A 56,860-nucleotide genomic window follows, 5' to 3' on the forward strand; every position below is an offset into this window, starting at 1 on the left:
CGCTTTAAGCTCATCGGCTGAAAAATGAGGTTCAAGATGGAGGGGTCTTGGCATTCTCCCATCCTACCCTATTTCAGGGGTAACTAAGTCGGATTTAGTATGAGTATCTTGGGGCAACGCTTCTACATTTTCGTAAGGCATAGGATTGTCTCCTGAGTCATGCGGTAGTTATTGCATAGACCTTAAAGCACCTGAATCGACCTCAACCTCTTTCTTCCGTTGTAAAACTCCCTTACTTCTAACCGCTCCTTAGGATGGGAATTGCAACCGTTTTGAGTTTTGAGTAGCGCTGTGGCTCCCCCTTTCTACACTGAGCCACAGTATTGTTTAGCCAATTGCGCTGTTGGTGGCATTTTGCTTCAGACAAACGCTGGGGGATTGAGCCATAATGACCGCTAAAAGTGCTGGTGACTATGCGATCGCCCCTCCTCACCCTGCCCAAGGCCGAACTCCACATCCACATCGAAGGCTCCCTCGAACCCGAGATGATGGTCGCCCTCGCCCAGCGCAACGGCATTACGCTGCCCTACGAGTCGGTAGAGGCCGTGCGGGCGGCCTATCAGTTTGAAAATTTGCAGTCATTTCTCAATCTCTACTACGCCGGGGCGCAGGTGTTGCAAAGTGAGCAAGACTTCTACGACCTTACCTGGGCCTACCTGCAAAAGTGCGCCGCCCAAGGAGTGCGCCACACCGAAATTTTCTTTGACCCGCAGACCCACTGCGATCGCGGCATTCCCTTTGAGGTGGTGCACAGCGGCATCACTCAGGCACTTCTAGACGCTAGAGTTCAGCTCGGGGTTTCCTCGGCGCTAATTCTCTGCTTTTTGCGTCACCTCAGCGCCGAGGCCGCCATGGCTACCCTAGAGCAAGCCCTGCCCTACCGTGGCAGCATCATCGCCGTGGGACTCGATTTTTCAGAGCTGGGGCATCCGCCCTCGAAATTTCAGGCCGTGTTTGACCGGGCCAGGGCCGAGGGCTTTCTCACCGTGGCCCACGCAGGCGAAGAGGGGCCACCAGAATACATTTGGGAGGCGATTCACCTGCTCAAGGTGTCGCGCATTGACCACGGCGTGCGCTGTGTAGAAGACCCAGCCCTGGTGAACTATCTAGCCGAGCACCAGATACCGCTGACGGTGTGCCCGCTGTCAAATATCAAGCTCTGTGTGTTCGATGAGATGGCCCAGCACAACCTCAAGCAGCTGCTAGATTTGGGCCTGTGTGTGACGGTGAACTCTGACGACCCAGCCTACTTTGGCGGCTACCTAGCCGAGAACTTCGAGGCGGCAGAGCTTGCCCTGGGACTAACGTCAGAACATCTAATACAGTTGGCCAAAAATTCCTTTAAAGCATCATTTTTGCCCCCAGCAGAGCAGCAGTCCTATCTACAGGAGTTATCTGTTCATTTAGCTAATATCGAATCCATTTAGTGAGAATACGCGTGGGTTGGCCTGTAATGGGGTCTAGCTGAGGCTTGCTCCAAGAGCGAGGTTCGGCAAAGCCCAGCCGATGAAGAATGGCAATGACTAGATTTATGCCTACAGAAGAACCAATTAGAATCACCCGCACAGGCTCGCGGGTTGGCTCCATGGGAGTAGGGGTACTGAGCGGTAGGTTGTAGATTTCGGTGTTGGGAATAAATTCTGACATGGCAAAGTTAGTAATGAGGACAAGAATTCAGTTTTTTGTGCACACCTCGGATTTTGGTGCAGCAGGAAATAGCGCGAAGGTCGCACAAGACCATCGCAAGGTGAGAAACTGAGTTAGCAAAATCAACAAACTCAGCAACGACAGGGTTAGGCCTGTCGCCTGAGCTGTAATCCAGAGGCAATACTGGAAGCTTACTTCCGCTTGAGCGTCCTGTCAAGCAGTAGGCTTCCGGAAGTTGAGTTCCGCAATGTCTGACGAGGCACCTAAACAACAACCATCGCCCTTGAAGCAAATGCGCCAACGGGTGGGTTTAACTCAGGCTGAATTGGCTAGACGCATCGGGGTGTCTGATCGAGCGGTGAGGGCATGGGAGAAGGGGGAGTACCCACCGACGCTGACAGTTCCGCAAATGCGATCGCTGTGCAAAGAGCTGGCAATCACCTTTGATGAACTGCCTGATGAATTTGGGCCAAGCAAAAATCAAAACTGACGAATGGCCCAAAACTGCAAAACGCTGAGAATGCTGTCCAGACTCAACACCGACAGCACGCTACCGGCGCTGCCCACGCTCAAAATGCTGCCCGCACTGCCAATACTTAAGATACTCCCCGCGCTGCCGATGCTAAGAATGCTGCCGGTGCTGCCAATGCTCAGAATGCTGCCTGCACTGCCCAGACTGAGCAAGCTAAAGTAGCTGCCTCGGCTCAACATGGCGCGACGTCGCAGGGGAAGGGCGTGATTATTAATAGAGGTAGAGACGGCTTGCTGTCGTTCGAACATGCTGTGATTACCTGCTCAAGCTTAGATGTAAAAAACGTTCTCTTGTAAAGCCCAATAGTGAAGTAGTTTAGCTGTTCTCAATTCGCCCCCCCTTTACCGTCAAGATCTGCGATGAAGTCATCCACTGGCTGCCAAAAGCTCCCAAATGCGTAGTGGTGATGATGGTTTGAAAGCGATCTTGAATTGCTTCCAATAGTTGATTTTGGCGGTTCAAGTCTAGCTCGGCCAGCACGTCGTCGAGCAGCAGCAGGGGCGGTTCGCCCACTACCTCATCGATCAGGTGCAGCTCCGCCAGCTTGAGGGCCAGTACCAGGGTGCGCTGCTGCCCTTGGGAACCATACTGGCGGCTGGGGGTGTCGTTGATGGCAAACTCGATGTCGTCGCGGTGGGGGCCAACCAGGGTAGTGCGCTGGTGCTGTTCTGCGATCGCCCTCAACTTAATCTTCTCCAAAAAGCTAGCCTGAATGATCTGCGGGTCATCCTCCGCCATCGGCACATTGGGCTGGTAGTGGATCCGCAGGTCTTCGCGCTGGCCGCTGATCGCCTGGTGCCACTGGTGGGCGATCGGGGCGAGGCGATCGATCGCCCTGGCCCGCCGCCGAATCACCCGTGTACCCAGCGCCGCCAGTTGGGCATCCCACAGGGCAAACTCGGTAGCGTCTACCGATGGCCCTGCTTCTCCCTCCTCATCGCCGTAGGATTGCTTGATCAGGGCGTTGCGCTGCTTGAGTACCTGGTTGTACTGGCTGAGAATGTGGGCATAGACCGGCTCTAGCTGAATCAGCAACGTATCAAGCCAGTCGCGCCGCTCCCCCGGCCCACCCCGCACCAGGTCAAGATCGAGGCTAGAGAACTGCACCGCATTGAGCGCCCCGAGAAAGTCGAGCTGTCGCCTGAGCTTTTCGCCGTTGAGAATGGCCGTGCGCCGCCCCGCCTGGCGCAGCACCAGCGAGAGATCGGCCAGGCCCAGATCGCGCCGCACCGCAGCGGTGATTTGGGCCATGGGCTGGTCTTGTTGGACGAGATCGCGATCGCGGCTCGTCCGGTGCGACTTTAGCGTCGCCAACAGCTCCACCGCCTCCAGCAGATTCGACTTCCCCTGGGCATTTTCTCCCACCAAAATGGTCTTGGGAGCGGCAAAATCAATTTGCTGCTCGCCATAGTTGCGAAAGTGCCTGAGCGATAGATGGGTGAGGTACAAGGGGCAAAGCCGGGGCTGAACTTGGTTTAGGATACAGGACAGCGTAGAGAATCTAAGATCTGGGATCACAGATCCAGGGGACGCTAACCCTGCCCTCGGCTCATCAGCACTACGGTCGATCGCGGCCCCACTGGGTACAGATCGTTTTCAAATACCGGCGCTTCTTCGGGGTAGCAAAAGTCGCGGGGGGGCGGCACAGCGGTATCGACAATGCGGTGCCAGCGATCGTGGGGGCCAAGCCCTGGCAGGTCAAACATCAGCGCCTCCCAGTAAGCGTTGAGCATGACGTGAATTTGCTCCTTGGCGTCGGGGTAGCGCAGGGTAAAGGCCAGGGTGCGGGAGTGCTCTGACCAGTCGGGCTGGTTGAGGGTAGTGCCGTGCCAAACAATATGGGGTTCGTAGTGCCAGGTGGTGGTCACCCGCAGCAGGTGCCGTAGCTGCAACACCTTCAGGCTTTGAATGAAGTGAATCAGCCCCTGGGTAAAACGCAGCAGCGGCTGTTCTTTCTCCACGGCATCCCAGTTAAACCAGCTTAGGTCATTGTCTTGGCAGTAGGCGTTGTTGTTGCCCCGCTGGGTGCGGCGCACCTCGTCACCCATTAGCAGCATCGGAGTGCCCTGGGCCATAAACAGCAGGGTGAGAAAGTTTTTGATCTGCCGCTGACGCAGTTGCTCGACCTCGGGTGGGGCCGAAAGCCCCTCTACGCCGCAGTTCCAGCTGTAGTTGGCGTCGGTGCCGTCGCGGTTATGTTCGCCGTTGGCCTCGTTGTACTTGTGGTCGTACGACACCAAGTCATTGAGGGTAAATCCGTCGTGGCAGGTGACAAAGTGAATGCTGCGGTTGGGCTCGCGGTTGGGCTTTTGGTAAATGTCGGGACTGCCCAGCAGGCGGGCGGCCAGATCGGGCACGACGCCCTCGTCGCCTTTAATAAACTGGCGCACGTGGTCGCGGTAGGGGCCATTCCATTCGGCAAAGCGATCGCCGATAAAGCTGCCGACCTGGTACAGTCCCCCTGCATCCCAGGCCTCGGCGATAATCTTGGTGCCCGCCAAAATCGGCTCCGACTCAATGTTCCACAAAATCGGTGGGTCTTCGAGAGGGTTGCCCGCCATGTCGCGCGACATCACCGAGGCCAGGTCAAAGCGAAAGCCATCCACGTGCATCTCCGACACCCAGTAGCGCAGGCTGTCGAGAATCATGCGCCCGACGACGGCGTGGTTGGGCGACAGGGTATTGCCGCAGCCGCTGTAGTTGGAGTAGTAGATCGGGTTGTCTTCGAGCATGTAGTAGGTTTCGTTGTCGATCCCCTTAAAGCTCAGGGTGGGGCCTTCGTGGTTGCCCTCGGCAGAGTGGTTAAACACCACATCGAGAATGACTTCGATGCCCGCCCGGTGCAGGGCTTTGACCATGTCGCGAAACTCGTTCACCGGCCCCAAGGGGTCTTTGCGCGAGCTGTAGGCGCGGTGAGGAGCAAAAAAGCCCAGGGTGCTGTAGCCCCAGTAGTTTTCTCGCCCCGGCATGGCATCTTGGGCGTCGAACTGGTGAATGGGCAGCAGCTCCACCGCCGTAATGCCCAACTCTTGCAGGTAAGGAATTTTTTCGATCAGCCCCGCGTAGGTGCCCCGTTGCTCATCGGGCAGCCCCGAGGAGGGGTGGCGGGTAAAGCCGCCCACGTGCATCTCGTAGATGACGCTGCTGGAGTAGGGAATGTGCAGGGGGCGATCGCCTTGCCAATCGTAGTTGCGGGTGTCAACCACCACCCCCTTAATGGCAGTGGCACAGTTGTCGCCGGGGCCAATGGCGCGACTGCGATCGTAGATGTCGTCACCGACAATGGCGCGGGCGTAAGGGTCGAGCAGCACCTTGGTGGCATCAAAGCGGTGGCCGTGGGCCGGATCAAAGGGGCCGTGGACGCGGTAGGCATAAACCTGCCCACTTTTTAGCCCCGGCACAAACATGTGCCAGTAGTAAAAGGTGCGGTTCCACAGTGGGTCGAAGGTAATCACCCGGCTGGGTTCAGTGAGGTCGTCAGCTTGAAACAGCAGCAGGTCTATGCCGGTGGCGTGTTTGGAATACAGGCAAAAATTCACCCCCACGGCGTAGACGGTGGCTCCCAGGGGAAAGCTTTGGCCAGGGAGAACTTTTGGACTCATAGCGCGACCTGTGTGCTGAAAACATCTCTGCCGGTGATTTCCCTGACCGCTCTGCTAAGGTAGCTAGCGGCCTGGCGAAGGGGGCCGTTCCACCAGCCGCAGAACGTAAGGCTTTACCTTATCACCGAGAGTTTGCCAGATGCTCAAGCTCAATACTTAGTTAAGCTCTAGGCTCTAGTGGGCTGGGGCCGAGCGCTCTAGCTGCCAAAGACCAAGCGGGTCGTCTAGATCCGGTGGCGTCCATTGAGGTGGTGTGCCTAGGCTGGCCTCAGTGCCAAACAAAGCCTGCCAGGTGCCCTCCCGATATTCCCAGGCGGTGGCAGAAAACGCGCTAAAGATCTTCGCCTCCTGCAATGGGTCAGCGGTGGGCGATTTTCCCCTGGAGACGCTTTGTGATTCTCCGGGGGAGACGCTGCGCGAACGCCATTGATGCACCAAGACGGCCCAGTTGCCCACCCGGAGGGCCTGCCCCTGCTGCTCTGCCCGATCCAGACGCCACACCTGCACAGGGCCAGGGTGAAGGCGATGCCAGTGCTCAACGAAAGTGTGGCGATCGCCCTCGTCATCTTCACAGGTGCCTTGCTCTAAAAAGTCGTCTGGCCCCAACCAGTGATAGTTGCTGGTGTCGGGCCACTGGCAGGGGGTAAGGGCAAGGCGATGGTGCCAGGTGCATGTCGGGGGGGCCGCAGACCAGCTAAAAGTTCCGGCAAAGCCCAACAGATCGGCATCAAAGCGCGATCGCCAATCCATCTCCCGATACCGCTCCGGCGTCAGCCGTCCCGCAAAAGGAGCGCTACGCACATCGGCAAAGTAGGTTTCAGCCTGGATCCATAGGACAGATTGGCTGGTTTCGATCGGGCCTTGGTCAAACTGGATGGAGCGGCGTTGCCAGACGCCGAGGAAGGGGTTGAGGGGCATGGAGGGGTGATGGGGTAACGGAGTTATGGGGTGGGGGAGAATTTTGAAGGTTGAATTTTGAGTTTTGAATGTGCCCAATCAATTCAAAATTTAGAATTAGCTGGTTGTAGGGTGGGCATTGCCCACCAATTAACCTAGTGCTATACAACCAGGGCTCCGCGTAGGGGCAAACGGTGTTTGCCCTGCATCAATTCATACTGCTAATCAGCCTCACTAAAAGCGGCAAGGGCGTCCCAGATCAGTTGTTGCTGGTGAATGATGCGGGTTTCTAAACCATTTACCGGGCCGGGGGTGTAGGCACCGCTAGCGTAGCCCTGCTGCACGCTTTCGGTGAGCACCATGTCTTCTTGCATAAAGGCGTCAAACTCGGCCAGCAGGGTTTCACTGGGGGGGCAAAAATCGGGGTCACCGTAGAGGTCGAGGGAAACCTGGCAAGACTCAGCGGTGAGCGGCTCGATGTGCAGCCAGGCCAGCAGGCCGTTGGGCAGGCCCAGCAGGTGCAGGTTGGGATAGATGCCGTAGGTGAAAAATCCCTCGCGGCTGCGGCCCTGGAGCATGGGCAAGATGGAGTTTTCGGCCTGCCAGTCGGCGGTGGTGGGGGTGTAGAGCAGGTTGACGAAGGCTTCGAGCTGGTGCTGGTAGTGGCGAATGGGGCCTTGTACCGGGTTGAGGGTGGTGCGGTGGGCGATCGCCACATGATAGTCACACAGCGTGTTGTCGTGGTAGTTCTTCCAGTTGCAGGCGACGGTGTACTGCTTGGCCGCCAGGGGTTGGGTGGCGGGGGTGCGGTGCTGTCCCAGGTGCTCAGGGATGCTGCCGAGAAACTCCACCAGCGGCGGCGCACTGTCGTCGAAGCAGACGAACATAAAGCCCGACCAGATTTCTATCCGCACGGGTCGCAGCGCAAACTCCTGCTTCTTAAACGACTCTGAAAACTGATTTTGGGAGGGCACCCCCACCAAATTTCCAGCCAGGTCGTAAACCCAGGCGTGGTAGGGGCACACCAGCTTTTGGCAGGGATGAATGCCCGCCTGGGGCGACAAAATTGCGGCCCGGTGGGGGCAGAGGTTGTAAAAGGCCCGCAGATCGCCCTCGTTGTCGCGCACGATCAGTAGGGGAGCGCCCGCCACTGATTTGGCCCACACCATGCCTGGCTGGAGGCGATCGCCATCGCCCACATAAAGCCAGGTGCGGCGAAAGATCGCCCGCTGCTCTATCGGGAGCCATTGAGGATTGGTGTAGTGGTCGGCGGTGAGCAAAAATCGCTCCGGCAGCCCATGGGCATCGGGGGGCACTGGCGAGGAGATTGGGGGGTTGGTCGTTGACCATTGCAGCGGCAGTCTGGAAACCATCAGCTCACCAACGCGGGCACTGTCTTGCCCCGCAGCAGATCCATGATGCCTTCGCGGGTGTCTTGGAAGGCGCGATCGCGGCGAATCATGTAGGTGCGATCGCTGGGCAAATCCACAAATACCTCCCGCTGAATGGTGCCGGGGTGGGCCGTCAGCACATAGATGCGCTGGGAGAGAAACACGGCCTCATCCACGTCGTGGGTAATCATCAAAATGCTGACCCCGGTGCGGTTCCACAGGTCGAGCATAAACTGCTGCATGGTTTCTTTGGTCTGCACGTCTAGCGCGCCAAAGGGTTCGTCCATCAGCATGATTTTGGGCCGCGAGGCCAGGGTGCGGGCGATCGCTACCCGCTGCTTCATGCCGCCCGAGAGCTGCTTGGGCAGCGATCGCGCAAATTTGGTCAGCCCCACCACGTCTAAATAGTAGGAGGCCATTTCTCGCCGCTCCTTTGGCCCCACGCCCTGGAGTTTGAGGCCAAATTCCACATTTTTCTGCACCGTCATCCAGGGATAGAGCGTGTAGCTCTGGAAGATCATGCCGCGATCGGAGCCAGGCCCGGTCACCACCTGGCCGTCTACCGTGATCTCCCCCGTCGTGGGCATGTCTAGCCCCGCCACCAGCCGCAGCAGGGTCGATTTGCCGGAGCCGGAAGCCCCGACGGCGCAGACAAATTCGCCCGTTTCGACGTGCATGTTGATGTCGTCGAGCGCCAGCACCGACCCCTGGCGGGTGTCGAATTGTTTGCTGAGATTGTTGATTTCTAAGTGCATGGTGGGGTGGGGGTAAGGGGTAGGGGGTGGATGGGTAGGGGGTGAACGATTTAATAGGTACGCCGTAGGGTGGGCACTGCCCACCAAAGCTAGACTGAATCGGATTTAGGATGAATATAGAAAGTTTGATGGGGTGAGATACCCTGCTTTGATCCCCCCTGCCCCCCTTTTCAAGGGGGGTTATAGAGTGAAACTGAGAACGCGAGAATCTGGAGGGATCTATCTGAGCGATCGCGCACCTCACAAACTGGGGAACGCCATAGATCAATCCACCGCCCATTTACAGGTGGCTTTCATCAGCCCTCGCAGCGATAAATCTAGGGCAAAGCCAATCACACCGAGAATGATCAGGCAGGCGAAGATTTCGTCGGTGTTGAAAAACTTTTGGGCCAGCACAATGCGTTTGCCCAGGCCGTTTTCCGCCGCTACCAGCTCCGCTACTACCACCAGGCTCCAGGAGGTGGCAATGTTGATGCGGAAGGTGTCGATAATGTTGGGCACCACGTAGGGAGTAATCACCTGAAACAGCGCTTGCCGCCGCTGCCCGCCCAGAGTGTAGGTGGTTTCAAGCAGGGCCTTGGGCACAAACTTCACCGCATCCATAATCATCAAAATGTTGAAGAACACCGTGCCCATGAAGATCAGAGCGATTTTGGGCGCTTCCCCCAGACCCAGGTAGATCACCAACAGGGGAATGAAGGCCGGGGGCGGCATGTAGCGCACCACGCCAATGATCGGTTCGAGCAGCGATCGCACGCTAGCAAAGGCCCCCATCGCGATGCCGATGGGCACCGACACCAAGGCCGCCAGCCCAAAACCCACCGTCACCCGCATGATGCTAGCAGCGGTATCTCCCAGCAAAAAGCCATCTGTCCAGAGCCGACCCAGCGCTTGGGCCACCTGAATCGGCGACGGCAAAAACTTGTCATTCACTAAATTCAGGCTAGCCACCATCCACCAGAGGGCAAAGGGCACCGCAATGGAGAGCACCATCAGCACCGTGCCCATGGATTTAGGAATGTCGTCGGCCAGTCGCCAAAAAACGCTGGGCTTCATGCCCTGGGGGGCGGTGGGCGCGGTGGAAAAGGAAGGGGAATCAGGAGTCACAGGGATTAGCCCAAACGTACAACAAACCTGTAAAACGAGAACCCCCATCATCCACAAAACGGCGATGGGGGCGGTTATCAACGGCTACTGATTGGCGGTGTAGGCCTTAACAAATTGGTCATTGAGAATGGCCTCTAGGTCAGGCGCTTCGGGGATAAACTGAGTCTCCACCATGAATTCAGCCATTTTTTGAGCGGCGTAGGGCATGTACTTCATGTCGTCACCGCCCGCGCTAAAGGCTTCTAGGTTTTCGTCCAGGGTGAAGATTTTGGTGCCCTCGGTGTATTTCTCAAACTCGGTGTCGCTGACACTGGCTCGCTTCGCCATGATCTCGTTGGCCCGCTCAGGGTTTTCCTCAATAAAGGCCAGAATGTCGAACCAGGTATTGACCAAGGCCTGCACTTGGTCGGGGCGGCTATCGATCAGCTTTTGGCTGACCACCAGCAGGTCAGGAATCGCGCCAGGGTAATCCTCCGATGAAACCAACTCTTGGCTGCCCTCGCGAGACAGCGCCGTTTCCCAGAAGGGTACCCAGCCCGCAAAGCCATCTACCTGACCGGCAGCAAAGGCCGTGGCCGCAGCCCCAGTCTCTAGATTTTTGATGTCTACGTCATCGCGGGTCAGCCCCGCATCTTTGAGGGCCAGGCTGAGCAAAAAGTCGCCCACTACACCTTCTTCTAGGGCAACGGTTTTGCCCGCCAGATCGGCGACGGTGTTGATGCCCTCGGCCCCAATCACCTTGTCGTTACCGGCGGAGTTGTCGTTGACCAGCACGGCCACCATGCCGTTGACGGCATCCCCCGCAAAGGAAATGGTGTCGTTGAGAGTCTGGCTGTTGGCATCGAGCTGCCCAGCGGCGAGGGCCTGCATCGACTCTAGGTAGCCGTCAAACCAGATCAGCTCGACGTTGGCCCCATTCTTTTCGAAAAGGCCCTCTTCTGCGGCGATTGCCCAGGGCCACCAGCCTGCCCAGCTGCTGTAGCCGAGTTTCACCGGCTCGCCAGTCGTAGCGCTCGCGGGCGCATCGGCAGGGGCATCGGCCTGGGGCGTACTTTGGGCGCAGCTAACGGTGATCAACAAACTGCAAAAAAAGGCAACCAGCGTGGGTAAAAAGGTACGTCGTTGCATAGCTGTGGGTCTTGGTCTCAAAAACTACAGGAAAAGCTGTGGAAAACGCTGTGGAAAAAACTGACGCCGCTGGGAATGGTGCGGCGCGATCGCTAGAAAAACTTGAGATACCGCTTAATTTCCCAATCGGAAATGTGGGTGTGGTACTCCTCCCATTCCCGGCGGCGAAAGTCGATGTAGGTCTGGTACATCAGTGGCCCCATCACCGCCTGGCTTAGGGAATCAGCCTCAAAGGCGTCGATCGCCTCTTGCAGCGTGCGGGGCAGCATATCGATGCCCATCGTCTTCAGGTCACTCAGGGAATAGTTGTACATGTTTTCGGTGTGGGGGTCGCCGGGGTCTAGCCCCTCGGCAATGCCCTCTAGCCCAGCGGCGAGAATCATCGCGGCCCCCAGGTAGGGGTTGGTGGCAATATCGGCGGCGCGGCACTCGACCCGCCCCCCCGCCAGGGGAATGCGCAGCATGTTAGTGCGGTTGTTGTTGCCGTAGCAGATATAGACCGGGGCCCAGGTAAAGCCCGACATGCTGCCCTGGCGCAGCAGCCGCTTGTAGCTGTTGACCGTGGGGCAGGTGACGGCGCAGATGGCCTTGGCGTGACGCAGCACCCCAGCAATAAACTGGTAGCCCAGCTTCGACAGCTTGCAGTCGCGTGGGTCATCCGGGTCTTCAAACAGGTTTTGCCCGGTGTTGATGTCGGCCAGCGACATGTTGTAGTGGGCACCGCTGCCGGTGCGATCGCCAAAGGGCTTGGGCATAAAGCTGGCAAAGTAGCCGTGCTTGCGGGCGATCTCCTTCACCATCAGCCGAAAGAAGGTGAGGCGATCGGCCATGGTCAGGGCATCGCTGTAGGCAAAGTCAGTTTCAAACTGACCGTTGGCGTCTTCGTGGTCAAAGGAGTAGACATCCCAACCCAGATCGTTCATGTACTCGACCAGCTCGCTCAGCCAGGGGGTGTTATCGAGCAGGCTGGGCAGGTCGTAGCAGGGCTTAGCCAAGGTGTCGCGATCGCTCACCGGCCCAAAGCTCCCGTCGGGGTGCTCTTTGAGCATGAAAAACTCGGTCTCAATGCCCAGGTTAAAGGAAAACCCCATCGCCGCCGCCTTAGCCAGCATCTGCTTGAGAATGGTGCGGCAGCAGGCCTCAAAGGGTTGCCCCTTCAGATAAAGATCGCTGGCAAACCAGGCCACCTCGGGCTTCCAGGGCAGCACCGTAGCCGAGGCCGGGTCGGGCATCGCCGCCACCTCCTCATCGCTAATCTCTTGGGGCACCCCGTCGAGGGCCGCGCCGGTAAACAGCTCTGAACCCGCCATCATTTGGCCCAGGTGAGCCAGGGGTACCATTTTGGCCTTGCCCATGCCGTGGATATCCACATAGCTGGCCAGGGCGTACTTGACACCTTTATCCTCCAGGGAGGATTTCAGCGCCTCGATCTCAGGAGCTAGCGAGTGGGCCATAGGTGAATAGGGATAGATAAGCGGTAAGGATTGGGCGTTTCTTGGGAAAAACGTCATAAAAAACGACAGCCCGAGAGAATGGCAAAGCAGCGCTTCGCTATCCTCCCGGGCTTTTATCCCGCCGTGTACCAGATACCGTGAGCGCTGCTATCAAAGCAGGGCCAGTAACTATCTGGCGGTTTCTCTCGGACCAGACGCCCTAACCGCAGATGCGGCAAGCCGGAACCCTAGAAACCGATTGGCTATTAAAACTAGTTGAGTGATTGGTGACTTGAGCTGACGATTGATGCACTAATAGGCTTAGCAATTGCTCAAACATTAGAAAGTAACCGCTGTTACTAAACCGTCCTTTAAACCAAATTCAAGTCCGGAAGTCGAGTTTTACCAAGAAAACAACGGATCCCAAGCTGCCCTTGGGTATAGTCAGATCAGCAGAATTCTTCCCCACTTTTCGCCCGATTAACGGTGAAATAAACCTACAATTTAAGGCAGTCATAATTTCTGCACCCATGGCCCCAGTTGAGTCTGATTACGCCATTACCCTTCGCTATCCCCGGCGATCGCTCAAACGGGCCGAACGCGCCTTTCGATGCTCATCGTTTCGGCTAGACCTGCTGGGGGATATGCGATCGCAGAGCATCTCCATTCGCCAGGTCAGTGGCCCAGCTGGGGTCAAAAGCCATTACAGCCGTCGCAACCTGGCCGAGCTTCAGGCCGAAAACGAAATGATGTGGCTGATTGCCGTGGGCATTCTGCGCCGCGAAGTCGATGGCCAGGGCCTCACCGACAGCTTTCGCCTCACCCCCATGGGACGGCAGGTGTTTGAGTCCCTAGCCCCCCTGAGCCCGGCCCAGTATCGTCCCACCCTGGGCGATCATCTCTATAATGCATGGTGCCGGTGGGTGCGCTGGCTCTACTAGGCTGGCGACCATCACCCAGCCGGTGACAGAGCTAGTATCGTCCTGATAAGTTGCGTTGTTCCTGAAGAATCTGCATAGGCAGTGGCTGCGGCCCGGCAAGTAAACTTACGTCGGCTCTGGCCCTGTCATCGAACTCATTCAATTTTGGAGACGCTCCATGAGAGCAATCATGGTAGTGGGAACAGCCTCCCACGTGGGTAAATCGCTGATTACCACGGCCCTCTGCCGCATTCTCAGCCGTCGGGGCTGGCGGGTCGCCCCCTTTAAAGGGCAAAACATGGCCCTCAACTCCTACGTCACCGCCAACGGTGGCGAAATGGGCTATGCCCAGGCCGTTCAAGCCTGGGCCGCAGGCGTGCCCCCCCAGGTCGAGATGAACCCCATTCTGCTCAAGCCCCAGGGCGACATGACCTCCCAGGTCATTCTCAAGGGCCGGGCCGTGGGGCGCACCACCGCCATGCAGTACTACGAAAACTTTTTTGACCAGGGCTGGCAGGCCATTCAAGAAAGCCTCACTCGCCTCAGCCAAGACTTCGACTTTTTGGTGTGCGAAGGGGCCGGTAGCCCGGTGGAGGTCAACCTCAAACACCGCGATCTCACCAACATGCGCATCGCCAAGCACCTCAATGCCCCCACCGTGCTCGTGGCCGACATCGATCGCGGCGGCGTGTTTGCCCACATCATCGGCACCCTAGAGCTGATGGATCCTGAGGAGCGTGCCCTGGTCAAAGGCATCATCATCAACAAGTTTCGCGGCCAGCGCGAGGTGCTAGAGCCCGGCCTAGAGTGGCTCAAAGAGCGCACCGGCATCCCCGTCCTCGGCGTCGTGCCCTGGATCGAAAACGCCCTGCCCGCCGAAGACTCCCTCAGCCTGCTCGATCGCACCCCCGGCAGCAAAAAACAGGCCGACCTCACCATCGCCGTCATTCGCCTGCCGCGCATCTCTAACTTCACCGACTTTGACCCGCTGGAGGCCGAGCCTAACGTGCGGGTGGTCTATCTCAGCCCTAAAGAAAAGCTCAGCTACCCCGACGCGGTGATCATCCCCGGCACCAAAACCACCATCGCCGACCTGCTGATTTTGCAGCGCACCGGCATGGCCGAAGAAATCCAAAACTATGTTGCCGCTGGGGGCACGGTGATGGGCGTCTGCGGCGGCTTCCAGATGATGGGGCAGTTCTTAGCCGATCCCGAAGGCATTGAGGGCCACGAAGGCCGCTTCCCTGGCCTCGATCTATTTCCGCTGAGAACGGTCATCACCCAGCAAAAGATCGCCCGCCAGCGCACCGTCAGTTCCCGATTTCCCCAGGAGGGGCTGCCGGTGTCGGGCTACGAGCTGCACCAGGGCCGCACCCAGCTCCTGCTCTCTGACGGGAAAGATGAGAAGGGAAACAAATTTGAGTTTTTGTTCGAAGATCGCAGCCTGGGCGTGGTTGATGCCAGCCAGTCGCTGTGGGGCACCTACCTCCACGGCATCTTCGACAACGGCCCCTGGCGGCGGGCCTGGCTCAACCGCCTGCGCCAGCAGCGGGGCCTGGGGTCACTGCCCACCGGCATCCCCAACTACCGCGAGCAGCGCGAGGTCATTCTCAATGAGCTCACCGAGGCGGTAAGCGAGCACTTGGATTTGACACCGCTGCTGGGCTAGTTAACCCGCACTGGAATCCGACTGGACTACGCCCGTGCTCTACGCTCAAACGCCCCACCGCTGAGAGGCCTTGATCTCGGCGATATTGAGCTGCCGTCTGCGCTGCTTTTGGGTATACATGGCGGCATCGGCCTGGGAGACTAGCTGATTCAACGTTAGGTTGCTACCCTCCCCCTGGCTCACCGCTAGGCCCACACTCATTGAGAGGGGATAGGAGAGATCGTTTTCTTGGGCAAAGATTTCGGCATTGGCTTTGAGCCGGTTGACCACCTCTTGGCCATCGGCACAGTCGATCGCGAGCACCACAAACTCATCGCCCCCTAGCCGCGCCACAATATCGCCCTCGCGGAAAGTCTTATGCAGACTGGCGGCGGTGCCCAAAATTAGCCAGTCGCCCGCCTCGTGGCCATAGTGGTCGTTGACCTGCTTGAGATAGTCAACATCAATAAAGAAGACTGTCACCGACTGTTGCTGACGATGGGCTTGCAGCAGCTGTCGATTGGCCAGCAGAAAAAAGCCGCGCCGGTTGTACAAGCCGGTTAAGCCATCGGTGAGCGACAGCCGCGTCAGCTCAGCTTCGGTGGTGTGGCGCTGTAAGACCTCGGCCCGCAGTTTGGCATTGGTGTGCTCAAGCACTTCGAGCTGCGATCGCGCCTCCGCCTCTGGTATCGCTTGACCGAGGAGGCGATCGAGCACCGTGGCAGTGGTGTCGGCCAAGACTTGCAGCAGCTCAACTTCCTCGGTCAGGGGTTGATGGCGTTCGGCCCAGTACACACCGATCACGCCCACCGGGTTGTTTTGGCGCATGGGCACCACGGTCAGGCTTTTTACAAAGGTTGGGGCATAGGCCTCTACTGGAATTCGCGCATCGCTGTACACGTCTTCAATGATGGCGGCCTGTTTGTGGTTAATCGCCCAGCCACAGATGCAGCTACAGAGCGGAAACCGCTGTCCCTTCCACAGAGGGGCCACTGCGTTTTCGTGGGCGTAGAAGCACTGATCCCCTTCTTTGAGCACAAAGGTAGCCCCGTCAGCGTGGGTGAGTTCGCGGGCGGCGACTCCCACCAGGGTCATGAGAATATCGAGGCTGGGGGCGAGGCATAGATCTCGAATAATCTCAACTAAGCGCTTGGTTGCCTGTAAATCGTTAGCCATTGGTGTCCTCCACCACAGCAGTAGGTGGCTCAATAGAGGCGCTTAGTAGGGCTGTAGATGGGGCCTTGACGTGTCGGGTCGCGCTATATTGCCGGTCAGCGTGGCAGAGTAGTCGCTACATAAAACGCCCTCACCTCCATTAACTCCGATCTCCAGGGCGATCTAAATCCGTAAAAACACGGCTTCTTCATATACTCTTCAAGTAGGTTTCCCCCTTACGGGATCGGGCGGCTGCGGTTGTGGGATTCTGGAAGTAGACTAAGTTCTCCCTGTTTGTTGGCAATCTATGACCGCTTCCCCGCGACCGGCCCCGCGCAAAATCTGGCCCCTGGGTTTCACAGTTCCTCAACGGGTGATTCCCTACCTATTTTTGCTGCCCGCCCTAGTGGCCTTGGGGATCTCAGTGTTTTGGCCAGCGCTGCGGGCGTTTTATCTGAGCTTTACGACCTTTGGGGTAGACCTGACAGCGGCCCCCACCTGGGTGGGCTGGGCCAACGTGCAGCGGCTGAGAACCGACCCGATCTTCTGGCAGACGGTGCGCAACACCCTGGTGTACTTAGTTGGAGTGGTGCCGATTTTAACCTTTGCGCCGCTGGGTCTGGCGATCTTAGTGAATCGTCAATTGCGCGGTATTCACTGGCTGCGGGTGGCCTACTATTCGCCTGTGGTGGTGTCGATGGTGGTGGCGGGCATAGCCTGGCGCTGGCTCTACGCCGAAACGGGCCTATTTAACCAGGTGCTCAAATCGCTAGGGCTTACCGAGAACGGCATTCCCTGGCTCACCAGTCCGACCCTAGCGCTGTTTAGCGTCATGGTGGTGACGGTGTGGAAGGGGTTGGGCTACTACATGGTGATCTATCTGGCGGGGCTCCAGGGCATTCCCCAAGATCTCTATGAGGCGGCGGCGCTGGATGGCTCCGACGGTTGGCGACGCCATTGGGATATTACGCTGCCGCTGATGCGGCCCTATTTGGTGCTGGTGAGCGTGATCTCGGCGATCGCCGCCACTAAAGTCTTTGAGGAGGTCTACATCATGACCCAGGGTGGGCCGCGCCACAGCTCTAAAACCGTGGTCTACTACATCTATGAGCAGGCCTTTCAAAAGCTCGAAATTAGCTACGCCTGCACCATTGGGCTAGGGCTGTTTTTGGTCATTCTGGCGCTGTCTGCCCTACGCCTGGCAGTCAATGACGGTTCTACACCCATGGCCTAAGCAATTGATGCAGCGTCACGACCAAAAATTAGAGTCCCCGTAGGTGGGTGCAGCGAAGCCTTACGAAGCGTCTCTGGAGGAGACAAGTTGACAGCAGCGAACCTCGTTGGGTTCTGCGATCGCGCCACCCAACCGACAACTCAGCAACCTGTGCTGGTTGGAATTTGCTTAAGCTACTCGCACTGACTGGGCTAGCTCTAGAACGTTGACCTGCACGTCGTGTACTTCAACGTGGGTGGTGCCTTCGGTGTGCAGCGCTAGGTCAACTAGCTGATCAAGCAGTTCTAAGGTATCCACCTGTCCGCTGAGAATGACCGCGGATCCACGCTGTTTCACGGTGAGCTGCTTAACGGCCTCACGCCCCACTTGACCGTGAAAACTCGTCTTAATGCGCTTAGCCAAGCCGTAATAGTCATATTCGCCGTTCAGCCCTACCCGCTCGGGGGGAATAGCCGACAGGGCCGCGATCGACTGGCTCAAATAATTGGTTTTTGCATAACAGACCCCACGAATGGTGTGACCGGTTGCTACCAGCGATTGCATGACGTTAGCCATCTAAGCCCTACCCCTTTGCCTCTTGGACAAAAACCGCACCTACAGCCGAAAACCCCCATGGGTTTGCTTCGAGACAAGACCTAAATCGAGGCTCAGCAGTAGATACACAGCCATTACCGCAAATTTCGTTTCAAACCCTAGTCAAACTTGAAGATATTATAAAGTAGTTTACGGGTTTCCCAAGCAGATTAAGTATCTTTTACAACCGTTGCTGAGAGTTATTTAGGTCAAATCTACATCTATGGCGGATTTGCCGTAAAGATTTTACAAAGTGGTTTGACCCCTTACAAAACAAAAGGTTCCCGCCTCGCGCGAGTCACTTCTCACTATCCAGTAAACCGCTTATGGAGAAGAGCCGTCTTAGTCGACGGTTGTGAGAAGCACTACCGCATAGGCGGCGATCCCCTCCTGGCGTCCCACGGGGCCGAGTTTTTCGTTGGTGGTTGCTTTTACCCCGACCTGATCGGGGGCGAGGCCCAGTTTTTCGGCTAGGCGCGATCGCATCGCCTCAATGTGGGGCTTGAGCTTGGGCTGCTCGGCCACCACCACTGAGTCAATATTGCTTACCTGCCAGCCCCGCTCTTGCACCATCGCATTCACCTGCGCCAGCAGCTTTAGGCTGTCGGCCCCCGCCCACTCAGGATCGCCGGGGGGAAAGTACAGCCCGATATCGCCTAAACTCAGCGCTCCCAGCAGCGCATCCATAATCGCGTGGGTCAGCACATCGGCATCGCTGTGGCCATCGAGCCCCAGGTGGTGGGGAATGGTGACGCCGCCCAGGATGAGCGATCGCCCCTCCACCAGCCGATGAATGTCGTAGCCGTTGCCAATTCTGATCCCCATAGGTTTTTGTCCTAATTATCTATGTGCCGTTAAAGCTGCCTCAGCAATGGTGCATCGCTGCGCGGATGCACCCTACAGCCGTCCATCCACTGCCCTATCTACCCCATCACCCGCTCCACCCTCACCCATCCACTTCTCATACAAATCTGGCCGCCGCTGCCGCGTGCGCTCGATCTGCTGCTGCCGTCGCCACTGGGCGATCGCCTCGTGATTGCCCGATCGCAGCACCTCTGGCACCTCCCAGCCGCGAAAGCTGGCAGGGCGAGTGTATTGGGGGTAGTCGAGTAGCGGAGTCTCAAAGCTTTCGTAGCGCAGGGAGTCGGTCTTGCCAACGGTGCCCGGCAGCAGCCGCACCACGCCGTTGATCAGCGCCAGGGCCGGAATTTCACCGCAGGTGAGCACAAAATCCCCCAGGGAAACCTCCCGCGTCAGCAGGTGGCCGACCCGCTCATCGACCCCTTCGTAGTGGCCGCAGATCAGCACTAGCTGATCCAGCGTGACCAGATGGCGAAACAGGTCTTGGGTCATCGCCTCGCCCTGGGGGGTGAGCAAAATCACCTCGCGCCGGGGCAGCACGGGCAGCGATTCTACCGCCGCAAAGATCGGGTCGGGCTTCATCAGCATGCCTACACCACCGCCGTAGGGTTCGTCATCGACCCGGTGGTGCTTATCCGTTGTAAAGTCCCTGGGATTGGTAAGATAAACTTCTGCAATTTGGCGGGCCAGGGCTTTACCAATCAGCCCTGACTCTAAGGGCGATGCAAAAAAGTCTGGAAACAGGCTGACAACATCTACTCTCAGATGGGAAGCCCCCGAAATGCCAGTTGTCATAGCCTAAGTCTGCTGAGGCCTAACGACCTGATGGGTTGAGTAAACGTCATCCAAGTCAAGAGGTGGAGTCCTACCGGTAGGAAAACTACAGATCTTGAGCTGGACTTGGTATATAACGCTCTCTATCATGCAGTAATTGAGTCTAGGTAGCAATTTTCGTCCCTTTGTTGAGCGGCCCATGTCTCCCGTTAAGCACCATGCGATTCTGGCCATTGGTGGCGCAGAAGATAAAGTTCACGGCAAAGAGATTTTGCACACCTTTTTCGAGCGGTCTGGGGGGACGGCGGCTTGCATCGGTATTATTCCCTGCGCTTCGCGGGATCCGGTAGCCATTTCGGGTCGCTATCAGGAAATTTTTGCCGAAATGGGCGCTCCCGAGACGGTGGTGATGGATATTCGCGATCGCGCCCAGGGGGAAGACCCCAGTTGGGAAACCATCGTCGAACCCTGCACGGGTGTCTTTATCACTGGTGGCGACCAGGTGCGCCTCTGCGGCCTCCTGGCCGACACCCCTTTAATTAACGTGGTGCGGCAGCGGGCGCAGCTGGGCGAAATCACCCTCGGCGGCACCAGCGCCGGGGCTGCTGTCATGGGCCACCACATGATCGCCGGGGGCGGCAGCGGCGAGTCGCCCAATCGCTCGCTGGTGGATATGGCGATTGGTCTGGGCTTTGTGCCCGAGGTGATTGTCGATCAGCACTTTCACAACCGCAACCGCATGGCCCGACTGATGAGCGCCATGGCCATGCAGCCCAACCGGCTTGGGTTGGGCATTGACGAAGACACCTGTGCCCTATTTGAAAGCGACGGTAGCTTTCAAGTGATCGGCAAGGGGGTGATCGCCGTGGTTGACCCCGGCGATATGACCCACACCAACGAGCCCGATATCACCGCCTCCGATCCGCTCAGCATTCATGGGCTGCGGCTGCACCTGCTGGCCCACGGCGATCGCTTTGACATTAACCACCGCAAAGTCTTGACTGTGGCCAAGAGCTAGGGCTTAGGGGGTTGGTCTAAACGCCAGAGCCGAATGTAGGGCTGAGTGCCGCCAATAGTAATAATTTGGCCGTTGGGCTGCACCGCAAAGCGCCAGATATCGGTTTCAAAGCCGGTGATCCGTTGAGTTGGAGCCTTTTGCTGCAAATCCCACACCAAAATCGTTTTGTCAGCGTCGGCGCTCCAGAGCTGAGGCCCCTCTAGACGCAAGGTGTTGACGTAACCTTGGTGACCTTCCAGCGCTGCGCTTTGGGATTTTGTAGCCATATCCCAAAGCAGCACATTTTGATCGGCTGAAGCACTCACCAGGGTTTGATCGTCGTCGGTAATTTCAATGCGGTTGACAAAGCTGGTATGCCCCTCCAGGGTGGTGGGCAAACTAGCCGCGCCCGTTGCGCCATCCCTTAAACTGGCCCAATCCCAAAGCTGGAGGCTTTTGCCGCCGCTGATCAGCATGGTGTTATCGCGGGTAAATAACAGATCGTTCAGGGTGCCATCGGCCTGAAGAGTGTGACTAGGACCATCTGCCGACATGCCCGATAAATTTAGGGATCCAGTAGCGTCAGTCAAAGGCCACAGTTTGATGCTCCCCTCGCTGTCAGCACTCACCAGCGTGCGGCCATTGCGACTCACCTCCAAAGCGCGGATGGGCGTGCCGTGGGCATTATCAAGCTGTCCTAAGGGTTGGCCATCGGGCAGCGACCAAAAACGAATCGCGCGATCGTCCCCGGTGCTAATTAAGGTTGTCTGATCGACGGTGGTGGCGATCGCCTGAACCACATTGGCATGGGTCAGCGTATGACGCAGGGTGTTGTCCTCTAAATCCCAAATGCGAACTGTGCTGTCAGCACTGGCGGAGATCAGCGTTTTGCCGTCTCGCAGCAGCAATAGATCGTAAATATCATTCTCGTGTCCGGTCAGGACAGCTACCGGGCTGACGGTCAAATTCTGGAGAGCTGGTGCTGTCACCCGAGAGTCACTCAATGCCAAGGGCAGCGCCCCTCGGCTTAGCGCGTACCAGCCTAAGGGCACCGCTAGCGCTAATCCCGTGAGGCCGGCCAGCAGCCAGGGACGCTGGTCTAACCAGGGGGGCAAAAAGCTGCGCGAAGGTTCAGGGAGAGTCTGGGCCTCGTGGGGATTGAGGGTCGTTAGGGGCCAGGTCGATGTCGAGGTGTTGGTCAAGCGAGGCAGGCCGGAGACTTGGCGCGATCGCACCTGGGCCAGACGTTCTAAAATCGCTTCAGTGTTTTGGGGCCGATTGGCCGCCGCTGGAGCGATTAGATGGTCAATCAAATCGGCCAGGGGTGACGAGATCTGCGGCGCTGCCGATCGCCACCCAAACGCATTGGTGCGCGAGTTGTAGATCGCCGGGTCGTTGGGTAGCTTGGCCGTCATCAAATAAATGAGCGTGCGACCCAGGGCATAAAAGTCAGACTGGGGAACCGCCTGGCCCTGCTCCTGCTCGGGGGGCGTGTAGCCCGCCGAACTCACGGTCGTAATGCCGCTATCGCCCAGGTTGGCCATGTAGGTCTGGGTCATCTCGCGAGCCGCACCAAAGTCGACCAGCACCAGCTGCCCTGAGGGACGCAGCATGATGTTTTCGGGCTTGATGTCGCGGTGAAAATAGTTGTGCTGATGCACCAGATCGAGCACATCGGTCAGCTGGGTGAGCCACAGCATGGCCTGCTTCTCGCTGATCGGGTGGTTGCCCTGCTGCACCATCCACTGCTTCAAGTTGGGGCCTTCGATTTTCTCCATCACCAAACAGTGAGAAGGCTCGCCACCATCGGCTGGGTAATAGAGAAAATAGCCCTCCGGCTCTACCCGAGGCACCCCCGGGTGGTTGAGCTGGCTCAGCACCTGAGCCTCACGGCGAAACAGCTCCACCACTTTGTCGTTGGCGTTGTAGCCCTCTTTCAGCACCTTGAGAATTTTGGGGACGTTGCGCTCGTAAGCCTCATACACGCGGCCAAAGCCGCTGTCGCTGCTAATCAACCGCATCACTCGGTAGCGACTCTGGAGCACCAGGGCTGACCCACAGGCCGCGCAGGTAGGGCTACCCCCGTTATCTGGATGGTTAGGCTGACGGCAACGTGGGTTAATACAAAGACTCATAGCCGACGTTAGAATGCATTCCCTGTGTAGCAACAGTGTTCCACGGAATGCAGGCGGTTTGTCTAGGCAGCGGCCTTTCTTTGCAATTGGTCAACGGCCAAAAGTAGGGTTTAGTTACCACCTACCGCTGGCTCCGCCTCCGGAAGACGAGCCGCCTCCCGAAGACGAACTACCCCCAAAGCTACTGCTAGAGGATGAGCTACTGCTGTGACGCAGCTGGGATAGGGTGATGGTCTGTTGGTCGCTATGGTCGCAGTGGCGGCAGTGCCGTTTGGCCAGCGCTTCTCCCGACGAGTGATAGGTCGGCTCTCTTACTGTGGTGCGCTGCACCTCCTCCAGGGTTTTATAGTGACAGCTCGGACAGGACTCAAAGGCAGTGAATAGATTACCAAACTGACGAGCGGTGTGCTTATGGCACTGGGGGCACTCCGCAACAGTATGAAATACCGACTTCAGCTCCAGCTCTAAAATTTGCCCTGCGTCGAGGTGAGCTTTGGCCTCGGTGTCGCTCAGATCATTCATGTGTACCTGGCATAGCTCACATTTGGGTCGCAATAGGTTGATCAGCAGTTTAGAACCCAGGATCGCAACTCCACCAGAAACGAGTCCGCCTAGGCCCAGGATCAGCCACCCCCAAGGCAGTTTTTCTAGAGCCGTAGGCGGCGGGCCAGTCAGCTGCCCCACCAGAGCCTGGGTGCCTTCGTACAATCCCGTGCTGTAGGCCGAAGATCGAAAGCGCGGCAGCATGTAGTCATCAATTACGGTCTGCATGCGAGCGTCGTAGTCGCGGCTGTAGCCCTTACCTAGCTCAATGCGCACGGCGCGATCGCCCTGGGAGAACAGCACTAGTACCCCGTCGTTGCGTTGGGCATCGCCAATGCCCCAGCTGTTGAAAAGATGGGTGGCAAAACTCTCAATCGCGGCATCCCCGGTTTCATAAACCCCGATTGAGGGCACCGTCACCACCACGATCTCGATGCCGGTAGTCGTCTTAACCTGCTCTAGCAACTCTCGCAGACGATCGGCATCAGCCGGCAACAGCACCTCGCCATAGTCGTTAATCAAAGCGTCTTGGCGCTGGGGATAGCCGGTTCGAGCCTGGGCTAGCAGAGGGACGGCAGCGGTTTGACTGAGAATGGACGGGAGGTCAGCGTTGCCTAGGGCGGAGTCAGGAGCGCAGAGCACTAGACCTATCAGGGCACCTACGCCCATGACTAAGAGCCATCTCTGCCGCAGTATTCCACTGATTGTTGCCACTGGTTAACCCCGCCTCCGCCGTGTTGGTTAACTCAAGAATTCCCCTGAACTCGGCGGCGATCACTCCTATCGCGGGGGAGGAAAGCCTCTATTCAGTTCAGCAGATCGGCGCTTTTTCCAGCCCGCTCAACTCAAACAACCTTAGTGGCGGGCTGGAATAGGGACACACCGGCGGCGGCGATCGTGACTAAACCAATGGCACCAATCATGGTCAAGCTCAGGGTTTCGCCAAGCCAGAAAAAGCTGATCACGGCGGCGATCGCAGGCTCTAAACTCATCAGCACGCCAAACACGTTCACCGGCATCCGGCGCAGCGCCGTCATCTCTAGCGAATAGGGTAGGGTCGAAGCCAGCATCGCCACCCCCAACCCCAGCAGTAAAATATTGGGTGACAGCAGTAGTCGGCCCTCTGCCATGATCCCAACGGGCAGCAACAACAGTGCTCCTACCGCCATCGACAGGGCCAGACCCTCCCCGCCGCGAAAGGCTTGGCCCATGCGAGCCGACAGCACAATATAGGCGCCCCACGCCACTCCAGCCAGCAGCGCCATCACCACGCCCAAACTGTCGAGCGCCGGGGTATTGAGGGGCGACAGCAGCACGATGCCCACCGCCGCCAGAGCCACCCAAAGCCCGTCGAGCCAGCGACGCGAGTGCAGCAGCGCCACCGTCAGCGGCCCAGAAAATTCTAGCGCCACCGCAACTCCGATGGGAATCCGGGCGATCGCACAGTAAAACAGCGCATTCATCACCGCCAGCGACAGCCCAAAGGTCACCAGCAGCCGGTAGTTAGCCAGCCGGTGCCCGCGCCACCGGGGACGGCACCACGCCACCAGCACCACAGCCGACAACCCCACCCGCAATAGCACCATGCCCAAAGGCCCCACTTGACCAAACAGGCTCTTAGCCAGGGTCGAGCCCAGCTGAGTCGAGCCCATAGCAGCTATCACCAGCAGCGACGCTGGCGGGTTGAAAGCAGGCAGCAAGGGCTTGGGTAGCCCAGAATTAGGCAGCACAGGGCAAAGCTTCAGGAGCAAGGAGGTGAGCAGTCCTCCAACTTTAACGCCCTCCGACCAACCCGACCTAGCAACGGCATCGATACGCTGTTATTACCCGCATAAATATATAGATGTATGGATGGCCGCACCTCTAGCCGTCCTGGCGGTGGCCCTGGTTTTGGCTATGATCCGCTTTAGACTGTGGCAATCACTCCAGCACCCTGCCCCTAGAGGTGCAACATTTCTCCAGGATGTTTTCTATGCCTGATTTAGCCCTTGACCTGACTACATCGCCTTTGCCCCAAGGCCTCTCTGGGGTTTACTCCCAAGTGACCCAGTGGGCTGCTGGCCTAAGCAGCTCCCTCATTCAGATCGGTCACAGCCTTGCCGCCTTGCCCGCCCAGGTACAGATGCCCACAGCGATCGATACTACCGAGGCGTGGCATCTAGCCCTGTACTGGCTGCTGGTGCTGGTCATGGTGGTAGGAGTAATTGGCGCAGTCGTGCCTGCCCTGCCGGGAATCACGCTGATTGTAGGGGCTATTGTGATCTGGGGCTTGGTGGTTGGGTTTGTCGGCCTGAAATGGGCGTTAGGGGTCGCGATCGCCGCTCTCATCCTCAGCTTTGCCATTGACTATTTGGCTGGAGTGCTGGGGGCGCAGCGAGTAGGGGCGAGCAACTGGGGCCAAATTGGGGCTTTTGTGGGCATGTTTTTTGGCCTGTTTGGGCTGCTGCCCCTGTTGCCTACGGGCATTCCCCTACTCGGGCTTTTGGTCGGCACGGTGCTGGGGGCTTTTATTGGCGAATTTTTGCACCGCCGCGAGCTGAAGCTGCCGCAGCGGGTTAAACAGTCGGCCAAGGTAGGCTTAGCCATCGTGGTTGGTACGCTAGTCGGCAATGTTTTGCAGGGCATTCTTGCCCTAATTAGCCTGATCGTGTTCTTAGTCACCACCTGGCCCGGCACCTGGGCCTAATGCCTAGCTCCTGAGCGGCGTTAGACCCGCCAGCACTACCATCTCGCGCCATTTTTAGCCGCAGTCGGCGAGCTGCCATTAGGACACGGGGTTGGCAGATATAAGGGCGTTTGGCATTGCCCGTCGGGCAGCGCCAAGATTTTCTCAGCTCAGGCAAAATCTAGGTTTGGCAAAGCTTCGATGTCATGGGTCGTCACTGAGAGCATGACGCGGTGGTAGGCGATCGCCCCATCACGGTAGCGCCCCAACCAATCGGCAGGTTCCACGCCGAGGAATGCCGCCCTCCCCGCACTCAGGCTTCACATTGACCCCCTAGGCCGCAATTGTGTCATGGGTCTAGATATAGAGCGTTTACCGCTACACTAATCTATCCGTAGCGCAAGAATGTCAAATCGGTTGGTGATCGCTCAATTAAGTCAGCGATCGCCAACGGCTCAATCGCACCATTTAGACAGTCGCTCGATCAATCTAAAAGGCGACAAATTAGAGAAAATCTCGCCCAACATTCAAGCGCCAAGATATAAATTTTCGTTTCGGCCAGATGACGGAAGTACAAAATTACCTCTGCAATACTACGGAAACCGGTCACCAATTGTCAGATTCAGCTTAAAAAAACTCGCTATATTTTCGGATTTTTCGGTTGTGATCAAAACCATGGTGCAATTGAAGTCTAAATCTTTACGCAGATCTACGGATTGATTTACAGATTCATTTACTTTCAAAAAAACCTGCTTTTCTAAAGGCTTATTTGGGGGTGAAACCCCTCTTAGAATATTTTGACCTCTTAGATAAACTTAATCTATTGAATCGTGAGCACTCAGATTGAGGCGTAGTTTTCCACAGTTCTCAATTAGTTGGGCCACTGAAAATCTCACCTGAAGTAATGGCTAAAGTTTTTGTGTTCCCCCTTTTATTCATTAGTAGTTAGCAAGTTTTAGAGAACGCCAGATCAGGGTGCGAGAAAAATGTCAAGGGATGCGCTTGTTGTCGGGATCAATACTTACCAGCATTTGCCAGTTTTGCAGGCCCCAGCCCACGATGCTGAGTCGGTAGCGCGCTGCCTAGAGAGCTTTGGTGAATGCCGCGTAGTCAGGTTGCCAGAGGCTATTACCCAGCAAAAACCAGAGATTAGTCAGCGAGGTGGTGTTACCACAGCACTGCTCGAAGCAGCTCTCATTAAGTTATTTAAGCCAGCCGGCAAAACCATTCCTCAAACCGCCATTTTTTATTATTCTGGCCACGGTTTGCAGCGCCAGGCAGGCATTCAAGAAGGTTATTTAGCGACCAGCGATGTCAACCCAGCCGCCGGGCATTATGGCCTGTCGCTGCACTGGCTGCGACGACTGCTGCAAGAAAGCCCGGTGCGTCAGCGCGTCATTCTGCTCGACTGCTGCAACAGCGGCGAGTTTTTTAACATGCTAGAGGCCGATCCCGGTGCTCGATCAGGCACCGATCGCCTCTTTATGGCCGCAGCCCGAGAGTACGAAGCCGCCTACGAATCGCTCCACAGTCACCACAGCGTCTTCACCCAGGCGCTACTGTCGGGCCTCAACCCCTACAAAATTAAGGGCGGCATTGTTAACGGTCATTCCCTCACCGATACAGTCAACCGACAGCTTAAAGGCGAGCTTCAGCAGCCTTTGTTTGAAAGCTCTGGCAGCGAAATTGTGCTCACTCGCATGTCAGGCATGACGTCCCAGGCCGCAGATCCATCGCCCCCGCTGCTGGAGAGACTGCAAAAGCTGCGCTATGGCTTTTGCCCCTTTCCAGGCATCGCTTCCTTCGAGGCGACCCACAGCGAATTCTTTTTTGGCCGTGACGAGATTACCCAAACCCTAGTCGATCGAGCGCAGTCATCGCGGCTGTGCGTGGTCACGGGAGCATCAGGCATTGGCAAGACCTCGCTGCTGCGGGCCGGGCTGCTGCCCCGACTCGCCAAAAGCAAAGGTTCCACCGCTTGGACGCTGCGCTACTTGGCTCTGGGGTCTTCGCCCCTGGCCAGCCTGGCGGAAGCCTTTGTTGACCCCGGTGCGACTGGCCTGCATCGGGCTGAACAGCTGCGTCGGGCCGAATCGTTTTTGCAGCAGGGAGCGGAGGGGTTTTGCCAACTGATCCAATCCCTGCTAGGAGAACAAGGCACCGAAGCCCGCCTGGTGCTCGTTGTCGATCAGGTGGAAGCACTGCTGATGCCTGCAATGCCCGATCGCGATCGCCGCCTGGTGATCGATTGCTTGACAGCGGTCGTGCAAAACGCCCATATCCCGGTTCACCTAGTGCTAGGTCTGCAGGCCCACCACCTTGAGAGACTCAACAAGTTTCCAGAGTTTCAGGCGTTGGTAGTGGCCCACAGTCTGACCGTGCCGACCATGACCTATAACCAGCTCAAGGCCACCATTGTCGGCCCCCTCGAAAAGGTGGGGCTGCGCTACGATGCCAACCTGGTCTACACACTGCTGCTCGATATCGTCAGTGCTCCCGCCGACCTAGCACTGCTTCAGCTGACTTTAAAAGAATTGTGGCTACGACGAGAAAGCACCCCCAACCTCCCCAACCCGCCCCATTTAACGTTAGCGGCCTACGCCAAAATGGGGGGCGTTCGTCACCTGCTCAACCAGCGGGCCGACGAGCTATATGAGAGCCTGACGGGGCCGGAGCAGGCCATTGCCCAACGCATATTTTTGAGTCTCTGCGACCTGGGCGATGGTGCTATGGTGACTCGCCGCCCGGTGTCTTTGCCTGAGCTAGTGACCGAGACCATGCCCGAGCCAGCCGTGGTCGAGGTACTAGACAAGCTGATGGCCGCTCGGCTGGTGGTGGCCCACACCCAGCTCCAGTTTCCCCGGTGCGATATCACGGCCTTTCCAGTACCCGGATGGGCACCGGCGGAGCCCAACGGTAGCCTGTCTGCCATGACGGGCGAGCTGTTGAATGCTCAACCAGCCGCCACCAACAGCGTTCCCTACTTTGACATTGCCCATGAGGCTTTGATTCGCAACTGGCCGCTCCTGCAAGAGTGCTTGCAAACTCAGGGGCCACGGGTCAAGCAGCAGCGAGCTGTTGAGGGTGCCGCCCAAGAATGGCAACAGCAGGAGCAGCCCAACCACCCCGACTACTTTTTGACCAAAACCCGCCTCAACGAGGCCAAAGCGTTTCGGCAGTCTCACCCCGACCAGCTCTCGGTGCTGGCCAATCGTTATTTAGAGGCCTGCGATCGCTATACCAAGCGCTGCAGCCGTCAGCGTCACCTGGTGCGGCTGCTGATTCCGCTGAGCATGGCCACCGGCATGCTAACGGCCTATGGCCATAGCTACCTCAGCCAGCCAACGACTGGTTTTAGCCTGGCGAAGGAGCCTGAGGTCAGCGCGATTACCCCTTCCTTTAACCTTGCTGACCCACCCACTCCTACAGACACAGACATGTCCACTCACTTGGGTTCGCCCCAGACAGGCGTGGTGCGCACCAACATGCTGCCGCTAAACTCGCCACTTCCCAGCCCACCACCGCAAGCCCATCGGGTGGCTGCACCGCAGCTTCAGGCCGCCTTGACCACCACGGCTCAAGCATTGAAACCGCTCATCCTCCACACCAGTGCCGCCAAAGCCGCTCCGACCACCATTAGGACGCCGACCTCAGATGCCTTTAGCAAAAGCGGTAATTTACCGCCAGCCAACCAGGTCGTTGAGCTTGAGGCCTGGTGGATTTCGCCCGACAATCCAGCGGTGATGATCCAAATCTGGTGCACGCGCACCCAGGAAGAGCCAGTGTGTTTTACCTCCACCGCCGCCCACAGCCAACCGGGACAACCCTAGCCCCAATAAAGAAAGCTATCCTAGTCTTCGGGGCTGACGCGATGGAACGGGGCAAGCAATGCAAATTTTGTCGGTGGCGCTGCAAAACTTTAAGACCCACCGCGATCGCTACTTTGAGTTTCAGCCGGGCACCAACGCCATCTGCGGCGAAAACGGCGCGGGCAAGACCAGCATTTTAGAGGCGATCGCCTGGGTACTCTTCAACTACCAGGGCGACTACGGCAAAGACGATCTGATTCGCAACGGCAGCGGCAGTGCCCAGGTCACGGTAGCCTTTACCTCCAACTACGATGGCCGCACGTACCACGCCCAGCGTTGCACCCAGCGGGGCTACGCTCTGTTTGACCCCCAGCTTAACGAGCGGCTGCCCTATACCCGCATCAAAGACGAGGTGCTGCCCTGGCTGCGCCAGCACCTGGGGTTAGGCCCCACCACCAACCTGCCGCAGCTGTTTGCCCGCACTCTGGGGGTGCCCCAGGGCACCTTCACCGCCGACTTTTTGCAGCCTGCCGAGCACCGCAAGGCTGTGTTTGACGCCATTCTCAAGGTTGAAGACTACAAGCTGGCCTTTAAGCAGATGAACACCCTGCGCCGCTATGCCGAAGATCAGGCGGAGGCCACTAAGCGCGACATTGCTCAATACGACGAAGCGCTCACCCTCTGGCATGATCTACACCAGCGGCAGCACCAGCTGTCTGGCGAAATTGGCACCAGCGAGCAGCGCCTAGAGACCTTGCAGACAACGCTTGCCACGCTGCAAACCCAGCGCGACGCGCTCAAGGCCCAAACCCAGGCATTGCAGACTTTGGCCACCCAGCGCCAGGGGCTGGTGCATCAGCTTGAGGTCAAGCAGACCGCGCAAGCCCGACTTCAACAGTCGGTGCAGCAGGCGGAGCAGGCGATCGCCCTGTGCCAAACCCATCAGCAGTCGTTCAAAGCCTATCAGGCGGCGGAGCAGGCGTTGGAATCGCTCGGTCAGGCCCAGCAGCAGCGCCAGCGCTTACAGATTGAGTACCAAACGCTGCAAACGGCCCAGAGCAAAACCCAGGTCGAGCTGGCCCGGTGGCAAACCCAGCTCGAATCGTTTGCGGCGACAGAGCGGGAGCTAGCCCAGCTAGAGCCTCAGATCGCGACCCAGACACAGCTGGAGGCCCAGCGCCAGGAGCTGGTGCAGCAGCTAGAGCAGGGCCAGCGGTGGCAGCTCCAGCAGCTGCAATATCAAGCGGAGCTGAAGCAGCTCGACCAGCAGCGGCAGCAGGCGATTCAAACTCGCGATCGCCTGCTAGCCCTACAGCCCCAGGTCGAGACCATTGCCGCCCTCGAAGACCAGCGCGATCGCCTCCAGCAGCAGCTCAGCCGCCTGGCTGCGGCCCGCCAGTTTGAAGCGGAGATCAATGCCTTGGTGGCAGACAGCCGCCGCCAGGGCCAAGCCCAGCAGTCTGAGATTGAGGCCGTGCTAAAGGATTTAGCGGCCTTAGCCGAGAGCCTGCCGCTGCTCTCAGACCCAACTCTAAATCGTTTAGAGCAGTCGCTTCAGGGAGCCACCAACTTGCATGGGTCGCTACTCTCGGCCCTAGACGCTATTCTTCGCGACCTGGCCGATCAAACCGATGAAGCCGCCCTCAAAACCACGCTGCAAACCCTGGAAAACGACCTTAACCAGCGCTATGGCTGGCGGGCCGAGCTGGCGCAGCTCGATGGCATCACCGTTCAGCTAGAGCACATTCAGCAAGCCCAGGTTGAATTGATCGCCCAGGGAGAAACCCTGACCCAGCAGCTAGCCCAGCACACTCAGGTACAGACCACTCTAGAAAAGCTAGAGGGCGAGCTTAAGACCCTGGGACGACCGCGCGAAAAAAGCCAAATTCTTGGGCGCACCCTGCAAGACAAAGCCCGAGTAGAGCAGGCTGCCACCGCCCAAGCCACTGCCCTAGACGCGCTGGATCAACAGCTCAAAGCGCTGACCAGTCAGCTAGCGCCTTTCGCCGACCTAGACCAGCGCCTGGCCCAGGTGCAGCGCGATCGCGCCCAACACCAAACAGGCTACAGGCTATACCTACAAAACCAATCGCTGGCCAACCAGCACAGCCAACTGGAGGCCGAACTCGCCGCAGCCCAGGCCGAACTCGCTCAGGCGCAGCAGCAGCAGCAGGATGCTGACCAGGCCTACCAGGCGGCCCTAGCGCAGTTTAATCCTGAGGCCGCTGCTACGCTAGAAACCAGCTACAGCACGACTAAGTCTGAAGCCGACCAGCTGGCAGGGAGTCTACCCCAGCAGCGCCAGCGACTAGCAGACATCGACCAGCAAATCGTCGGGCTTAAGGCGATCGCCCAGCGGCGCGACACCGCCAAACAGCAGCTCCAGGCCCAGGAAAAGGTCAGGCGCTTTATCAACTTTGCTCGCAAGGCCTACAACGAGGCGGGGCCACGCATTACGGAGCAATACCTGCGCAGCATTTCGCAGCAGGCCGATCGCCTGTTTCGCGATCTGCTCAACCGCCCCAACGTGGCTCTGCAATGGACCAAAGACTACGAGATTGTGGTGCAGGATGGGCCTAACCAGCGGCGGTTTGTCAACCTATCGGGGGGCGAACAGATGTGTGCGGCTCTGGCGGTGCGCCTGGCCCTGCTCAAGGTGCTGGCCGATGCCGACATTGCCTTTTTTGACGAACCCACTACCAACATGGATCGCCCCCGCCGCCAGGGGTTGGCCGAGGCGATTAGCCGCATCAAAACCTTTGAGCAGCTATTTGTGATTAGCCACGACGACACCTTTGAGCAGGTGACCGAAAACGTCATCGTAGTCGAGCGAGAGGTCAGCTAATCCTCCTTAAGGAAAAGCAATGCTTCTTGCTAAAACCTGACTTTAGTAGCAACAAAAAGCCGCCCCCGCGTTGGGGACGGCGCTAGAGAGGTAGGAGCCCTACAGGAAACGACTGATGCCGCTGGCAGAGGGGAGTCAGCGGCTAGCGACTAGCTAGCAATCACGTTGCTCGAAAAGGCGTCGCCGCTGTAGGCGGGTACGCGATCGCCGAAGTCAGTGGACTGGCCGGTCACCGACTGAGCTAGCTGATCAAAGGAATCAGAACGCCAGTTGCGCTCGTGAATTGGCTTAGTCTGCTCACCCCGGAAATAAGCCTGGGTGCCAATCAGCGCAGCAGCGACCCAGCCAATCACAAACAGAGAAATCAATAGGGCAGTCATAAATAAACCTCCAGTGCAGGATGGTGACAGTCGCAAAACGCGCCGCTCACCTAACTCAGCGACGCAATCAATATCGTTGCCTTTCGCTCATGTAACTCAATGTAAACCAAATGTAACGAAATGTCAAACAAAGTTGCAGAAGCATAGCTGCAAATGATAAGTGTTTCTGCTTAAATTACGGAATCATGGCAGGCCCACCCTCCCTCTGTAGAACCTGCGACAGGGACGCGTTAGGAGGACACAAATATTAAGAGGCCCATCGGGTATAAGCTCTGCCAAAGCGTCTAGGATGAAACTCAGGGCAAATGGGTTGATGTCCCTCGCTACAAGGGTTTGGGGCAACTGCTGAGGCGCATAGATCATCCACAGTGCCCAAACGGTTGTCTATCTGCGATCGCTCAACCCAGACTTCTCTCAACGGCCTTCCCATGCATGCCTACACGCGCTACTCCCTCGACCTGCTCACCCAAAACTACAGCCGTGGGCAGATCCAGTTTCACCATTTAGACCTGCGGCATGTATCCCTAGAGGGCATCAAGCTGCCCTTTGTTGAATTTATCGACTGCAACCTCTCAGGGTTGAATCTATCGGGGGCCTTTATGCCAGGGGGCGTGTTTACCCACAGCATTTTGCGCAAGAGCAAACTCAACTGGGCCAACCTCATCGGTAGCGACTTTTTTCGGGCCGATTTATCTGGCGCTCAGCTCAACCGTGCCCTGCTTTCAGGGGCTAAACTGACCGGCATCAAGCTTCAGGGCGCTGTTCTCAGAGAAGCCGTACTCAGCGGCAGTGACCTGCGGGGTGCTAACCTTAAACAGGCCTGCCTGCGGGGCGCTAACCTTAGCCACGCCAACCTCCAGGGAGCCGATCTGCGCGAAGCTGACCTGACCAACGCTGACCTCGACGGCGCTAACCTGATCGGGGCCATGATGCCCGACAACACATACATGGACTACAGTTTTGACATGCTGCCTGCTGGGGCAGAGTAGCTTTCCAGCAGTTGTGTCTAACTGTTACTGCCGCAAAAATTAGGCGGTTTGGGCAGACTCTGAGACGGCTAAACGGCAGCTAGTCGCTGCCGTTTTTTTGCGATCGCCCAACTTTGGCCTGAGCGAGCCATGCCTCAGTGCGGTGCCAGCCCAGTACCGCCGAACAGCACCAGCGACAAAAAGAAGTCGACCATAAACAGCCCCACCCAAGTAGTAACCACCGCAGACGTCGCGGCTCGACCGACCGACCGACTACAGGTGGTCGTCAGCCCCCAGGTGCAGCCTGCCAAAGCGACAATGACCCCAAACAAAACCGATTTGATCAAGACAGCGATCAGGTCGTTGAGCACCATCAGCGATCGCACTGAGTCTAAAAACTGACCCACCGGCATTTCGTAAAGTAAAAATGCCACCCCGGCCCCACCCACAATCCCCAACACTAAGCCCAGCACAGTGAGCACGGGCAGCATCACGCAGCAGGCCACCACCCGAGGCACCACTAGGTAGTCAATGGGATCTGTGCGCAGCACCTTGAGGGCGTCGATTTGATCCGTCACCTTCATACAGCCAATTTCGGCGGCGTAGGCCGTGCCCACCTGTCCAGCCATAATAGCCGCCGTCAAAATAGGGGCCAGTTCTCGACAAAAGGCCATAGCAAACGCCCCGCCCAGGGCATGCATGGCCCCAAAACGCTCCAGTTCGCGGGCGGTTTGCACGGTAAAAATCATGCCGGCAAACACATTGGTCAGCAGCACGGGAGTTAGGGTCAACGGCCCTGCCGTCACCATTTGCTCTAGGGTGCGCTGGCCATTGACCCGGCCACGCAAAATGCGCATGAGCACCTGTCCACCTAGAAAGCAGGCCATCACAATGTGATAGGGACAAGATTTTGCCCGCACGGTCGTTGCTGGTCGGGGGCCAGGCCGGGGGCCACAGCCTGAGTTGGCCACCGCAGGTAGGGCAAAGGAACGCCGTAAGGTTTTGTCGTAGGCCTTAACCATGGCAACAACTCGTAGGGTAGATGGGCTGAGGCAAATTACCAAGCTTAGGATGCCCCAATAGAGTAATTCTGTGGAGCTGTACTGCAACGACAGCGACGCTAAAAGGCCTTTTACCCGATCGCGAAATCAGGCCTTATTAGGCCTGATGCCCCGCCCCAAGCCAGTGCAGCCATCCTTGCTAAGGCCAAGCACCAAAGGCAATTGTGATAAATCGTCACCCAGTTGCCCCCAATTTACAGAGTCTGACCGGGTTACTGAGGTTTCTTCGGACAATTTTCACAATATTGGCCGCTTTTTGAAGCGAAACCTGTCCCTAAGGGGGTGCCTAGCACTGCCGCCGCTTCAAACCACCCCAACTCTTGTCGGCTGCCAACTCTCCTAACCCAACTTCCTTAGAGTCGAAAATATAGTACATTTTTAGTACGAATATCAAAAGAACTATGGTACGCTTGTACCAAATTCTTTTAGAACTGCCCCTTGGCTAGGTAACTGGCGATCGCAAACGATTGCTTCACACCGGCCAGCTTGAGTTGATGGGCAGAGATTGTGGTTTTTGGCTGCTCTCCACACGGTTACCAGGCAATGGATTTTCAAAGCATTCAGACCAAGCTCACCAACACAGTCAACGCTCTCAGCCAAAGCGATGCCAGCGTAGAGGTTGACTGGGCCAGTGAACCGTCGCTGCCAAGCACGGCAGAGAGAGGGGCTCAGGCCAGCTTTGGCAGGCTATCGCGCTCCAGCGTAGATTTTTCTACGGCCATTGATGCCCTGCAATGGCGCTCTGAACAGGCCGGGAGAAGCAAGCTAACGGCCAACCCACCCGCTGGAGCACCGCCCATGGAAGTCTACCTCAAACGCCTGAACACCATGGCTCACAAGATTAACCAGCTATCGTCAGAGCAGGAACGGGCGATCGCGGAAATGCAGCTAATTCAGGCTCGCTTGACCCGCACCCATCCCAGTGCCAACGCCCAGGGGCAACCGGTAGCACCGCCGTATCTCAATGTTGAGCGAGCCGTCTTAGCTTCAGCAGAGATGGATCACCAGGGCAACATCGTCCTGGCTTACCGCACCGTTGGCCCCTACCCATCCCCCGCAGGGGCTAATCCTATTGCAGCCGAGGTCAACTCCCTAGCTAGCCACCTACGCATCACCTATGGCCCTTCTAAACGTCGGGGGCGAGGCCAGTGGAGTGCTCTAGCCTCTGATCTGGTGGCCCTAGGGCAAGAGCCCTCCGAGCTAATTGCCCACCTGGGCCGCACCGTTTGGGATGCCGGTTTAGCGATCGCCCGCTTTGTAACCCCTCAGCAGGCCAAGCCCTCGGTCACCCCTAGTTCCCCCCTGGGGTATCCGAGTCGAGGCGCGTCTCTGTCTGTGGTGGATGGGGTGCTGTGGCTAGGGGGTGGCGTCATCGGTCGCCTAGCTTTGAATCTGCTATTGGCTGCTTTTCCGGCCCTTTGGTCAGTGGCGGTAGCCGCGATTACCGCGATCACAGCCTATGCTCTCTACCAAGCCACCTTGGCCCCCCGGCTGGCGTTTGGCCCAGCCATTCGAGTGTTTTTGCTGGTTTTAGGGCTGGTTGTGGGCGGCCAGCTCTAGCGCGGTGTAGCGCTATTCTTCACTGAGTTTCAAGGAGACAGCGGATGGTTTCAATGCATCCCCAGGGGAAAAAAATCACTTTGGCAAACGCCAAGCCTTTTGTTGCGGGGGCAATTGTTCTGGCCATTGGGCTACTGGCCCTCGATGATCAGAGGCTAGGTAGCTGGTTGCAGGCCGCTACCCCCCAGAGCGCTGAGGGATGCGAAAAGATTGTGCAGAGCACTGCCCAGCTGAGTCGTGAGCAGCTCGCTCAGCTGCTGGTCGTGCCCGAGCGTGATCCAAAAGAGAATGTGCGTAAGATTGTTGCCGAGCCCTACTGTAGCCTGCCCCAACTCCAGGTGCGCTCTGGGGTGATCTCAGAGCGCGAAGCATATCCGATGGCGTGGGATCCGACCGTTCAGCTAGTAATTCTGTACGAAAATGACGAGTACGCTGGCTACCGCTTTCGGTTTCAATAGCGCCCTGCCAATAATTGGCTGCTTTGGCTGGAGACCTCCAGTCCCCTGGGCGAGAGGTCAGGTTTCTCAGCCGTTCTCGCGCTTGGGTAGACGCTCCCTCAGCCGACTGGCCCTCGGTTTGGGTTTAGGCATGCTGCTGCTGGGTCTGGGCGGTTGCGACAGGCTGACGCCAACGGTGCCCCGTCAGATTGTGCTGAAGCAGACTTGGGAGATCGAATCGGGCGATCGCGTGGCGGGTCAATTAGTCACTGGCAGCCTGGGCGATATTTCGATTCGGCTAGAGGGTGCCAGGCTACGCGCTCCGTTTACCGGCCAGGTAGAGCTGGCGGCCCAGGGCTTCAACTGCATTTACTTTTCGACCCCAGAGGTACCGGCCTACCTGTTTCGCTACTGCGGGGTTAGCCATCCGCATTTGGGCCCGATTGAGGCTGGAACCGTCATGGGGCGCGGGCGCTACATTCACTTTGCCACCCTGCGACGGCAGCCCGATGGCTCCTGGGCTATGGTCGAGCCCTCCGATCGCGTGCTGGAGCGATCGCTCAATCGACCGCCGCCACGCCTGCCATTCTAGGCTCAGTCATTCCTTACTGAGTCAGAGCCTCAGTTACGCCCTCAGCCCAACAGTCTTGGCAATTTACCCCCGCTGTCCCATGAAGCTACATCCCACTCTCCTAGCCGCCAGTGCTCTGTTGGCCCTGGTTAGCCCCACTGCCGTACGGGCCGACGACGGCATTCTCAGCTTTGAGCTCTCACAGCCCCAGTGGGCCGGGCAGCCCCCTATTGCCGAAACCGTGGCCGCTGCCCCTGCGATCGATGTCACCAGTCAACCCCTGCCTATTCCGGCCCAGGCGGCCAACCCGCCCATGCGCTATCACTCTCCCCAGCAGTTGCCCGCTGGGGTGTATCGGCGCGGGGTCGCCGTTGCCCTCAACGCAAGCACGTCGGCCACAGCCCTGCTGCCCCCGGCACCGCCGTTGCCCGAGGCCTCGGTGATGGTCGCAGTGGCTCCCGCGCCAGTTGTCCCGGAGCCCGAGGCCGAACGCCCCAAAGAAACCCCGCTTTTAGCCCTCGATTTTGGTCTGGAGCCCTCAGCCGCAGTGGTTATGGCCCAGGCCCAGTTAGCTGAACCTAACGTTCCAACAAACCCGTTGCCGGGTTTGTTCGAAGGTCATTCAGACTCGCTGGTGGCCTGGGCCGTGGGCAGTGCTGAGGGCACTCGCACCCCCAATGGTGCTATCAATTCTGCCTACTTTGGCCACACTGACCCTGGCAACCGCGTGTGGAACATGGGTACCTTTTCGTATCAGCACGGGGCCAAAACACCGGCAGAAGCCGATCAGAAGCAGCTAGCCCGGCTTCAGAACCAGGGAGATATATTGCGAGAAAGGGCGCTTAAACACGGCCTCAATCTCACCCTTGAAGAAACCCTCAACGGGCTAGATCTGGCGAACCAGTCACCCCTGGCAGCGATTGGGCGGGTGGGCTACATTGAGCGGCTGGCCGAAGCTAAAGCTAACGGCTATGAGGGGTCGGAAGCCATTTTGGTAGCCCGCACCCGGTCTTACATCAACCCCAACACTGGGCGCTGGAATGCTCCTGGGTTAGGCAATACAGAGCCCAGCATTCGTCGCGATCAGCAGCGCCGCGCCCATGCTGTCGCCCTGGCGATCGCCGCCTATGAGGCCCAAAATCCTGACCTTCGTGCCCAGACTTGGGTGCTGACCCCCGCTCCCAGGCCAACAAGCCCGGTTGCTCTAGACATTGCAGCGGCGGAACCTGTGGACGAGGTGCTCCAGATGTGGACTTCCCCCAGCGACCCTGTTGCCCAAGCTGAACCGACCAACGAGGCGATCGCCACCGCCCCTGAGCAGAACGCGCCAGGAACTGATCCCTTGGCAGCGCTGTGGCAAGTCACCGTCGAGCGCTTCACTCAGGCTGCGTTTCCGTCTGGGGGTAACACCTCCCCCCAAACGGCCTCTGTTGCTAACCTGTTGTTCAACCGAGGCGATACCCCTGCTCCCGCAGCCAATGCCGACGATAACGGCGATTTGCAACTTCTCTCAGAGGAACCATCTGACGGCAGTGCAAACCTTACCAACCCAAAAGAGCCAATGCCCCCAGAAACAGCCCCCGTTGCTGAAAGCGACAATGCCGAGGCTGTAGCAGAGGCAAGGTCGCTGGCGATCGCACCCCCAGCCCATGAGGTAGAGGTGGAGCCCGCTGCGATTCCGGATCGGCTCGCGCCCTCCGCCTGGGCCAATGCCAAAGAAGGCAGCCAACCCGTTACTGCTCCAGTGACGACGATATCCCCGATACCTGGAGCATTTCCTGACAGCACCATCTATCGGCCCCAACCCAGTGCCCCAGCGCCCGAAGCCCCGGAAGCAGTCATGTCTCAAGAAGAGGCTGGGGTTTTAACTAACCCATTGCCGACTTTAGCTCCCAGCCCAGAGGCTGCTGAGCCAGGAACCACCCATGTCGTTCCAGCCGCCGCACCCCAGGCATCCCCCTTAGAGATCCCCAGCCCGACTGACTTAACAACTGCCCCAGCGCAGGAGGAACCCCTGGGATTTGAACAGGTTAGCACCGACGATCTATCGGTTGAGACAGTTCCAGCGCAGGTGAAACGCGCAGGAGAAGAAGCGATCGCTCCACCAATGCCACCGAGTCAGGTCATCACCCCAGATGCGGCCAGAGAGGGTGCATCGGTACAGTAGCCTTCAGACCACCTAGGTTAACCACCACAGCCCGAGTTATAGCGTCACCCAGCATCATCGCCGGTGTCAGAGTTGCCTGCAAAGCTCTGCGGGGAAACAGATACAATTGCCCAAAAGAGGCGATCGCGCGCGCACTAACTGGCGAAATCAGACGATAACAGCACGAATGAAAACGCGACGAAACACTTTTTTAGCAGCGTTCTAGTCCTTAGCAAACCCTTTTTCAGCATCACCAGTTCTTAACCGGTTAGATTTAGACAAACCAGTGGCATGGTAAAGCCTCCCATAAAGATTAATAGGTTGATCTTAAGAAATGCCCCCTGCGTCTTGCCTCACGCCTAGCATAGGGTAATCCTGATCGTTAACTTGCCAGGCCCATGCCGGAGCCCGACACCCACGCCTTATTCAACGACCTTTCTGCCCTAGACATACAAAGCGGCAGTGAGGCCGTTGATAGCCGCCTCAATGTCGCCCAAATGCTGTCTCTAATCGATAGCATTTTGCCCTTTGAAGCCTGCCTTTACCACGAAATTATTCCGCTCTCGGTAGAGTCAAGTTGCCTACACCTCGGGGTAGTCAACCCGTCTGACACTGTTGCTACAGAATACGCCCGCAAGCAAGTCTCATTCATTCACTGCTCGGTGAAGTCATGGCCTGTGACCTCTGACTGGCAGCGCAAGATGCTTTCCAAGTATCTAAGCTATGCCTCTCGTCAAAAGGCTCGGCCTCAGCCACAGATTGAGGCACCACCCCAGACCCAAAACCAGGGTGATGAGTTTCTGACCTTTATCGTTGACAGCCCCGAAGATCTGCGCGGCGATCGCCCTTTTGAGCCGGTCTCTGACCATCGCCCCGCTCCGACCCCCAACCTGCCCACAGATCCTCCACCGCTATCGGTAGACCTACCTCGCCCCGTAGAACCACCTCCCGCAGTTGAGCCAGAACCTCAGCCACTCGCCCTTACCCTCGATCCCATCCTCAGCCAGGTGCCCCTCGATCAGCTACATCGATTGTCGCCCCCCAAACTCACCCAGGCACTGCTTTATCAGGTGTTAACCGAGGGTATTGGGCGTCTATATCTAGAACGACGACCCGATCACGGCCAAGTACTTTGGAGCAGAGACGGCGTAGTCCAAGCTGCCCTCAAAAACTTGAGCCTCGACCAGGTTCAAAGCGTCATCAACGAGCTCAAGCGGCTGACGCACCTGCCCCTACTGCCCACTGCTCAGCCAAAACAGGCCGACATTGAGCGGCTGTACAAAGGCGAGCGCGTGCTGCTGCGCCTGCGGCTGATGGCAGGCTCCCACGGCGAAGAAGCCACTCTTCAAGTGCTGCGAGGAGCGGCGCTGAAATTTTATCAACAGCAGCAAATCAAACAGATGGGAGAAGATGCCCTCGGCGTCGCCCAAACCCTGCAAAAACGGATTTACGAGATTCGCCAGCGGGCTCGCCAGTCGCTTATCATCGAACCCCCCTCAGCACGGACACTAGAGGCCCTGAGCCAGCTGCTCAGAATGATGGAAGAACAGCTAGAGCAAATTATGCAAGCGTCTGTCGAACCAAGCAGCGAGAAACTGCCCTGAGCAAACGAGCCGGTGCTATGACAAACAGGCCGCATCCCAGGAGAAAACGGCGTTTACCGTACCTAACCAGGTAATACAGCTAGGCCGCAGAAATCATTTCACAGCTTAGCTGTAGTCTACCTACGACCTTAACGCTCCGACTTAGCACCCCAAGCGCTAGTCATACGACCAAAGTTAAGCCGAAACTCGTCAAGGCCCAGCCGGGTGCCGGGGCGTTCTTCATCCCAAGAAGCCGATAGTACACCGTAGGTAAGACCCACGACCCCCAGGCCAAAGCAGCCTAAGGTGATCAGCAGCACAAAGTAAGAGGGCAACTCCACCACCTGATTTACCACCAGATAGTAGCTAACGAAAAATGTTAGTATTCCTAACCCAGTTGGGACGCCGGAGAAGGCTAGCATGCGCCGCAGCATGCGATCGCTCACCACTTCAGGGATAGCGGTTGCTGCCCTAGCCGACGACTTACCGCCACTTTTCTTTTTGGAAACCACTCCGGGCTTAGGAGGAACAGTTTTTTTAGCAGCGGTCGATTTCTGAGCGGTGTTTTTAGCAGAAGATGGCTTAGCTTTAGCCTGTTTGGGTTCTTCGGCAGGCTTGGCAGCGCTCTTACGGGGTTCAAAGGGCAGGCGCTTGCGAGACGAATCAGGGGCCATAGCGCTAGACAACAACAACTGACAATGGGGAAACCAGACTGCAATTGCTAGATTATCCAGCCTGGATGCGCAGCCTGTAAAAATGACCGATGGGCTTGACGTGGGCTAATTGCTGCAACCACTAGCTCAGATCAGCCCATCCCAGTCTACGCATAGCTTTAGTTTTGGCAGACCAACCCTAGCCGCGAATGCCAAGCTTTTGAATCAGCGCCCGATAGCGCTCAGAGTCTTGCTTTTGCAGATAGGCCATGAGGCGCTTGCGGTGACCAATCATCTTGAGCAGGCCACGGCGAGACGAGTAGTCTTTTTTGTTCTTTTGCAGGTGGGCACTTAGCTGATTGATGCGATCGGTGAGCATAGCAATCTGCAGATCGGCGGAGCCGGTGTCGGTTTCGTGCACCTGATAGTCGGAAATAAGTTCCTGCTTACGCGCTTGCAACAGAGTCATGGGACAGACAGCTTCTCTAGAAGAATAATTTTGAGCCAGGATTTTTCACTATAGCATAGGGGCTGCGGCACCCATCTTGTCTCAGCGGAGGATTACTGACTGAGCCAGGCGATCGCCTCGCGCACCCAACTTTCTGGATCCGCTGTCTTTTGCAAAGTTGAGCTACGCCCTACCGCCTGAAGCGCCTTGAGAATCTCGCTCTGGCTATAGCCTAGGGCGCTCAGGGTTGCCTCAACCTCTTCGTAGAGGGTTGGTACTGGTCCAGCATCAGGCACCAGGCCCACCCCCGACTGAGTTTGCCAGTCTTGCAGCTTGGTTTTAAGCTCTAGCACCAGCCGTTCGGCGGTTTTGTTGCCTACCCCTGGGGTACGCGACAGTAGACGGGTGTTACCACTAACGACCGCCTGGGTCAGCTCAGCCTCGCCTAGAGTATCGATCAAGGCCAGCGCCATCTGGGGACCGATGCCGCTAACACTGATCAGCAGACGAAACAGGTCGCGCTCCTGGCGTTGACCAAAGCCAAACAATACCGCCTGGTCTTCGCGAAAGTAGAGGTGGCTAAAGAGCTGCACCACCTCCCCTAGGGGAGGCAGCAGCGATAGATGACGGGCGGGCACCTGCATGTCATAGCCCACCTGATTGACGTCTAAGGTAACGATGATTTTGTGGCTACCGGGCTTTTGAATATCGGCCAGCACCCCTTTGAGATAGCTGATCATGCCAAGGGATCAGGCTTTTGCGGTGGACGAGGGCGACTTGTAGGGCGATCGCTTCCCGCATCGGCACGGGGGTCAGATAGCACCGCACTGGGCGACGCACCCTTACTCGATTTAGGTCGCTGAGTTGGAGCAGGTGCTGGGGCTTCTTTCACCGGTTGAAGGTGGCTGCGCCCGTTTTGGATAATCCGCAACATCTGCGAGAGCTGCTGCTCGACGCTAGAGAGCACCTGATCGGCGTAGCCATCGGCCTCCTGCTGAATCATGTCTTGCTCGTCTAAAGCCTTTTGGCGCAGGGACTCCCACTCACGCTGGGCCTGAACCTGCATTTGCTCAATGTCACTCATCACCTGGGTACGCAGGCTATCGCAGTCTTGCTGGGCCTGGGTTTTGAGTTGTTGGGCCATGTGCTCAGCCTGGCGCACAATGCCCAGTTCATCGAGCATTTGGGCCGCCTGCTGCTCGGCAGCAGCGATCAGTTCTTGGGCATAGCGCTCAGCTTCGGCAAGCAGGCTGTTGCGCTGCTGCAAAATTTGCACCGCCTGGCGGAAGGCCGGTGGCAGATTGAGGCGAATCGCGTCGAGTTGGTCAAGCAACTGATCCTCATCGACCAGGGTACGGCCACTGAAGGGCACCCGAGGACTAGCCAAAATCAGCTCTTCAAGCTTATTCAGCTCCTGTTGAATATCGATGTCGCCGGGGTTAGGCAGACCCGAGTTTGTTTCCGCCGCCTCTACAGACAATCCATTGGCTTGGGTACCGGCACTGCGGGACTGGGCGCTGCGGTGTTGGGCATTAAGGCGGGCGGGGTCTGGGCGTAGCATTGGTAAATGTCTCGCGCTACATGGTGGGGAACAAGGTGGTCGATGGGGCCGCCAAAGCGAGCGATTTCTTTGACCAGGCTGCTGCTAAGAAAGCTGTACTCGGTAGAGGTTGACAGAAAAAGAGTTTCGATATCGTCAGCCAAGGTCTTATTAGTATGCGCCATTTGCAGCTCTTTTTCGAAATCGGAGAGCACGCGCAGCCCTCGCAGCAAGACCTGGGCATGGCGCTGCCTGGCATAGTTGATGGTGAGACCGTCGTAATGGTCAATGTCAATATTGTTGAGATGCCCCACCGATCGCTCAATTTGCCCAATGCGCTCGTCGGTGGAAAACATGGGCACCTTGTTGGGGTTGCTAGACACCAGCACAATCACCCGCTCAAACAATCGACTGCCGCGGGTAATGATGTCTAAATGGCCCAAAGTAATGGGGTCAAAACTGCCGGGATAGATGGCAATCAAAACTGCTTAGTCAGTATTCCAGGATTAATGTGGCGATTATAGCTAACTTCTGGCCATTAAGGCCCAGACTCGCGTTTCTATAGGATGGGATGGTGGGCCAGAGAGGGCAGGCGCTTACGGTAGACGCGATCGCACCGAGCCGTCTCAACCCCAGTGGCAGCTTCATAACCGCTGGCTTCGTACAGCCCTACCGCCTCCTTTAGCACCGAGGCCGTTTCTAACCAAATATCGGCGAAACCGCGCTGCTGAATGGCAGATTCTAACGTGTTGAGCAGGTAGCGCCCCAGCCCTTGCCCGCGCGTCTGAGGCAGCAGATACATCTTGCGCAGCTCCACTGCGCTATCCCCGCGCTGGGTAGGACGATAGCCAGCGGTACCGACCAGCACGCCGTCAAGCTCTACTACCCAAAATTCGCCGCCCGTCTTCCAATAGCACCCTTCTACTAGCACCCTTCTACCTCTAGGGCATCGCGATCGCTATCGGTCGGTTCACAAGTGAGGCGATATTCCTGCAGCACCTCGCCAATGATGGCAACGGCGGCGGCGCGATCGCTCGGCTGCCAGCTGCGAATTAAATAAGGACCAAAGGTGCTGCGGTGGTCTAGCGGCATCGAACTTCTCTAGCTATGAATGCGGGGCTGGGGGTGAAGGCGAGCTAAAATCTCGCTTTCGGCAGCGGCTAATTCAGATAGCCGCCCTTCTACCTCGGCACGGGGGAAGCGGCCAGTAGCCAGTACCCAATAGACCCCGTAATGGCGAGCTTCTGAAGCCATGAGACTGCGATAAAACTGGGCGAGTTCAGGGTCGGGGCAATACTGGCCCAACAACCCTAACCGCTCGTGGCTGCGAGCTTCGATTAAAGCCGACACCAGTAGCACATCAAGCTGACGATGGGGTTCGTCGCCTCGCACCTGCTGACGCAGAGCGGCTCCATAGGGAGGTGGCGGCAAGGGGCCAAAGGGAATGTTGCGACGCTCTAGCCACTGGTTGACCTGGGCAAAGTGGGCCAGTTCTTCCTGGGCGATCGCGGTTAGCGCCTTTACTAACTCAGCATCCGATGGATAGCGGTTGATCAGGCTCATGGCCACCCCCGCCGCCTTGCGCTCGCACTGGGCGTGATCAAGCAATATCATGTCCAGGTTAGCCAGAGCTTGCTCAACCCACGCTTGGGAGGTTGGCGTCTCTAAAAATTTAATCGTGGCGGTGGCCATACAACTTTGGGGAGAGCTGAGCGCAAATCCCAGTCTAAACCACTAGGAATCTGCGGGCACTTAATGTCGGTCGTTGAGGTGTGTCACCAACGCGTGCAGTCCTAGGCGGTAGCTATCGGCCCCAAAGCCGCAGATTTGACCCACGGCCACCGCAGCGATATACGAGTGATGACGAAAAGCTTCGCGCTTGTGAATATTGCTGAGATGCACCTCGACGGTGGGAAGGCCAACGGCTGCGATCGCATCTCGAAGGGCCACACTGGTGTGGGTATAGGCCCCAGGATTAATTAAAATGCCGTCTTTTTGCCCGAAGGCCGCCTGGATGCAGTCTACAAGCGCCCCTTCACTGTTGGATTGAAAGTAATCCAATGAAACGCCTAGGGCGATCGCTTCAGTCTCTAAGGACGCTTCGATGGTAGCCAGGGTTTGCCGACCATAGATATCGGGTTCGCGCAAGCCCAGCATGTTGAGATTTGGGCCATGAACAACTTGAACCCTTAGCAATGATCGTTGCCCTTTGTATTAGTATCTACGCTAGTCAGCTCACTTGCTTGCTCATTCTCTACACAAGCACAGCAGTCTAAGTATCAAGTGCTGCACTCAAGAACAATATCAAGCGACAGCATCGCTAGACTCTAGTTAAAATCTTTCAAGAGCACCCCTAACGGCGGGGTTCTTCTACCGGAATAGGAATCAAGTCAGGTTCTGCCTGATGCTCAGGGCCAAATAGAGCTTCAATGACTCTATCAACCCAGTCGCTCAGTTTTTCGAGAGCCTTTTCGATGTAATCCATTAGGGCAAACTCCTTACTGGCACATGCCACCCTGGTTGCTCTTACCTAAAACCAGCTCTAGGCCAGATGGGGGCTGCATTCATCCATAATTACATAATAGCCATTTGAAGCAAATGATCAACCTACGTTACAGCAGGTTGCGCCGTAGAGCATCCAAGGCAGAGAGGGCGCTGAGCTGGCGCACCCAGTCGCGCCCCCGGTAGCCAGAAAACTCGTGTTTATACGTCAACACATTGCCCTCGGGAGTAGCCAGGCCAATATAAACCAAGCCTACAGGTTTAGTCTCGCTGCCCCCGTCTGGACCGGCAATGCCAGTGATGCTCAAGGCCCAATCGGTTTGCAGCAGGGCCTTTGCGCCTAGAGCCATCTGCTCGGCTACGATCGCACTCACCGCTCCCTGATCCTCTAAAACAGCGGCATCCACCTTGAGAAGATTGACTTTAACCTGGTTGTCGTAGGCAATCACGCCGCCATGGAAGTAGGCAGAGCTGCCGGCAATGTCGGTCAAGAGCTGCCCCAAGCCACCGCCCGTACAAGATTCGGCCACGGCTACAGTTTGATGTCGAGCTAGCAGCAGTTTGCCAACCACCGAGGCTAGAGTATCGTCATCGGCACCGTAGCAGTCGGCGCCGACTAGCGCCCGAATGCCAGCTTCGACCGGCTCAATTTTGGCCAAGGCCGCAGCGGTGGAGTTGGCCCGCGCGCTAATGCGCAGCTTGGCTTCGCCTTTGCTGGCATAGGGGGCGACCGTCGGGTTGCCCTGGCTGAGGTAAGCCGCGACCTGCTCCGCCAGAGCCGATTCACTAATGCCCCAAAACCGCAGCATGCGGCTGACAATGGTGGTCGTCACCCAGCCCTGGGCGCGCAGATAGGGTACGGCGGTCTCTTTCCACATGGCCTGCATTTCTCGCGGCACGCCGGGAAAGGTCATTAGGGTGAGGCCAGGTCGGGGTGACCAGATGATACCCGGGGCAGTGCCCTGGGGATTGGGGAGCACCATCGCCCCCTCAGGCAGCAGCGCCTGTTTGCGGTTGCTGGGGGGCATAGCTCGGCCTCGAGCGGTAAATTTAGCCTCAATATCGGCCAGCAGGTCAGGGTGCTCAATCATGGGGGCACCAAACAGGTCAGCCAGCGTCTCTATGGTGAGGTCATCAGGGGTGGGACCCAGACCACCGGTGAAGAGCAGAAGCTGCGCTTCCGTACCGGAAGGCTTCGCAAACCGCTCGGCCGCAGTAGACACTGCTTGCTGAATGCGAGCCGGGTTGTCGCCTACGACGGTTTGGTAGTAGTGGGCAATGCCTAGAGTGGCCAGCTCTTTAGCCAAAAACTGGGCGTTGCCATTGAGAATATCCCCCAGCAGTAGCTCAGTACCCACGCAGATAATCTCGGCACTTCTGGTGCCAGAGGGCAAATTGTCTGTCTCGGAGGGCTGAAACGCTGGGCTTGGGGTCATAGAACGTCCTAAGGTCTAAATGGGCCGATGGGATGGCCGAGGCGCAATAGTGTCATTATGGCCATTGCAGGGAAGCCAGGAAAAGCCTTTTGGGGCCGATTGGCAAAGTCCCTAAATTATGTCGCGCATTGGTTGTTTAGGGGAGGCTACCCGATGGCAGGTTGGAGCGAGGGGAATGAACCGGCCCTAGGGGGCGATGGTCAAAGACCCGCCCTAGGAGGCGATCGCAAACCAGGTTGGGCTACCGGGCTGCTAGCCCTGGTGTTAGGGGGCCTGCTCTACCGCGCGATCGTTGCGCTCTGGCTATTTCCAGGGTTTGACGAAGCCTACTACTATCTCTACAGCCGCTACTTGAGCCTGAGCTATTTCGACCATCCCCCCATGGTGGCCATCACAACCGGGATAGGCTGGTGGCTCACGGGAATCATTTCACCTTTCACCATTCGCCTAGGGGCGCTGCTGCTCTACTGTCTCAGCTTAGGGCTGCTGTACCTGGCGGCAACGCGGCTGTTTTCAGCGGCGGTGGGGCAGATGACCGTGGCCATTGTCACGTTGATACCGCTGTTTAACATTGGCTTTGGTATTCTCACCTCCCCCGACAACGGGCTGATTTTGTTTTGGAGCGCCACGTTACTGGTCGCCGCTTGGGAGTTTTTTCCCCATAGCGGCCGGATTGAGGACCCTATGGCAAAAGCTTACGTACCCACCTGGCGCATTGTGTTGTTGGGGCTGACGGTAGCCCTGGCAGGGTTGAGTAAGTATCACGGCTTTGTGCTGGGCATGAGCCTGGTGGGGTTTTGTGCCGCCTATCGGCCCTATCGCGCGGCGCTGCGATCGCCCTGGACACTGCTTGCCCTGGGGGTTTTCATTCTCACCCTTTTCCCCCTGTGGTACTGGAATAGCCAGAACGACTGGATTTCCTTTCGCTTTCAGCTAGGCATGCGATTTGACGGGGGCACTGAGAGCAGTGGGTTTAGCCTGGGACAAATGGTGGGCTACTGGCTGCTGTCAAATGTGTATCTGTTTCCCCTAATTGGCTTTCCGCTGTGGTGGGTGGCGGCAAGACAGAGCGCTAAGCAGGCGATGTTCTGGCGTTCCCCCAGCCTGGGCGACCATGAAGTCCAGGAGCACTACAAACAGGGTTTCGTCCTGTGGCTATCGCTGCCGATTATGCTGCTGTTTACCCTGCTGGGGGGCAAGCAGCAGATTTTGCCCGCCTGGCCTGCCCCTGGCTACTGGGGTATCGCCATTTTGCTGGCCGCTCAGGTGCTGGTTTGGCGGCGCGATCGTCCCCGCCTTATTCGCCGCTGGCTGTGGGGTTCGGGGCTGTTTTTAGGCTCGCTTTCCATGGTGGCGCTGCTGCACCTAAAGCTCGGCGTTTTACAAAAACCGAGCACCTACGCCCTGTTTGGTGGACTAGTGCCCGTCGAGCAGGATGGCTCTACAGAACTGATCGACACTAGCCAGCTCAAGCGGCGGTTTGCCGATATCCCCGAAATTCGAGCGGCCCTAGATGAGGTGGGGTTTGTCTTTACCAATGAATACTACCTGGGGGGCTACTTTGCCATGGCTATTCACCCCCTAGTCGATTTGCCGGTGACGGCCTTTAGCCAGGACGCGCGCGGATTCGCCTACTGGTTTAACCCCCAGGACTGGGTTGGTCAAGATGGACTCTATATGACGTTGAATCGCTTTGCCCAAGACGACGAGATTGTAGTGGGCTATCGGCCCCTCTTCGACAGTATTGAGCCGCTAGGCACGGTGCCGCTCATGCGCGGCGGCGAAGTGACCGAAACTATTCACGTCTATCGCGCCAGCAATTTGCGGCAGGCCTACCAATACCCCTACGGCCCCTCAGCGAGTGCGCTGCCGCAGCCGCCAACCGGTGTAGCTGAGTAGCGCTGTGGCGGCTAGGGCATAGACCAAACCGCTGGGCATGCCCGCAAACGCAAGGGCTAGACTGCCCGCCCACAGCGTCAGCACGTAGATGAAGAGCACCGTCACCCGATGAGACAGCCCCGCCTGAAGCAGCCGGTGGTGTAGATGGCGCTTGTCGGCCACGAAGGGGGATTTGCCCGCTCGCAGACGATCGAGGATCACGGCCGACATATCGAGAATCGGCACTGCCAGAATCAGGTACGGCAGCAGTACAGCAGCGGTAGTGACCGTTTTGACCAAGCCGATAACGCCAACTCCGGCCAGGGTAAAGCCCATAAAGTAGGCGCCCCCATCTCCCATGAAAATTTTGGCTGGGTTGAAGTTGTAGCGCAAAAAGCCTAGGGCTCCGCCGGCTAGAGCAGCAGCAATCAGCGCCGCCGCTGGCTGATTCATGTAGAGACTTACCACCAGCATGACGACTGCAGCGATGCCAGATACCCCTGCTGCCAGGCCATCAAGGCCGTCGATCCAGTTAATGGCATTGGCCATGCCCACCAACCACAGAATGGTGACTGGCAGGCTGATGAAGTCGGGCAGCTGGGTGAGCCCGTAGAAGGGAATAGTGAGAAAGTCAATGCTCACGCCCACGTACCAAGCCATAGTGGCGACCACCGCCTGCATAAACAGGCGACTGAGGGGCGATAGGCCAAACAGGTCGTCGGTGAGACCAATCAGAAAAAAGGCCAGCCCGCCAAGGGTAACCCCCCAGATCTGGAACTCTTGAGGTGGAGCTAAATGGGCTCCGGCAGCATCAATAAAGCCGCCCATGGACCATACGACCAACAGGGCTAGCAGCGTACCAATAAAAATTGACACCCCACCCAACCGCACCATGGGCTTGTCGTGTACCTTGCGTTCGCCGGGCTGATCGACTCGCCCACTTTTAAGGCCGATGCGGCGCACGATTGGTGTCGTGCCCAGCACCACCGCGGCGGAGATACCAAAGGCCAACACGTGATACAGATAAAACGGCATCTCACTCCCCTCTATGGTTGGAGAAACTCTCTCCTGGCTAGCCACCTCCCTAGCCCAGGCCTAACCCCAGCAAACTAGTTCTTTGGCCATCGCTAATCACCTCGGGTAGCCCTAGGGACTGCCCTGACCAAGGCCGACCAGGCCAAAGGGTATTTTGGCCCGAAACAGTCCATAGGATAGGCCGAGTCTTGTCAAATAAGCAAAAACTCCATGCAATTATGACAGATCATTAAGGGGTAACCCTAACTTTCTGCGGTTTTGCATGGAGTTAACGCCTAACCCACGGGGTTCAAAGGCTTGCCCGAAAAGGTATTACACCCTTACACCAGGGCCGGAACTAGCCCGCCCAAGTGGGCATAGAGGGGGAAGCGATCGCACAAGGCCGCCACCCGACGCTTGCAGTGCTCAGCGATCGCCGCATCCTCGGGGCTGAGCAGGCGATCGGCGATGATGTTGGCGATCTCGGCGAACTCAGTCTCGCCCATACCACGGGTGGTCATGGCCGGAGAACCCAGGCGCAGGCCGCTGGTGACAAAGGGCGACTCGGGGTCGTAGGGCACGGTGTTTTTATTGGCCGTGATGTTGACCTCGCTGACTAGCTGGTCAGCCCGCTTGCCGGTCATGCCGATGGAGCGCAGATCGACTAGCACCAGGTGGTTGTCGGTACCGTCAGACACCACCTTGATGCCTCGCTGCTGGAGCTGGGCAGCCATACGCTGGGCATTGGCAATCACCTGAGCCGCATAGGCGCGAAACTCAGGCTTGAGGGCTTCGCCAAAGGCCACGGCCTTGGCCGCAATCACGTGCTCCAGGGGGCCGCCCTGGCTACCGGGGAACACCGCCTTGTCAAACTTTTTACCTAGTTCGCCGTCGCGGGTCAGAATCAGGCCGCCGCGAGGGCCGCGCAGGGTTTTGTGGGTGGTAGTGGTCACCACGTCACAGTGGGGCAAGGGGTTGGGGTGATAACCGGCGGCCACCAATCCGGCGATGTGGGCAATGTCAGCCATCAGGTAGGCGCCAACTTCGTCTGCGATCGCGCGAAACCTCTCAAAATCGATGACGCGGGGGTACGCCGAATAGCCACAGATGATCAGCTTGGGCCGGTGCTCCAACGCCAGCTCACGAATTTGGTCAAAATCAAGCTGTTCACTGTCGCGGCTAACGCCATACTGCACGACCTTAAACCACTTGCCCGACACGTTCACGGGCGAGCCGTGGGTCAGGTGCCCGCCGTGGGAAAGATCCATGCCCAAAATGGTGTCGCCGGGCTGAAGCAGGGCCAGAAACACAGCAAAGTTGGCCTGCGCTCCAGAGTGGGGCTGCACGTTGGCATGGGCGGCACCGAAGAGTTCCTTGGCGCGATCGATCGCCAGCTGCTCAGCCTCATCGACAAAGGCACAGCCGCCGTAGTAGCGCTTGCCGGGCAGCCCCTCGGCATACTTGTTGGTCAATACCGACCCCTGGGCCGCTAGCACCGCAGACGAGGTAAAGTTCTCGCTGGCGATTAGCTCCAGGTGGTCGCGCTGGCGCTGCAGCTCGCGTTGAATAATGCTGGCCAGCAGCGGATCAGACTCTTGCAGAAAATCAAAGTTAGTTTGAGGCACGGGCAAGGCTCCCAACAATCGACAGAACTAGACAGACAAAGGGGACCGTTAACGGGTAGCCGATAGAGCGCCTTCCCCCACGGTGCTGCTTGCTGCCCTGCAATTCCCTCAGAAATCGCTTCGCGAGGCGCAGCCCATGGTGGAGCGAAGAGAACCCACGGGGGCTTGGCATCGAGCAGCTTAATACGCAGTCTATTATCTTATCTGGATGGCCTTCAAATGGGTAGTCAGCCCTGAAGATGCTGGGAACAGAGAGCACGCATTTGGAATTTGCGGGCAAATGTTACGGATTGCAACATATAATCTTTAGGAACGGCAGAGGCAGAGTTGCTTCGGAGAATGGGCCGATTTCAACTGTTTTGCCAAAGTTGGGTGCAGTTGTGAGAGGCTAGGTTAAGCAGAATTGCCTGTAGTCGGTTTGAGATTTATATTCTCCAGGTTTGGGTCATTAATGCTGCAACTGACGGACTCTCCCCCCATCCAATCGCTATCCTCCGTTGAGGATGCCTACGAGGTGTGCCGACGCGTCACGGCGAAGTATTCCAAGACGTTTTACACCGGCACCATGCTGATGGCTCCCGCCAAGCGGCGCGCCATCTGGGCTATTTACGTCTGGTGCCGCCGCACCGATGAACTTGTGGATGGGCCGCAGGCGCAGTTCACCAGCGAGAAGACGTTGGATCGGTGGGAGTCGCAGCTAGAGTCAATTTTTGCCGGTTGCCCAGTGGATGACGAAGATGTCGCCCTGGTGGATACCCTGGAGCAGTTTCCCCTCGATATTCAGCCGTTTCGCGACATGATCGCGGGCCAGCGGATGGATTTACACCGCAATCGCTACGACACCTTTGAAGACCTAGAGCTGTACTGCTACCGCGTAGCCGGCACCGTAGGGTTGATGTCGACCACAGTGATGGGCGTTGACACTCAACTGCAAACCGCCCCCTGGAGCCAGCAACAGCAGCTCGACCCCACTCCCCAGGCGATCGCCCTGGGCATTGCCAATCAGCTCACCAACATTCTGCGCGACGTGGGCGAAGATGCCCGCCGAGGCCGCATTTACCTACCTCTAAAAGATTTAGCTGCCTTTGACTACACCGAGGCTGACTTGGTCGCTGGTGTTGTGGACGATCGCTGGCGGGCCCTAATGGCCTTTCAGATCGATCGCGCCCGTCGGTTTTATGCCGAAGCAGAGAGCGGCATTGGGCTGCTAAGTGAAGACGCCCGCTGGCCTGTATGGTGTGCCCTGGCCCTCTACCGCCAGATTTTGGACGTAATTGAAAAAAATGGCTACGACGTGTTTAGCCAGCGAGCCTACGTGCCCTCTCTGCGCAAGCTACTCACCTTGCCCAGCACCCTGGTAAAAGCTCGAGTGCTTTAGATTAGGGGCGTTTAGCCGGTCAACAAGCACCAAATTCGATGGCCTTTGCAGCAGACCAATGTTGAGGTTGTTAAGATATGTGTAGGGACAATCTCCCTCTCTTCACTATCTTGGCCCCAAATTTCTATGACGACTGCTGCATCTTCTGCCCAAGCACCCCGCGCGATCGCTTGGAGAATCAAGCTGCTCTATGATGGCGATTGTCCCCTATGTTTGCGGGAAGTCAATTTTCTGCGCAAACAGGACAACGGGCGTGGCCTGATCGCCTTTACCGACATTGCGGCTGATGACTATAGCCCCGAGGACAACGGCGGCGTCGATTTTGCCACGGCCATGGGTCGCATCCACGCCGTGAAGGCCGACGGCACGGTGATCCAAAACGTGGACGTGTTTCGCCAAGTGTATGACGTTCTAGGCATTGGCTGGATCTACGCGCCGACCCGCTGGCCCTTGCTTGGCCCACTGGTCGATTGGGTCTACGGTCTATGGGCTAACTGGCGTCTAGCGGTTACCGGAAGGCCGAGTTTGAAGACGATTCTGGCCGAGCGTGAAGCCCGACTGGGCAAGGGTTGCGGCAACCCAGCGATTGGCTCTGATTCCGAGGCGGTTGACGAATCCGTTGCCAATCGCTGCCGCATTTAGGACGGGAGCTATCCCCAGATTTCTAGGCACATATTAAATTAAAAAGGCTGAGTTCCGTCTTGAGAGAACTCAGCCTTTTTGTTTAAGAATGTTGATTAACGAGTAACGTTAGCGCTCGGACTCAGAACCGCTGTCTTCTGGCTCATCGAGGGCGCTGCCGGTGCCGTTGTAGAGGGCGTCAAGCTGTTCGCGAGCGTCTTTTACCGAAATGGATCGCATCACCAGCAGCGGTTCGCGGATCACCTGTCCGTCTTGGTCAAGCAGTTCAGGATGGGGCATGGGGCGATCGCTCGAAGCGTTCTGCTGACCGCTATAACTTCTAGACGATTGAGGATTGCGGGCGTTACCGCCGAGCAAAATCAAGTTTCTGACCAGGTTGGCGATCGCCATAATCGCCAGAACCGCAAACGCAATAATGTAAACCACGTGCCACATAGCTGCTGTCCTCTGGCGAACCTTTGCCTGTACTGACTTTAACGCGTTTCAGGTCTGCGTGCTTCGCCAGATCGAAAACTCAAATGTCAGTACCTTTTAACCTTTAGTTTAACCAAAATAAGTCTTCCTCAACCGGGGGAGCGACCGGGTTGAGGGGTTGCCACCCCGGCTGCCAGAGCGCGCGATTTTTGAGCTGCTTGGCATTCACCCACAGCCTCACCGTGGGGTCACAGGAAGCCACCAGCTCCGCAAATACCCACGGGCCATCCTGCTTGCGGTTGACCACCTGAAAATGTCGCCAGCCCTCGGTCTTTTGGCAGGCGGTCCATTTTGAGCCGAGTAGGTGGGGGTACTTTTGCTTGCGGGGCATTGGGGGGGGTGAGGGGGTGGGGGAGTTTTGAATTTTGAATTTTGAATTTTAAGTTTTGAATTCTTCTGATACGACTCAAACGCAAAATTCAAAACTAAGCACTCAAAACTTTGATCGCTTTTTTATCGTATGCCGCTGGCTTCGAGGCGTTTTTTAATGCCGCTCATGTGGATGACCCGACTGCTGATTTGGGCCTGTTTTTCACCCAGCAGCACGTAGACGCGACCGGAGAGAAGCTGGCGCACAAAGGGACGGCGATAGACTAGAACACCATCCAAGCTGGGTTCACCATCTTCGGTATAGCCCATTTCAGCTAAGGCCGCATCTAGCTCGCGCTTAAAGGTTTTGCGGCTATTGACCGGCAGAGTCAGCGTGGTGCTGCGGTTGACGAAAGCCCCCATGAAGCCGCCCACGGTGCCAAATAGAGCACCATAGAGGTTCGGTAAGCCAGTGTCTAGGCCCAAGCCGAGAGACTTGACCGCCAGCAGGGCTGTGACTAGAGCAGTGCCAGAAAAGTAATACAGAAATGTGAGGCCGAAGCCGGGGCCGGAGGGCAAGGTGGGTTCGTCAGACATAGTAGAAAATCTCTTGAATCCGGGCACTGGTGTCTATCTTTTCATCAATCTTGGCCCTTGGGAATGGGGGAAGATTGATAGGCTGATAGAGATTTTCTCAACCTTGGCTATGCTCGACCTGCTTCAGCTCACTGGCAAACAGCGGCAGTTTATTGAACTGTTGCAGCGGCAGCACGTGGTGGAGAGTCTGCGATCGCTCTGTGTCCAGGCCGGGTTCGACTTCAACTTTATCAACGGTTTTTTGCTCAGCGGGGCGCTAAATAGTTATGTGCAGTGGCAGGAGCATACTCAGCGAACCTGGGCGCTGACGGCTAAAGGGGAGGATTTGACCGGCGTGCTGCCGGGGTCTCTGCTAGCAGATAAGCTGTTGCAGGGTCAGCGCGATGGCGGAGCCTCCCCTGGGGGAAATCGCGCCTTGCTTCAGGCTGAACTCGGCGCTGCCTTTAGCCTCCACTACGGTGCCCTGCGGCGCGAGCAGGCCGTCGATTTGATCGATGGCGACGGGGAAGGCACTGTGGCCGTGCTGAAATCATCGGTGCTAGGTGCTTTCCAGCAGCGGCAGGGGGTATTTGAGGCGATCGCGGCGGGCAAGAGTTTAGATGCCAGCGCGTCGTCCTCTCTGGAGTGGCTCCAGCAGCAGGGCTACATTGTCAGTCGGGTCGAAACCGACTACAGCCTCACCGTGCTTCCGGCCCTGCAAACCCTGGACTTGGGGGATGTGGTGACGACCCTGACCAGCGAGCTGATTTTGTCGGGTCAGTGGCGGCAGGCTGACCTCAAGCCCTACGACATCCAGGCCGAGGTGCCCGATGTTGCCTACGGACGACCCACCATTCTCACTCAGTGCATTCAGCGCATCCGCGACATCTTTTTGAATATGGGCTTCGACGAGATGTCGGGATATATGGTGGAGTCGGCCTTTTGGAACTTTGACGCCCTGTTTACCCCCCAAGACCACCCAGCCCGCGAGGTGCAGGACACGTTTTATCTGGCCAATCCCCAGACCC

53 protein-coding genes, 1 pseudogene and 1 riboswitch (1 of these 55 cut by a window edge) are annotated in these 56,860 nt (G+C 57.5%); of the genes and pseudogenes, 19 read left to right on the forward strand and 35 right to left on the reverse strand.

From position 1 onward, the window contains the following. Positions 1-401 precede the first annotated feature (401 nt). Positions 402-1,427, forward strand: coding sequence for an adenosine deaminase (locus tag H6G07_RS11045; protein WP_244901950.1), 1,026 nt, complete (start codon positions 402-404; stop codon positions 1,425-1,427). Here H6G07_RS11045 and H6G07_RS11050 read toward each other — a convergent pair. Further along, positions 1,408-1,647 carry a hypothetical protein gene (locus H6G07_RS11050; protein ID WP_073609983.1) on the reverse strand — a complete coding sequence of 80 codons (240 nt, stop codon included), beginning with the start codon at positions 1,645-1,647 and terminating at the stop codon, positions 1,408-1,410. The genes H6G07_RS11045 and H6G07_RS11050 overlap by 20 nt on opposite strands. Positions 1,648-1,939: 292 nt before the next feature. On the opposite strand from H6G07_RS11050, the gene H6G07_RS27065 reads away from it, so the two are divergent. After that, positions 1,940-2,137, forward strand: coding sequence for a helix-turn-helix transcriptional regulator (locus tag H6G07_RS27065; RefSeq protein WP_242026741.1), 198 nt, complete (start codon positions 1,940-1,942; stop codon positions 2,135-2,137). On the opposite strand, the gene H6G07_RS11060 is transcribed toward H6G07_RS27065, so the two are convergent. The 9 genes and pseudogenes from H6G07_RS11060 to glnT all read right to left on the reverse strand — a co-directional run bounded on the left by H6G07_RS11060 (position 2,128) and on the right by glnT (position 12,513). Then, positions 2,128-2,427, reverse strand: a complete 300-nt coding sequence (locus H6G07_RS11060; RefSeq protein ID WP_199312030.1) for a hypothetical protein — start codon at positions 2,425-2,427, stop codon at positions 2,128-2,130. The two genes, H6G07_RS27065 and H6G07_RS11060, sit on opposite strands and share 10 nt — an antisense overlap. A 67-nt stretch (positions 2,428-2,494) precedes the next feature. Then, positions 2,495-3,628, reverse strand: a complete 1,134-nt coding sequence (gene recF, locus H6G07_RS11065; protein ID WP_073609981.1) for a DNA replication/repair protein RecF — start codon at positions 3,626-3,628, stop codon at positions 2,495-2,497. 83 nt (positions 3,629-3,711) lie between these two features. Then, positions 3,712-5,781: a glycogen debranching protein GlgX gene (glgX, locus tag H6G07_RS11070; protein WP_073609980.1), complete on the reverse strand. Its 2,070-nt coding sequence runs from the start codon at positions 5,779-5,781 to the stop codon at positions 3,712-3,714. 174 nt (positions 5,782-5,955) lie between these two features. After that, entirely contained in the window at positions 5,956-6,699 is a 744-nt protein-coding gene (locus H6G07_RS11075; protein ID WP_073609979.1) for a hypothetical protein, read from the reverse strand. A gap of 200 nt (positions 6,700-6,899) precedes the next feature. After that, a complete protein-coding gene (locus tag H6G07_RS11080; RefSeq protein WP_199312031.1) occupies positions 6,900-8,051 on the reverse strand; it encodes an aromatic ring-hydroxylating oxygenase subunit alpha in 1,152 nt (383 codons plus the stop codon). Further along, a pseudogene (locus H6G07_RS11085) lies at positions 8,051-8,713 on the reverse strand (ABC transporter ATP-binding protein); the annotation flags it as partial. The pseudogene H6G07_RS11085 and the gene H6G07_RS11080, both read right to left, overlap by 1 nt. A gap of 375 nt (positions 8,714-9,088) precedes the next feature. Beyond that, a complete protein-coding gene (locus H6G07_RS11090) occupies positions 9,089-9,931 on the reverse strand; it encodes an ABC transporter permease (protein WP_244901949.1) in 843 nt (280 codons plus the stop codon). A gap of 84 nt (positions 9,932-10,015) precedes the next feature. Beyond that, complete coding sequence (locus H6G07_RS11095) at positions 10,016-11,059, reverse strand: ABC transporter substrate-binding protein (RefSeq protein ID WP_073609976.1); 1,044 nt, start codon at positions 11,057-11,059, stop codon at positions 10,016-10,018. Between the two features lie 92 nt (positions 11,060-11,151). Continuing rightward, the gene (gene glnT / locus H6G07_RS11100; protein WP_073609975.1) at positions 11,152-12,513 is read right to left on the reverse strand and encodes a type III glutamate--ammonia ligase; all 1,362 of its coding nucleotides are present in this window, start codon (positions 12,511-12,513) and stop codon (positions 11,152-11,154) included. Between the two features lie 100 nt (positions 12,514-12,613). Then, positions 12,614-12,755, reverse strand: a riboswitch (guanidine-I (ykkC/yxkD leader). Positions 12,756-13,022: 267 nt separating this feature from the next. Here glnT and H6G07_RS11105 point away from each other — a divergent pair. Both H6G07_RS11105 and cobQ read left to right on the forward strand, forming a co-directional pair. Then, the gene (locus tag H6G07_RS11105) at positions 13,023-13,433 is read left to right on the forward strand and encodes an Npun_F0494 family protein (RefSeq protein WP_073609974.1); all 411 of its coding nucleotides are present in this window, start codon (positions 13,023-13,025) and stop codon (positions 13,431-13,433) included. 157 nt (positions 13,434-13,590) lie between these two features. After that, positions 13,591-15,081, forward strand: coding sequence for a cobyric acid synthase CobQ (cobQ, locus tag H6G07_RS11110; RefSeq protein ID WP_073609973.1), 1,491 nt, complete (start codon positions 13,591-13,593; stop codon positions 15,079-15,081). A 45-nt stretch (positions 15,082-15,126) separates the two neighbouring features. On the opposite strand, the gene H6G07_RS11115 is transcribed toward cobQ, so the two are convergent. Next, the gene (locus H6G07_RS11115) at positions 15,127-16,236 is read right to left on the reverse strand and encodes a sensor domain-containing diguanylate cyclase (RefSeq protein WP_073609972.1); all 1,110 of its coding nucleotides are present in this window, start codon (positions 16,234-16,236) and stop codon (positions 15,127-15,129) included. Positions 16,237-16,522: 286 nt separating this feature from the next. Here H6G07_RS11115 and H6G07_RS11120 point away from each other — a divergent pair, with 286 nt between their 5' ends. Continuing rightward, positions 16,523-17,449, forward strand: coding sequence for a carbohydrate ABC transporter permease (locus tag H6G07_RS11120; protein ID WP_073609971.1), 927 nt, complete (start codon positions 16,523-16,525; stop codon positions 17,447-17,449). Between the two features lie 168 nt (positions 17,450-17,617). Here H6G07_RS11120 and H6G07_RS11125 read toward each other — a convergent pair whose 3' ends face one another. From H6G07_RS11125 to trmD, 3 genes are all read right to left on the reverse strand, one after another. Next, entirely contained in the window at positions 17,618-18,004 is a 387-nt protein-coding gene (locus H6G07_RS11125) for a hypothetical protein (protein ID WP_139297129.1), read from the reverse strand. 360 nt (positions 18,005-18,364) lie between these two features. Continuing rightward, positions 18,365-18,847 (reverse strand): 2-C-methyl-D-erythritol 2,4-cyclodiphosphate synthase, encoded by a 483-nt coding sequence (gene ispF, locus H6G07_RS11130; RefSeq protein ID WP_073609969.1) that lies wholly within the window; start codon positions 18,845-18,847, stop codon positions 18,365-18,367. 72 nt (positions 18,848-18,919) lie between these two features. Continuing rightward, positions 18,920-19,678, reverse strand: a complete 759-nt coding sequence (gene trmD, locus H6G07_RS11135) for a tRNA (guanosine(37)-N1)-methyltransferase TrmD (protein WP_084173397.1) — start codon at positions 19,676-19,678, stop codon at positions 18,920-18,922. Positions 19,679-19,856: 178 nt separating this feature from the next. Here trmD and H6G07_RS11140 point away from each other — a divergent pair, with 178 nt between their 5' ends. Then, positions 19,857-20,675: a cyanophycinase gene (locus tag H6G07_RS11140; protein WP_073609968.1), complete on the forward strand. Its 819-nt coding sequence runs from the start codon at positions 19,857-19,859 to the stop codon at positions 20,673-20,675. Here H6G07_RS11140 and H6G07_RS11145 read toward each other — a convergent pair. The 3 genes from H6G07_RS11145 to H6G07_RS11155 all read right to left on the reverse strand — a co-directional run bounded on the left by H6G07_RS11145 (position 20,672) and on the right by H6G07_RS11155 (position 25,062). Beyond that, positions 20,672-22,789: a serine/threonine-protein kinase gene (locus H6G07_RS11145; RefSeq protein WP_073609967.1), complete on the reverse strand. Its 2,118-nt coding sequence runs from the start codon at positions 22,787-22,789 to the stop codon at positions 20,672-20,674. The genes H6G07_RS11140 and H6G07_RS11145 overlap by 4 nt on opposite strands. Before the next feature lie 114 nt (positions 22,790-22,903). Next, positions 22,904-24,001 carry a TPM domain-containing protein gene (locus H6G07_RS11150; RefSeq protein WP_073609966.1) on the reverse strand — a complete coding sequence of 366 codons (1,098 nt, stop codon included), beginning with the start codon at positions 23,999-24,001 and terminating at the stop codon, positions 22,904-22,906. 176 nt (positions 24,002-24,177) lie between these two features. Beyond that, positions 24,178-25,062 (reverse strand): EamA family transporter, encoded by an 885-nt coding sequence (locus tag H6G07_RS11155; protein ID WP_073609965.1) that lies wholly within the window; start codon positions 25,060-25,062, stop codon positions 24,178-24,180. A gap of 242 nt (positions 25,063-25,304) precedes the next feature. On the opposite strand from H6G07_RS11155, the gene H6G07_RS11160 reads away from it, so the two are divergent. From H6G07_RS11160 to H6G07_RS11170, 3 genes are all read left to right on the forward strand, one after another. Then, positions 25,305-26,018: a DUF456 domain-containing protein gene (locus tag H6G07_RS11160; protein WP_338420692.1), complete on the forward strand. Its 714-nt coding sequence runs from the start codon at positions 25,305-25,307 to the stop codon at positions 26,016-26,018. Between the two features lie 965 nt (positions 26,019-26,983). Next, positions 26,984-29,827, forward strand: coding sequence for an nSTAND1 domain-containing NTPase (locus H6G07_RS11165; protein ID WP_073609964.1), 2,844 nt, complete (start codon positions 26,984-26,986; stop codon positions 29,825-29,827). A 58-nt stretch (positions 29,828-29,885) separates the two neighbouring features. Continuing rightward, entirely contained in the window at positions 29,886-32,651 is a 2,766-nt protein-coding gene (locus H6G07_RS11170; protein ID WP_073609963.1) for an AAA family ATPase, read from the forward strand. A 149-nt stretch (positions 32,652-32,800) separates the two neighbouring features. On the opposite strand, the gene H6G07_RS11175 is transcribed toward H6G07_RS11170, so the two are convergent. Next, a complete protein-coding gene (locus H6G07_RS11175; protein ID WP_073609962.1) occupies positions 32,801-33,031 on the reverse strand; it encodes a photosystem II protein, Psb35-related in 231 nt (76 codons plus the stop codon). Positions 33,032-33,459: 428 nt separating this feature from the next. Here H6G07_RS11175 and H6G07_RS11180 point away from each other — a divergent pair, with 428 nt between their 5' ends. Next, positions 33,460-34,020: a pentapeptide repeat-containing protein gene (locus H6G07_RS11180; RefSeq protein WP_073609961.1), complete on the forward strand. Its 561-nt coding sequence runs from the start codon at positions 33,460-33,462 to the stop codon at positions 34,018-34,020. Between the two features lie 134 nt (positions 34,021-34,154). Here H6G07_RS11180 and H6G07_RS11185 read toward each other — a convergent pair whose 3' ends face one another. Further along, the gene (locus H6G07_RS11185; protein ID WP_242026734.1) at positions 34,155-35,021 is read right to left on the reverse strand and encodes an MlaE family lipid ABC transporter permease subunit; all 867 of its coding nucleotides are present in this window, start codon (positions 35,019-35,021) and stop codon (positions 34,155-34,157) included. A 582-nt stretch (positions 35,022-35,603) separates the two neighbouring features. On the opposite strand from H6G07_RS11185, the gene H6G07_RS11190 reads away from it, so the two are divergent. From H6G07_RS11190 to H6G07_RS11210, 5 genes are all read left to right on the forward strand, one after another. Next, entirely contained in the window at positions 35,604-36,620 is a 1,017-nt protein-coding gene (locus tag H6G07_RS11190; RefSeq protein WP_073609960.1) for a hypothetical protein, read from the forward strand. 44 nt (positions 36,621-36,664) lie between these two features. Then, the gene (locus tag H6G07_RS11195) at positions 36,665-37,078 is read left to right on the forward strand and encodes a hypothetical protein (protein WP_206756253.1); all 414 of its coding nucleotides are present in this window, start codon (positions 36,665-36,667) and stop codon (positions 37,076-37,078) included. Between the two features lie 82 nt (positions 37,079-37,160). Next, positions 37,161-37,649 carry a hypothetical protein gene (locus tag H6G07_RS11200; protein WP_199312033.1) on the forward strand — a complete coding sequence of 163 codons (489 nt, stop codon included), beginning with the start codon at positions 37,161-37,163 and terminating at the stop codon, positions 37,647-37,649. A gap of 79 nt (positions 37,650-37,728) precedes the next feature. Beyond that, positions 37,729-39,795 (forward strand): hypothetical protein, encoded by a 2,067-nt coding sequence (locus tag H6G07_RS11205; RefSeq protein ID WP_073609957.1) that lies wholly within the window; start codon positions 37,729-37,731, stop codon positions 39,793-39,795. Between the two features lie 377 nt (positions 39,796-40,172). Next, a complete protein-coding gene (locus H6G07_RS11210) occupies positions 40,173-41,378 on the forward strand; it encodes a hypothetical protein (RefSeq protein ID WP_073609956.1) in 1,206 nt (401 codons plus the stop codon). A gap of 128 nt (positions 41,379-41,506) precedes the next feature. Here the strand turns inward: H6G07_RS11210 and H6G07_RS11215 are convergent, their stop codons facing one another. The 11 genes from H6G07_RS11215 to H6G07_RS11255 form a co-directional block, all read right to left on the reverse strand. Then, the gene (locus tag H6G07_RS11215; RefSeq protein ID WP_073609955.1) at positions 41,507-42,031 is read right to left on the reverse strand and encodes a PAM68 family protein; all 525 of its coding nucleotides are present in this window, start codon (positions 42,029-42,031) and stop codon (positions 41,507-41,509) included. Positions 42,032-42,209: 178 nt separating this feature from the next. Continuing rightward, positions 42,210-42,479: a 30S ribosomal protein S15 gene (rpsO, locus tag H6G07_RS11220; RefSeq protein WP_073609954.1), complete on the reverse strand. Its 270-nt coding sequence runs from the start codon at positions 42,477-42,479 to the stop codon at positions 42,210-42,212. A 92-nt stretch (positions 42,480-42,571) separates the two neighbouring features. Further along, positions 42,572-43,198 (reverse strand): Holliday junction branch migration protein RuvA, encoded by a 627-nt coding sequence (gene ruvA / locus H6G07_RS11225; RefSeq protein ID WP_073609953.1) that lies wholly within the window; start codon positions 43,196-43,198, stop codon positions 42,572-42,574. Beyond that, on the reverse strand, positions 43,195-44,019 hold the full coding sequence (locus tag H6G07_RS11230; protein WP_199312034.1) for an ATP synthase subunit B family protein: 825 nt from the start codon (positions 44,017-44,019) through the stop codon (positions 43,195-43,197). The genes ruvA and H6G07_RS11230 overlap by 4 nt, the downstream gene beginning before the upstream one ends. Beyond that, positions 43,929-44,480: a pantetheine-phosphate adenylyltransferase gene (gene coaD, locus H6G07_RS11235; protein ID WP_073609951.1), complete on the reverse strand. Its 552-nt coding sequence runs from the start codon at positions 44,478-44,480 to the stop codon at positions 43,929-43,931. The genes H6G07_RS11230 and coaD overlap by 91 nt, the downstream gene beginning before the upstream one ends. 77 nt (positions 44,481-44,557) lie before the next feature. Continuing rightward, positions 44,558-44,929 (reverse strand): GNAT family N-acetyltransferase, encoded by a 372-nt coding sequence (locus H6G07_RS11240; RefSeq protein WP_425320112.1) that lies wholly within the window; start codon positions 44,927-44,929, stop codon positions 44,558-44,560. Further along, on the reverse strand, positions 44,923-45,090 hold the full coding sequence (locus H6G07_RS27245; protein ID WP_425320111.1) for a hypothetical protein: 168 nt from the start codon (positions 45,088-45,090) through the stop codon (positions 44,923-44,925). Before H6G07_RS27245 ends, H6G07_RS11240 begins: the two co-directional genes overlap by 7 nt. Positions 45,091-45,099: 9 nt before the next feature. Then, positions 45,100-45,690: a MiaE family protein gene (locus H6G07_RS11245; protein ID WP_073609950.1), complete on the reverse strand. Its 591-nt coding sequence runs from the start codon at positions 45,688-45,690 to the stop codon at positions 45,100-45,102. 60 nt (positions 45,691-45,750) lie between these two features. Next, positions 45,751-46,194 carry a type II 3-dehydroquinate dehydratase gene (gene aroQ / locus H6G07_RS11250; RefSeq protein ID WP_073609949.1) on the reverse strand — a complete coding sequence of 148 codons (444 nt, stop codon included), beginning with the start codon at positions 46,192-46,194 and terminating at the stop codon, positions 45,751-45,753. Positions 46,195-46,351: 157 nt separating this feature from the next. After that, positions 46,352-46,483, reverse strand: a complete 132-nt coding sequence (locus H6G07_RS26685) for a hypothetical protein (RefSeq protein WP_255524794.1) — start codon at positions 46,481-46,483, stop codon at positions 46,352-46,354. Positions 46,484-46,610: 127 nt separating this feature from the next. Continuing rightward, positions 46,611-47,936: a competence/damage-inducible protein A gene (locus H6G07_RS11255; protein WP_073609948.1), complete on the reverse strand. Its 1,326-nt coding sequence runs from the start codon at positions 47,934-47,936 to the stop codon at positions 46,611-46,613. 153 nt (positions 47,937-48,089) lie between these two features. Between H6G07_RS11255 and H6G07_RS11260 the strand changes: the two genes are divergently transcribed. Beyond that, on the forward strand, positions 48,090-49,835 hold the full coding sequence (locus tag H6G07_RS11260; RefSeq protein ID WP_084173395.1) for an ArnT family glycosyltransferase: 1,746 nt from the start codon (positions 48,090-48,092) through the stop codon (positions 49,833-49,835). Here the strand turns inward: H6G07_RS11260 and H6G07_RS11265 are convergent. Further along, a complete protein-coding gene (locus H6G07_RS11265) occupies positions 49,791-50,849 on the reverse strand; it encodes a glycosyltransferase family 4 protein (protein WP_073609947.1) in 1,059 nt (352 codons plus the stop codon). The two genes, H6G07_RS11260 and H6G07_RS11265, sit on opposite strands and share 45 nt — an antisense overlap. Before the next feature lie 320 nt (positions 50,850-51,169). Beyond that, complete coding sequence (gene glyA, locus H6G07_RS11270) at positions 51,170-52,453, reverse strand: serine hydroxymethyltransferase (RefSeq protein WP_073609997.1); 1,284 nt, start codon at positions 52,451-52,453, stop codon at positions 51,170-51,172. A gap of 451 nt (positions 52,454-52,904) precedes the next feature. Here glyA and crtB point away from each other — a divergent pair, with 451 nt between their 5' ends. Continuing rightward, a complete protein-coding gene (gene crtB / locus H6G07_RS11275; protein WP_073609946.1) occupies positions 52,905-53,831 on the forward strand; it encodes a 15-cis-phytoene synthase CrtB in 927 nt (308 codons plus the stop codon). Between the two features lie 126 nt (positions 53,832-53,957). After that, positions 53,958-54,473, forward strand: coding sequence for a thiol-disulfide oxidoreductase DCC family protein (locus tag H6G07_RS11280; RefSeq protein ID WP_073609945.1), 516 nt, complete (start codon positions 53,958-53,960; stop codon positions 54,471-54,473). 108 nt (positions 54,474-54,581) lie between these two features. Here H6G07_RS11280 and H6G07_RS11285 read toward each other — a convergent pair whose 3' ends face one another. The 3 genes from H6G07_RS11285 to H6G07_RS11295 all read right to left on the reverse strand — a co-directional run bounded on the left by H6G07_RS11285 (position 54,582) and on the right by H6G07_RS11295 (position 55,853). Beyond that, complete coding sequence (locus H6G07_RS11285; RefSeq protein WP_073609944.1) at positions 54,582-54,908, reverse strand: DUF2973 domain-containing protein; 327 nt, start codon at positions 54,906-54,908, stop codon at positions 54,582-54,584. A gap of 103 nt (positions 54,909-55,011) precedes the next feature. Further along, positions 55,012-55,278: a TIGR02450 family Trp-rich protein gene (locus H6G07_RS11290; RefSeq protein ID WP_073609943.1), complete on the reverse strand. Its 267-nt coding sequence runs from the start codon at positions 55,276-55,278 to the stop codon at positions 55,012-55,014. 122 nt (positions 55,279-55,400) lie between these two features. Continuing rightward, entirely contained in the window at positions 55,401-55,853 is a 453-nt protein-coding gene (locus tag H6G07_RS11295) for a hypothetical protein (RefSeq protein WP_084173393.1), read from the reverse strand. Positions 55,854-55,962: 109 nt separating this feature from the next. Between H6G07_RS11295 and pheS the strand changes: the two genes are divergently transcribed. Then, positions 55,963-56,860, forward strand: partial view of a phenylalanine--tRNA ligase subunit alpha gene (gene pheS, locus H6G07_RS11300; RefSeq protein ID WP_073609942.1) — the 5' portion only. The gene runs 572 nt beyond the window's last position; the window shows 898 of its 1,470 coding nt (coding positions 1-898); it begins with the start codon at positions 55,963-55,965; its stop codon lies beyond the right edge, outside the window.

The sequence above is a fragment of the Phormidium tenue FACHB-1052 genome (assembly GCF_014696675.1).
Lineage (GTDB): Bacteria > Cyanobacteriota > Cyanobacteriia > Phormidesmidales > Phormidesmidaceae > Nodosilinea > Nodosilinea tenuis_A.

Bases quoted from the DNA above. Each gene is read 5' to 3' on its own strand.
- trmD (WP_084173397.1), bottom strand. From the start codon at position 19,678: ATGACAACTGGCATTTCGGGGGCTTCCCATCTGAGAGTAGATGTTGTC.
- ruvA (WP_073609953.1), bottom strand. From the start codon at position 43,198: ATGATCAGCTATCTCAAAGGGGTGCTGGCCGATATTCAAAAGCCCGGT.
- H6G07_RS11060 (WP_199312030.1), bottom strand. From the start codon at position 2,427: ATGTTCGAACGACAGCAAGCCGTCTCTACCTCTATTAATAATCACGCC.
- H6G07_RS11195 (WP_206756253.1), top strand. From the start codon at position 36,665: ATGGTTTCAATGCATCCCCAGGGGAAAAAAATCACTTTGGCAAACGCC.
- H6G07_RS11115 (WP_073609972.1), bottom strand. From the start codon at position 16,236: ATGGCTAACGATTTACAGGCAACCAAGCGCTTAGTTGAGATTATTCGA.
- H6G07_RS11120 (WP_073609971.1), top strand. From the start codon at position 16,523: ATGACCGCTTCCCCGCGACCGGCCCCGCGCAAAATCTGGCCCCTGGGT.
- H6G07_RS11285 (WP_073609944.1), bottom strand. From the start codon at position 54,908: ATGTGGCACGTGGTTTACATTATTGCGTTTGCGGTTCTGGCGATTATG.
- H6G07_RS27065 (WP_242026741.1), top strand. From the start codon at position 1,940: ATGCGCCAACGGGTGGGTTTAACTCAGGCTGAATTGGCTAGACGCATC.
- H6G07_RS11175 (WP_073609962.1), bottom strand. From the start codon at position 33,031: ATGACTGCCCTATTGATTTCTCTGTTTGTGATTGGCTGGGTCGCTGCT.
- H6G07_RS11080 (WP_199312031.1), bottom strand. From the start codon at position 8,051: ATGGTTTCCAGACTGCCGCTGCAATGGTCAACGACCAACCCCCCAATC.
- H6G07_RS27245 (WP_425320111.1), bottom strand. From the start codon at position 45,090: ATGCCGCTAGACCACCGCAGCACCTTTGGTCCTTATTTAATTCGCAGC.
- H6G07_RS11125 (WP_139297129.1), bottom strand. From the start codon at position 18,004: ATGGCTAACGTCATGCAATCGCTGGTAGCAACCGGTCACACCATTCGT.
- H6G07_RS11280 (WP_073609945.1), top strand. From the start codon at position 53,958: ATGACGACTGCTGCATCTTCTGCCCAAGCACCCCGCGCGATCGCTTGG.
- H6G07_RS11260 (WP_084173395.1), top strand. From the start codon at position 48,090: ATGGCAGGTTGGAGCGAGGGGAATGAACCGGCCCTAGGGGGCGATGGT.
- glgX (WP_073609980.1), bottom strand. From the start codon at position 5,781: ATGAGTCCAAAAGTTCTCCCTGGCCAAAGCTTTCCCCTGGGAGCCACC.
- H6G07_RS11215 (WP_073609955.1), bottom strand. From the start codon at position 42,031: ATGGCCCCTGATTCGTCTCGCAAGCGCCTGCCCTTTGAACCCCGTAAG.
- H6G07_RS11190 (WP_073609960.1), top strand. From the start codon at position 35,604: ATGGATTTTCAAAGCATTCAGACCAAGCTCACCAACACAGTCAACGCT.
- ispF (WP_073609969.1), bottom strand. From the start codon at position 18,847: ATGGGGATCAGAATTGGCAACGGCTACGACATTCATCGGCTGGTGGAG.
- H6G07_RS11160 (WP_338420692.1), top strand. From the start codon at position 25,305: ATGCCTGATTTAGCCCTTGACCTGACTACATCGCCTTTGCCCCAAGGC.
- H6G07_RS11050 (WP_073609983.1), bottom strand. From the start codon at position 1,647: ATGTCAGAATTTATTCCCAACACCGAAATCTACAACCTACCGCTCAGT.
- cobQ (WP_073609973.1), top strand. From the start codon at position 13,591: ATGAGAGCAATCATGGTAGTGGGAACAGCCTCCCACGTGGGTAAATCG.
- H6G07_RS11255 (WP_073609948.1), bottom strand. From the start codon at position 47,936: ATGACCCCAAGCCCAGCGTTTCAGCCCTCCGAGACAGACAATTTGCCC.
- crtB (WP_073609946.1), top strand. From the start codon at position 52,905: ATGCTGCAACTGACGGACTCTCCCCCCATCCAATCGCTATCCTCCGTT.
- glnT (WP_073609975.1), bottom strand. From the start codon at position 12,513: ATGGCCCACTCGCTAGCTCCTGAGATCGAGGCGCTGAAATCCTCCCTG.
- H6G07_RS11180 (WP_073609961.1), top strand. From the start codon at position 33,460: ATGCATGCCTACACGCGCTACTCCCTCGACCTGCTCACCCAAAACTAC.
- H6G07_RS11245 (WP_073609950.1), bottom strand. From the start codon at position 45,690: ATGGCCACCGCCACGATTAAATTTTTAGAGACGCCAACCTCCCAAGCG.
- H6G07_RS11210 (WP_073609956.1), top strand. From the start codon at position 40,173: ATGCCGGAGCCCGACACCCACGCCTTATTCAACGACCTTTCTGCCCTA.
- H6G07_RS11265 (WP_073609947.1), bottom strand. From the start codon at position 50,849: ATGCCGTTTTATCTGTATCACGTGTTGGCCTTTGGTATCTCCGCCGCG.
- H6G07_RS11095 (WP_073609976.1), bottom strand. From the start codon at position 11,059: ATGCAACGACGTACCTTTTTACCCACGCTGGTTGCCTTTTTTTGCAGT.
- H6G07_RS11205 (WP_073609957.1), top strand. From the start codon at position 37,729: ATGAAGCTACATCCCACTCTCCTAGCCGCCAGTGCTCTGTTGGCCCTG.
- H6G07_RS11145 (WP_073609967.1), bottom strand. From the start codon at position 22,789: ATGAGTCTTTGTATTAACCCACGTTGCCGTCAGCCTAACCATCCAGAT.
- H6G07_RS11170 (WP_073609963.1), top strand. From the start codon at position 29,886: ATGCAAATTTTGTCGGTGGCGCTGCAAAACTTTAAGACCCACCGCGAT.
- H6G07_RS11185 (WP_242026734.1), bottom strand. From the start codon at position 35,021: ATGGTTAAGGCCTACGACAAAACCTTACGGCGTTCCTTTGCCCTACCT.
- H6G07_RS11230 (WP_199312034.1), bottom strand. From the start codon at position 44,019: ATGCTACGCCCAGACCCCGCCCGCCTTAATGCCCAACACCGCAGCGCC.
- H6G07_RS11290 (WP_073609943.1), bottom strand. From the start codon at position 55,278: ATGCCCCGCAAGCAAAAGTACCCCCACCTACTCGGCTCAAAATGGACC.
- H6G07_RS11075 (WP_073609979.1), bottom strand. From the start codon at position 6,699: ATGCCCCTCAACCCCTTCCTCGGCGTCTGGCAACGCCGCTCCATCCAG.
- H6G07_RS26685 (WP_255524794.1), bottom strand. From the start codon at position 46,483: ATGGATTACATCGAAAAGGCTCTCGAAAAACTGAGCGACTGGGTTGAT.
- H6G07_RS11150 (WP_073609966.1), bottom strand. From the start codon at position 24,001: ATGGGCGTAGGTGCCCTGATAGGTCTAGTGCTCTGCGCTCCTGACTCC.
- rpsO (WP_073609954.1), bottom strand. From the start codon at position 42,479: ATGACTCTGTTGCAAGCGCGTAAGCAGGAACTTATTTCCGACTATCAG.
- H6G07_RS11295 (WP_084173393.1), bottom strand. From the start codon at position 55,853: ATGTCTGACGAACCCACCTTGCCCTCCGGCCCCGGCTTCGGCCTCACA.
- H6G07_RS11140 (WP_073609968.1), top strand. From the start codon at position 19,857: ATGTCTCCCGTTAAGCACCATGCGATTCTGGCCATTGGTGGCGCAGAA.
- H6G07_RS11165 (WP_073609964.1), top strand. From the start codon at position 26,984: ATGTCAAGGGATGCGCTTGTTGTCGGGATCAATACTTACCAGCATTTG.
- H6G07_RS11105 (WP_073609974.1), top strand. From the start codon at position 13,023: ATGGCCCCAGTTGAGTCTGATTACGCCATTACCCTTCGCTATCCCCGG.